This is a genomic window from uncultured Megasphaera sp. (assembly GCF_900539295.1).
Taxonomy (GTDB): Bacteria; Bacillota; Negativicutes; order Veillonellales; family Megasphaeraceae; genus Megasphaera.
Map to the genome: position 1 here is coordinate 1 of NZ_UQBH01000009.1, position 57,671 is coordinate 57,671.

The 57,671-nt window shown below is 50.6% G+C and carries 47 protein-coding genes, 1 other RNA gene, 1 pseudogene, 1 riboswitch and 1 other annotated feature (1 of these 51 running past the window's edge); of the genes and pseudogenes, 8 read left to right on the plus strand and 41 right to left on the minus strand.

Annotated features, from left to right (window positions below):
• Positions 1-309: 309 nt before the first annotated feature.
• The 10 genes from QZQ46_RS04265 to QZQ46_RS04315 all read right to left on the minus strand — a co-directional run bounded on the left by QZQ46_RS04265 (position 310) and on the right by QZQ46_RS04315 (position 13,372).
• Entirely contained in the window at positions 310-1,320 is a 1,011-nt protein-coding gene (locus tag QZQ46_RS04265) for a phosphate acetyltransferase (RefSeq protein WP_296827143.1), read from the minus strand.
• Positions 1,321-1,449: 129 nt separating this feature from the next.
• Positions 1,450-3,891, minus strand: coding sequence for a phosphate acetyltransferase (pta, locus tag QZQ46_RS10580; RefSeq protein WP_308566000.1), 2,442 nt, complete (start codon positions 3,889-3,891; stop codon positions 1,450-1,452).
• Between the two features lie 181 nt (positions 3,892-4,072).
• Positions 4,073-5,902, minus strand: coding sequence for a glutamine--fructose-6-phosphate transaminase (isomerizing) (gene glmS, locus QZQ46_RS04280; RefSeq protein ID WP_296827145.1), 1,830 nt, complete (start codon positions 5,900-5,902; stop codon positions 4,073-4,075).
• A gap of 276 nt (positions 5,903-6,178) precedes the next feature.
• Entirely contained in the window at positions 6,179-7,534 is a 1,356-nt protein-coding gene (gene glmM / locus QZQ46_RS04285) for a phosphoglucosamine mutase (RefSeq protein WP_296827147.1), read from the minus strand.
• The gene (locus tag QZQ46_RS04290) at positions 7,535-9,139 is read right to left on the minus strand and encodes an NAD(P)/FAD-dependent oxidoreductase (RefSeq protein WP_296827149.1); all 1,605 of its coding nucleotides are present in this window, start codon (positions 9,137-9,139) and stop codon (positions 7,535-7,537) included.
• A gap of 15 nt (positions 9,140-9,154) precedes the next feature.
• A complete protein-coding gene (locus tag QZQ46_RS04295) occupies positions 9,155-10,054 on the minus strand; it encodes a YbbR-like domain-containing protein (protein WP_296827151.1) in 900 nt (299 codons plus the stop codon).
• A gap of 1 nt (position 10,055) precedes the next feature.
• Positions 10,056-10,868: a diadenylate cyclase CdaA gene (gene cdaA, locus QZQ46_RS04300; protein WP_296827153.1), complete on the minus strand. Its 813-nt coding sequence runs from the start codon at positions 10,866-10,868 to the stop codon at positions 10,056-10,058.
• Between the two features lie 159 nt (positions 10,869-11,027).
• Entirely contained in the window at positions 11,028-11,513 is a 486-nt protein-coding gene (locus QZQ46_RS04305; RefSeq protein WP_296827155.1) for an Rrf2 family transcriptional regulator, read from the minus strand.
• A 247-nt stretch (positions 11,514-11,760) separates the two neighbouring features.
• Positions 11,761-12,750, minus strand: coding sequence for an inorganic phosphate transporter (locus QZQ46_RS04310; protein WP_296827157.1), 990 nt, complete (start codon positions 12,748-12,750; stop codon positions 11,761-11,763).
• Complete coding sequence (locus QZQ46_RS04315) at positions 12,743-13,372, minus strand: DUF47 domain-containing protein (RefSeq protein WP_296827158.1); 630 nt, start codon at positions 13,370-13,372, stop codon at positions 12,743-12,745. Before QZQ46_RS04315 ends, QZQ46_RS04310 begins: the two co-directional genes overlap by 8 nt.
• A gap of 297 nt (positions 13,373-13,669) precedes the next feature.
• Between QZQ46_RS04315 and QZQ46_RS04320 the strand changes: the two genes are divergently transcribed.
• Positions 13,670-15,775: a transcription antiterminator gene (locus tag QZQ46_RS04320; RefSeq protein ID WP_296827160.1), complete on the plus strand. Its 2,106-nt coding sequence runs from the start codon at positions 13,670-13,672 to the stop codon at positions 15,773-15,775.
• On the opposite strand, the gene QZQ46_RS04325 is transcribed toward QZQ46_RS04320, so the two are convergent.
• A complete protein-coding gene (locus tag QZQ46_RS04325) occupies positions 15,770-16,549 on the minus strand; it encodes a LytTR family DNA-binding domain-containing protein (RefSeq protein WP_296827162.1) in 780 nt (259 codons plus the stop codon). The genes QZQ46_RS04320 and QZQ46_RS04325 overlap by 6 nt on opposite strands.
• A gap of 255 nt (positions 16,550-16,804) precedes the next feature.
• On the opposite strand from QZQ46_RS04325, the gene QZQ46_RS04330 reads away from it, so the two are divergent.
• Genes QZQ46_RS04330 through QZQ46_RS04340 form a run of 3 tightly spaced genes read left to right on the plus strand, consistent with a single transcriptional unit; the run spans position 16,805 to position 19,977 of the window.
• Positions 16,805-18,208, plus strand: a complete 1,404-nt coding sequence (locus QZQ46_RS04330) for a PTS mannitol transporter subunit IICB (RefSeq protein ID WP_296827164.1) — start codon at positions 16,805-16,807, stop codon at positions 18,206-18,208.
• Between the two features lie 14 nt (positions 18,209-18,222).
• Positions 18,223-18,654, plus strand: coding sequence for a PTS sugar transporter subunit IIA (locus QZQ46_RS04335; RefSeq protein WP_296827166.1), 432 nt, complete (start codon positions 18,223-18,225; stop codon positions 18,652-18,654).
• A gap of 57 nt (positions 18,655-18,711) precedes the next feature.
• Positions 18,712-19,977, plus strand: coding sequence for a zinc-binding dehydrogenase (locus QZQ46_RS04340; RefSeq protein WP_296827168.1), 1,266 nt, complete (start codon positions 18,712-18,714; stop codon positions 19,975-19,977).
• Between the two features lie 171 nt (positions 19,978-20,148).
• On the opposite strand, the gene QZQ46_RS04345 is transcribed toward QZQ46_RS04340, so the two are convergent.
• The 10 genes from QZQ46_RS04345 to QZQ46_RS04390 all read right to left on the minus strand — a co-directional run bounded on the left by QZQ46_RS04345 (position 20,149) and on the right by QZQ46_RS04390 (position 30,183).
• Positions 20,149-20,928: an HpcH/HpaI aldolase/citrate lyase family protein gene (locus QZQ46_RS04345; protein WP_296827170.1), complete on the minus strand. Its 780-nt coding sequence runs from the start codon at positions 20,926-20,928 to the stop codon at positions 20,149-20,151.
• A 62-nt stretch (positions 20,929-20,990) separates the two neighbouring features.
• Complete coding sequence (locus QZQ46_RS04350) at positions 20,991-21,515, minus strand: DUF805 domain-containing protein (protein ID WP_296827172.1); 525 nt, start codon at positions 21,513-21,515, stop codon at positions 20,991-20,993.
• Positions 21,516-21,850: 335 nt separating this feature from the next.
• Complete coding sequence (locus QZQ46_RS04355; RefSeq protein ID WP_296827174.1) at positions 21,851-22,189, minus strand: DUF805 domain-containing protein; 339 nt, start codon at positions 22,187-22,189, stop codon at positions 21,851-21,853.
• A 185-nt stretch (positions 22,190-22,374) separates the two neighbouring features.
• A complete protein-coding gene (locus QZQ46_RS04360; RefSeq protein ID WP_296827176.1) occupies positions 22,375-23,325 on the minus strand; it encodes a 5-bromo-4-chloroindolyl phosphate hydrolysis family protein in 951 nt (316 codons plus the stop codon).
• Between the two features lie 123 nt (positions 23,326-23,448).
• The gene (gene tpiA / locus QZQ46_RS04365; protein ID WP_296827178.1) at positions 23,449-24,210 is read right to left on the minus strand and encodes a triose-phosphate isomerase; all 762 of its coding nucleotides are present in this window, start codon (positions 24,208-24,210) and stop codon (positions 23,449-23,451) included.
• A gap of 115 nt (positions 24,211-24,325) precedes the next feature.
• Positions 24,326-25,507, minus strand: coding sequence for a phosphoglycerate kinase (pgk, locus tag QZQ46_RS04370; RefSeq protein WP_062411261.1), 1,182 nt, complete (start codon positions 25,505-25,507; stop codon positions 24,326-24,328).
• Positions 25,508-25,526: 19 nt separating this feature from the next.
• Positions 25,527-26,549: a sugar-binding transcriptional regulator gene (locus QZQ46_RS04375; RefSeq protein ID WP_225070068.1), complete on the minus strand. Its 1,023-nt coding sequence runs from the start codon at positions 26,547-26,549 to the stop codon at positions 25,527-25,529.
• Between the two features lie 42 nt (positions 26,550-26,591).
• Positions 26,592-28,115, minus strand: coding sequence for a 2,3-bisphosphoglycerate-independent phosphoglycerate mutase (gpmI, locus tag QZQ46_RS04380; RefSeq protein WP_296827181.1), 1,524 nt, complete (start codon positions 28,113-28,115; stop codon positions 26,592-26,594).
• A 142-nt stretch (positions 28,116-28,257) separates the two neighbouring features.
• Positions 28,258-29,286 carry a type I glyceraldehyde-3-phosphate dehydrogenase gene (gap, locus tag QZQ46_RS04385; RefSeq protein ID WP_044505124.1) on the minus strand — a complete coding sequence of 343 codons (1,029 nt, stop codon included), beginning with the start codon at positions 29,284-29,286 and terminating at the stop codon, positions 28,258-28,260.
• A gap of 135 nt (positions 29,287-29,421) precedes the next feature.
• Entirely contained in the window at positions 29,422-30,183 is a 762-nt protein-coding gene (locus tag QZQ46_RS04390; RefSeq protein ID WP_296827183.1) for a YdcF family protein, read from the minus strand.
• A gap of 177 nt (positions 30,184-30,360) precedes the next feature.
• Here QZQ46_RS04390 and ssrA point away from each other — a divergent pair.
• Together ssrA and QZQ46_RS04400 are read left to right on the plus strand one after the other, a co-directional pair.
• Positions 30,361-30,711, plus strand: a transfer-messenger RNA (tmRNA) gene (ssrA, locus tag QZQ46_RS04395).
• 135 nt (positions 30,712-30,846) lie between these two features.
• Positions 30,847-31,087: a binding site (T-box leader), on the plus strand.
• Positions 31,088-31,157: 70 nt separating this feature from the next.
• Entirely contained in the window at positions 31,158-32,513 is a 1,356-nt protein-coding gene (locus QZQ46_RS04400; RefSeq protein WP_296827185.1) for an MFS transporter, read from the plus strand.
• A 93-nt stretch (positions 32,514-32,606) separates the two neighbouring features.
• On the opposite strand, the gene QZQ46_RS04405 is transcribed toward QZQ46_RS04400, so the two are convergent.
• Genes QZQ46_RS04405 through QZQ46_RS04420 form a run of 4 tightly spaced genes read right to left on the minus strand, consistent with a single transcriptional unit; the run spans position 32,607 to position 36,165 of the window.
• Positions 32,607-33,182: a GDSL-type esterase/lipase family protein gene (locus tag QZQ46_RS04405; protein WP_296827187.1), complete on the minus strand. Its 576-nt coding sequence runs from the start codon at positions 33,180-33,182 to the stop codon at positions 32,607-32,609.
• The gene (locus QZQ46_RS04410; protein ID WP_296827189.1) at positions 33,179-34,654 is read right to left on the minus strand and encodes a tryptophan transporter; all 1,476 of its coding nucleotides are present in this window, start codon (positions 34,652-34,654) and stop codon (positions 33,179-33,181) included. The genes QZQ46_RS04405 and QZQ46_RS04410 overlap by 4 nt, the downstream gene beginning before the upstream one ends.
• Before the next feature lie 12 nt (positions 34,655-34,666).
• Positions 34,667-35,350: an energy-coupling factor transporter transmembrane protein EcfT gene (locus QZQ46_RS04415; RefSeq protein ID WP_296827264.1), complete on the minus strand. Its 684-nt coding sequence runs from the start codon at positions 35,348-35,350 to the stop codon at positions 34,667-34,669.
• Positions 35,350-36,165, minus strand: coding sequence for an energy-coupling factor ABC transporter ATP-binding protein (locus QZQ46_RS04420; RefSeq protein ID WP_296827191.1), 816 nt, complete (start codon positions 36,163-36,165; stop codon positions 35,350-35,352). Before QZQ46_RS04420 ends, QZQ46_RS04415 begins: the two co-directional genes overlap by 1 nt.
• 493 nt (positions 36,166-36,658) lie before the next feature.
• Positions 36,659-36,753, plus strand: a riboswitch (SAM riboswitch).
• A gap of 99 nt (positions 36,754-36,852) precedes the next feature.
• On the opposite strand from QZQ46_RS04420, the gene QZQ46_RS04425 reads away from it, so the two are divergent.
• A complete protein-coding gene (locus tag QZQ46_RS04425; protein WP_296827194.1) occupies positions 36,853-37,683 on the plus strand; it encodes a MetQ/NlpA family ABC transporter substrate-binding protein in 831 nt (276 codons plus the stop codon).
• Between the two features lie 102 nt (positions 37,684-37,785).
• The gene (gene metF, locus QZQ46_RS04430) at positions 37,786-38,640 is read left to right on the plus strand and encodes a methylenetetrahydrofolate reductase [NAD(P)H] (protein WP_296827196.1); all 855 of its coding nucleotides are present in this window, start codon (positions 37,786-37,788) and stop codon (positions 38,638-38,640) included.
• 166 nt (positions 38,641-38,806) lie between these two features.
• Here the strand turns inward: metF and QZQ46_RS04435 are convergent.
• From QZQ46_RS04435 to mcrC, 16 genes and pseudogenes are all read right to left on the minus strand, one after another.
• Positions 38,807-39,184, minus strand: a pseudogene (locus tag QZQ46_RS04435) (transposase).
• Positions 39,185-39,365: 181 nt separating this feature from the next.
• Complete coding sequence (locus QZQ46_RS04440) at positions 39,366-40,043, minus strand: BglII/BstYI family type II restriction endonuclease (protein WP_296827197.1); 678 nt, start codon at positions 40,041-40,043, stop codon at positions 39,366-39,368.
• A 1-nt stretch (position 40,044) separates the two neighbouring features.
• The gene (locus QZQ46_RS04445; protein WP_296827198.1) at positions 40,045-41,394 is read right to left on the minus strand and encodes a Sau3AI family type II restriction endonuclease; all 1,350 of its coding nucleotides are present in this window, start codon (positions 41,392-41,394) and stop codon (positions 40,045-40,047) included.
• A 716-nt stretch (positions 41,395-42,110) separates the two neighbouring features.
• Positions 42,111-44,270: an ornithine decarboxylase gene (gene speC / locus QZQ46_RS04450; RefSeq protein ID WP_296827199.1), complete on the minus strand. Its 2,160-nt coding sequence runs from the start codon at positions 44,268-44,270 to the stop codon at positions 42,111-42,113.
• 195 nt (positions 44,271-44,465) lie between these two features.
• Positions 44,466-45,638 (minus strand): acetylornithine/succinylornithine family transaminase, encoded by a 1,173-nt coding sequence (locus tag QZQ46_RS04455; RefSeq protein WP_296827201.1) that lies wholly within the window; start codon positions 45,636-45,638, stop codon positions 44,466-44,468.
• Positions 45,639-45,694: 56 nt separating this feature from the next.
• Positions 45,695-46,603 carry an acetylglutamate kinase gene (gene argB, locus QZQ46_RS04460; RefSeq protein ID WP_296827203.1) on the minus strand — a complete coding sequence of 303 codons (909 nt, stop codon included), beginning with the start codon at positions 46,601-46,603 and terminating at the stop codon, positions 45,695-45,697.
• A gap of 18 nt (positions 46,604-46,621) precedes the next feature.
• Complete coding sequence (locus QZQ46_RS04465) at positions 46,622-47,341, minus strand: arginine biosynthesis protein ArgJ (RefSeq protein ID WP_296827206.1); 720 nt, start codon at positions 47,339-47,341, stop codon at positions 46,622-46,624.
• 15 nt (positions 47,342-47,356) lie between these two features.
• Positions 47,357-48,304 carry an N-acetyl-gamma-glutamyl-phosphate reductase gene (argC, locus tag QZQ46_RS04470; protein ID WP_296827266.1) on the minus strand — a complete coding sequence of 316 codons (948 nt, stop codon included), beginning with the start codon at positions 48,302-48,304 and terminating at the stop codon, positions 47,357-47,359.
• A gap of 117 nt (positions 48,305-48,421) precedes the next feature.
• Entirely contained in the window at positions 48,422-49,315 is an 894-nt protein-coding gene (locus QZQ46_RS04475) for an LD-carboxypeptidase (protein ID WP_296827208.1), read from the minus strand.
• Between the two features lie 56 nt (positions 49,316-49,371).
• Positions 49,372-49,845 (minus strand): hypothetical protein, encoded by a 474-nt coding sequence (locus QZQ46_RS04480; RefSeq protein WP_296827211.1) that lies wholly within the window; start codon positions 49,843-49,845, stop codon positions 49,372-49,374.
• 168 nt (positions 49,846-50,013) lie between these two features.
• Positions 50,014-53,217, minus strand: a complete 3,204-nt coding sequence (carB, locus tag QZQ46_RS04485) for a carbamoyl-phosphate synthase large subunit (protein WP_296827213.1) — start codon at positions 53,215-53,217, stop codon at positions 50,014-50,016.
• A 1-nt stretch (position 53,218) separates the two neighbouring features.
• A complete protein-coding gene (locus QZQ46_RS04490; protein ID WP_296827215.1) occupies positions 53,219-54,280 on the minus strand; it encodes a carbamoyl phosphate synthase small subunit in 1,062 nt (353 codons plus the stop codon).
• Positions 54,280-55,569, minus strand: coding sequence for a dihydroorotase (locus QZQ46_RS04495; protein WP_296827218.1), 1,290 nt, complete (start codon positions 55,567-55,569; stop codon positions 54,280-54,282). Before QZQ46_RS04495 ends, QZQ46_RS04490 begins: the two co-directional genes overlap by 1 nt.
• Positions 55,553-56,497 (minus strand): aspartate carbamoyltransferase catalytic subunit, encoded by a 945-nt coding sequence (locus QZQ46_RS04500; protein WP_296827220.1) that lies wholly within the window; start codon positions 56,495-56,497, stop codon positions 55,553-55,555. The genes QZQ46_RS04495 and QZQ46_RS04500 overlap by 17 nt, the downstream gene beginning before the upstream one ends.
• A 226-nt stretch (positions 56,498-56,723) precedes the next feature.
• Positions 56,724-57,221, minus strand: a complete 498-nt coding sequence (locus QZQ46_RS04505) for a copper amine oxidase N-terminal domain-containing protein (RefSeq protein WP_296827222.1) — start codon at positions 57,219-57,221, stop codon at positions 56,724-56,726.
• 121 nt (positions 57,222-57,342) lie between these two features.
• Positions 57,343-57,671 carry the end of a 5-methylcytosine-specific restriction endonuclease system specificity protein McrC gene (gene mcrC / locus QZQ46_RS04510; protein ID WP_296827225.1) on the minus strand. 742 nt of this gene lie beyond the right edge of the window, so the window shows 329 of its 1,071 coding nt (coding positions 743-1,071); its start codon lies off the right edge, out of view; it ends in the stop codon at positions 57,343-57,345.

A 57,671-nucleotide genomic window follows, 5' to 3' on the forward strand; every position in this document is an offset into this window, starting at 1 on the left:
TACGAAAATGACCTGCACTCCCGAGTAAAACTCGGTATAAACAAATCTAAAGATTTATTTACTGGCGTTCATTCAGTTCATTGTTCAGTTTTCAAAGGTCATCTGTCGTCGTAGTGACGACTTGTTTATCTTACCAAACTCGAAGGAGCTTGTCAAGCACGTTTTTGAAAGAACTTTCAAAAGATGCTTCGCAGCTGTTGTCTCAGCCGGTGTATAGGGTTTTGCCCCACAACTTCTTCAGTATACTATGATATATCAGGATTGTCAAGACAGCCGCGCTTTATTTTGTACACTATTTTTCAAAACAGACTATACGATTTCATCTAAAGCATCGCAGCAGCAAACCGTAATCGTATCGACGATAGTCTCCACCGTCGATGCCCGGGACAGATTCATGACCGGTTTAGCCAATCCCTGCAGGAGTGGTCCGAGAACAGTGGCCCCGGCGACGTGTTCCAACATCTTACAGCAAATATTCCCCGTATTCAGGTCGGGAAAGACGAGGATATCCGCCTTACCGGCTACGGGAGAACGCGGAGCCCACCGTTTGGCATAGGCCGGTACGAGAGCTATATCCACTTCCATCTCCCCGTCAAAGAGAAAATCGACATTGCGGTCGCTTAAGACCTGGACGGCTTTGCGTACCGTATCGGCACCGGATCCCCGTTCACTGCCCATCGTCGAATACGATAATAAGGCGACCTTAGGGGACTCGATTTTCAAGGTTCGTCTCGCCCTGTCGACGCAGCTGCAGGCAATGTCCGCCAATTGATATTCATCCGGCGTCGGAATGACATCACCGTCGCCGACGACCAGGACGCCATCGTGGCCAAACTGCATCATATCGGTGAGAAGAATAAAGGAACTGCTCACGGTATCGATTCCATCAGCCGTTCCGATGATCTGCAGGGCCCCATGAAGGACTTCCGGTGCCGGCGTTTCCAGTCCCACTACCATACCGGCCGTTTCTCCCGACGCGACCAGAGAGGCCCCAAAATAAAGGGGATTCCGCAAAAAGCGACGACTTTCTTCCAGGGTCATTCCCGATGCCCGCCGCCGATGGGCATAGGCTTTGGCGAATCGGTCAAAATCCCGATGGTCTTTCGGGTAAATCATTTCAGCCCCTTCCAGGTCGAGTTGGTATCGAAGGGCCAGTTCCCGAATGTCCTGCCGCTTCCCGATCAATACCGGGATGGCCAATTTTTCTGCCAAGACCCGATCGGCGGCCTGCAGTATCCGAAGATCATCGCTTTCAGGCAGGACGATTTTTTGAGGTTTTGAAGCCGCCCGTTGTTTTAAAGACGTAATATACCGGCTCATAACTATCCTTTCCGCATCATGTGTATTGATTTTATTATAAGGCAGATGTAAAAGAAAGCAAGCCGGAAAAGACAGACAGCCTCCGCCGGCATTGACGAAGACTGTCTGGAATGGCCGAAAAGAACGGCCTCACTTCAGGATAGGCTGAACCTTATCTTCCTTTCCCAAAAGGTAATGTTTATTGATGTACTGCGTATGAAGCAGCGATTCCGACAATTCACTGAGAGGTTCTCCCAAGAATTTGGCATACAGGGTCCGGAGCTCTCCATTTTCCCAGCTGGCGCGAGTCGGCTTTTGTGCGTCCATTGCATAGAGTGCTTCGATGCGGGCCCGCTTGGCCGGAATTTCCAGCGGCAGCTGAGTCCGCGGCTGGCCGCCTCCTCCGATACAGCCGCCGGGACAGGCCATGATTTCGATAAAGGCGTATTTTTTCCACGAATGCTTTTCTTCCATCAAATTGATGAACCGGCGAGCATTAGCCAGTCCGCTGACAGCGACGACGCGGATGATGTCGTTATCAAGGGTCAGGCCCGCTTCCTTTACCCCTTCCAGGCCGCGCACGGCTTCAAAATGAAGAAAGTCTTCATCGGCCGGTTTATGAGTCTTCAAATAAACGAGGGTCCGCAAGACACCTTCCATCAAGCCGCCGCTGTTGCCAAAGAGAGTACCGCCGCCGGACGATTCGCCAAAGACGCTGTCATAAGTCGAATTTTCAAGGCGGTCAAAATCGATGCCTTTTTCTTTAATCCACGCCGCCAGCTCCCGCGTCGTAATGCAGTAATCGGTATCGCGCATGGCCTCATGCTGCCAATAGCGCCCGGCCGTATTTTGTTCCGGTCTGGAAATTTCGGACTTCTTCGCCGTACAGGGCGTAACCGAAACGATGACCAGTTTGGAAGGATCGATATGCATTCGCTTGGCAAAATATGTTTTTATCATCGGACTGAGCATGCTGCTGGGACTTCTCCCGGTCGACAGGTGAGGAATCAGTTCGGGAAAGAAGATTTCTGTAAACTCGACCCACGACGGACAACTGCTGGTAAACTGCGGCAAGAGTTCCTTCTTATTCTCCATGCGGGATAAGAGTTCCGATGCTTCTTCCATAATGGCCAGGTCGCCGCCGAAGTTGGTATCAAAGACGTAATCCCCGCCGAGTCCGCGCAGGGCGGCAATCATTTTTCCCTGAACGTTTTCGCCAAAAGGCCTTCCGAAGGCATCGCCAAGGGCCACGCTCACCGAAGAGGACGATTGGAATACAACGACCTTATCGGGATCATCGATGGCCCGTTGAATCTCAGCACGCTGGGAAACGGTCGTCGTCGCCCCGAACATGCAGGTCAAAGAGCACTGGCCGCAGTGGACGCAAATGGGAACATCGCCCGTACTTTCCAAAGAATAATAGCCTGTCATGGACATGACTTCAGCACAGCGGCGGCGGCAAAGAGTGCAGTTCTTACATTTTTCCGGATTAAATTGAATCGAAATATTGCGGTTTTCGACGGCTACCCGACTGTCCAGTTTTTCAAAGCGACTAGTAAAGACCATATCCCGTTTCTTTTCGGCCTGCATATAGATGGCATCGCTGCAGCAGATGGCAATGACATCGGTAATATCTTCTGCCGTACAGCCGCGGGATAAGTCCATGACCGGCTTAGCCAACCCTTGGAGAAGGGGCCCCAATGCCGTCGCACCGGCCAAGTGCTCGAGGATTTTATAACAGATATTCCCGGAAACGAGATTGGGAAATACGAGGACATTGGCCTGACCGGCAACAGCAGACCCCGGTGCTTTCTGACGAGCAATGCGCGGTACCAAGGCAGCATCAGCCTGCAGATCGCCGTCAAACTCAAAGTCGACGTTGCGGTCCCGCAAAAGCCGGACAGCCTCGCGGACGCGCTCGACTTCTTCTCCGGCACCGCTGCCCATAGTCGAGTAAGACAAAAAGGCCACTTTCGGATCGAGGGTCTGAGCCGTCCTCCGAGCCCGTTCCACACAGCTGACAGCAATGTCAGCCAGCTGCTGAGGACTCGGTTCAATGACGACGCTGCAGTCGCCCATAACGAAGATACCGTCGTCGCCAAACTGGGGCTTATCGGTAATCATAATGAAGGAGCTGCTGACCGTTGACAGGCCCGGATGGGGACCGATGACCTGCAGCGCCGCCCGAATGACTTCCGATGACGTGGCGACGGCGCCGGCGACCATGCCGTCGGCAATATCAAATACGACGAGACAGGCAGCAAAGAAAATATAATTCGTTAACAGGGTTTCCCGGGCCTCGGCAGCTGTCATGCCTTTCTTCGCCCGCCGCTGTGCATAGTAGCGGCAAAAGGTATCCAGCATGGGATACGTTTCGGGATCGATGATTTCAATGCCGTCCATGTCGATCTGATACTCTGAGGCAACTTCGACGATGCTCTGCGGACGGCCGATCAAGATTGGGCGGGCAAAGCCTTCGGCCTGTACCCGTTCAGCAGCCTGGAGCACTCTTCGGCTTTCCGATTCCGGCAAGACGATTTTCTTCTGTTCTTTGGCAACGCGGCGTTTCAAATTATTAATAAAGCGCGACATAGGACAACACCTCACATCTTTCAATACACGGTCAATGGGTTAAGTATAGTATAGAACAAAAAGAAAATCCTTACCGCCGTTGTGACACGAAAGGTTATATTCAGCGACTAAAGGGCTGCCGGAAACGACAAAAAAAGAGCTGACCCGAAGGACAGCTCTCTAATCAGGCTGAGTAATGCAATTATTCTACCGTAACGCTCTTAGCCAGGTTACGCGGTTTGTCGACGTCGTTTCCGCGGCTGACAGCGATATAATAAGCCAACAGCTGCAGCGGAACGATAGCCAGAATCGAAACGACGAAATCGTCCGATGCGGGAACCTTAATCAAGGTGTCAACGGTATGGACGACTTCCGTATCATCATCCTGGGCAATGCCGACAACAAAGGCATCGCGGGCTTTGACTTCCTTGATATTGCTGATCATCTTGCCTTTGACTTCGACCTGTGTTGCCAAGGCAATGACGGGAACACCGGCTTCGATGAGTGACAGCGTGCCGTGCTTCAATTCACCACCGGCATAGGATTCAGCGTGGATGTAAGAAATTTCTTTTAATTTCAAAGCGCCTTCCATAGCCAGACCGTAGTCCATGGAGCGGCCGATAAAGAAGACGTCTTCCTTATCTTTGAAGGCACTGCACAGGCCTTTGATCGTATCGACCTGATCAAAGATCTGCTGGCACTGATCCGGAAGTTTTGCCAAATGAGCCAGGATTTTAGCTTCGCGGTCAGCCGGCAGATTGCCGTTCAAGCGGCCCATGTAAAGAGCCAAGAGGAGCAGCGTTACCAGCTGGGTCGTATAAGCCTTAGTCGAAGCAACGGCGATTTCAGGGCCTGCCAGCGTATAGGCTACCTGGTCGGCTTCACGGGAAATGGAAGAGCCGACGACGTTGGTAATAGCCAGCGACCGAGCACCGCGGCGTTTTGCTTCCTTGAGAGCTGCCATCGTATCGATCGTTTCGCCGGACTGGCTGACGACGATGCACAAGGTCTTGCTGTCAGTCAAAGGATCGCGGTAGCGATATTCCGATGCGATGTCAACTTCAACGGGAATGCGGGCCAATTTTTCAATGAAGTACTTGGCCAGAAGACCTGCATGATAAGCCGTACCGCAGGCAGTAATCAAGATCTTGTCGATGGACTTCACATCTTCCGGAGTCCAGTTCAGTTCTTCAAAGGAAACGTGCTTGCCGCCGTCAACAATGCGGCGTCCCATCGTATCCTTGATGGCCTTCGGCTGTTCATAGATTTCTTTGAGCATGAAGTGTTCAAAGCCGCCCTTTTCGGCTGCTTCGGCATCCCAATTTACTTCAAAGACTTTCTTCGAAATCGGATTGCCTTCGAGGTCCGTCACCCAAACCTTGTCTTTCATGACGACGGCAATTTCACCGTCATTCATGATGTAGGTCTTCCGCGTGTAGCTTAAGATGGCCGGAATATCCGAGGCAATATAATTTTCTCCATCACCGAGACCGACAATCAAAGGATTGTCCTTTTTCGTGCAAATGATCTTGTCCGGTTCAAATTTGCACATGAAAACCAAGGAATAGGAACCGTGGAGGAGAGCCAGGACCTTGCGGACCGTCGAGGTGAAATCACCGTCGTACAGGTCTTTGCACAGGTGGGCAATGACTTCCGTATCCGTTTCCGAGCGGAAGTGGTATCCCTTTTTGAGCAAGCCTTCCTTCAATTCCATGTAGTTTTCAATGATCCCGTTGTGGACGATGACAAAATCCCCTTTTTCATCCGTATGGGGATGAGCGTTGACGTCCGACGGACCGCCGTGGGTTGCCCAGCGGGTGTGACCGATGCCGGACGTGCCGACGACGGGATGTTTCTTGACTTCTTCCGCCAAGTTTGCCAGCCGGCCTGCTTTTTTGCGGACAGCAATAGCGCCGTCATGATAAACGGCAATGCCCGCCGAGTCATAACCGCGGTACTCCAGCTTGGACAGACCATCCATTAAAAATTCTGCCGCTTCTCTGTCTCCGATGTAACCCACAATACCACACATAGTTATATCCTCCTGATATAAAGTTTTTTTCCTTCTTATGATGAAGTTGTCGACAATGTTACCACTGTAATTTTCCATCATATGACGACTGAAGGTGCCGAGAGACATCCGCTGACAATTCGATACTTCTCTACCTCGTCTACCTGAATCATTCAGGTACTAGCGCTATCCATTATAACGTTAAGGATTTCCAAACGCCTGTATAAAAAAAACAGGAACGGAGTTCAATGAACTCCATTCCCATACTGTAATATGTTTGCGAGTTTTTGTCAATACCTACTTTGAAGGACCCATTTCATGTTCGACTACGACGGCGATATCATCGACGATCCGTTCCAACTGTTCCAGGTCCGGTCCTTCTGCCATGACACGAATAAGGGGTTCTGTCCCCGATGGGCGGACAAGAATTCGCCCTTCATCGCCAAGTTCTTCTTCGCCCGAAGAAATAGCGGCCATAATGAGGTTGTTGTCTTCCCATCCCGATTTCGTCTGAACGCGAATGTTTTTCAAAATTTGAGGATAACGGGTCATGAGAGCAGCCAGTTCCGACAGGGGTTTGTTCTGCTGTTTCATGATGCTCAGCAGTTGGACAGCCGTAAGCAGGCCGTCACCGGTCGTATTGTAGTCGAGGAAAATGATATGGCCCGACTGTTCCCCGCCGAGGGAATAACCGTCTTTTCTCATTTTTTCCAGGACATAGCGGTCGCCGACAGCCGTGATTTCCGTCTTGCAGCCCATTTCCTTCAAGGCCTTATGGAAGCCGATATTACTCATGACCGTACCGACGACGGTATCTTGTTTGAGACGGCCTTCGGCCTTCAATTTCATAGCGCAGAGGAGCATGATCTGGTCGCCGTCCATGTCCTGGCCTTTTTCGTCGACAGCCAGACAGCGGTCGGCATCACCGTCATTGGCAATACCGATATCGGCGCCGTATTTCAAGACCGTTTCCTTCAGGCTGTCGAGGCTCGTAGATCCGCAGTTTTCGTTGATGTTGATGCCGTTCGGTTTGTTATGAATAGCAATGACTTCGGCTCCTAAGCGTTCGAGGATTTCCGGCCCTAACAGCGACGCCGAACCGTTGGCCCCGTCATGGACGACTTTAAGACCGGAAAGGTCGATATCCGTCGACTTACAAATAAAATCCGCATATTCCCGCTGCAGGTCGGTCCAACCCGAAATCGTACCGATGGCAGCACCGGTCGGACGACTCTGAAGGCCGGCCCGTTCATCCTTCAGCATGTATTCTTCGATTTTGTCTTCCATTTCATCAGGCAGCTTATAGCCAAAGCCGTCGAAAAATTTTATGCCGTTGTATTCAAAGGGATTATGAGACGCAGAAATCATAACGCCGGCATCCATATGATGCGTTCTTGTCAGGTAGGCAATGGCCGGAGTCGGAATGACGCCTGCCATGTAGCAGTCACCACCGGCCGATGCGATGCCAGCTGCCAGGATATCGGCCAGCATGGTGCCGGAACGGCGTGTATCCCTTCCGATGAGGAAGGTCGGGTGTTCTTTATTCTGCCCAAAGATATAGGCAGCGGCTCTGCCCAAATGATATGCCAATTCCGGGGTCAAAGTGTCGTTAGCGACGCCTCGCACTCCATCTGTTCCAAACAATCTAGCCATTTACTTTACCTCCAAAGGTTGATATTTGCGAATAATTTCGACGGCCGTTTCCAAGCCGTCCAAAAAGGCGCTCATAATGCCGCCTGCATAACCGGCCCCTTCGCCGACCGGATAAAGGCCGGCCGCCCCCAGCGCCATGCGGTCGTCACCGCGGACGATGCGCACCGGGGCGCTGGTCCTCGTTTCGACACCGGTCATGACGACATGATCATCGTCAAAACCGTGAAGGCGCCGGCCAAAATACGGCAGGGCTTCAGAAAGGGTCGCCGTGACAAAATCAGGAAGGACGTCGTGTAGGTCAGTCCAGGTCACACCGGGACGATACGAGTGGATAGCGCCTTCCGCCGCCGCACCGGGACGCTTCAGGAAAGAGCCTACGGTCTGAGCAGGCGCATGATAGTTGCTCCCACCAGCCTTATAAGCCAGTTCTTCATAACGGCGCTGAAACTCAATGCCTGCCAAGGGCCCGTCACCGCCCATGTCGTCAGGCGTAACGTTGACGACGACGGCACTGTTGGCAATGCCGCTGTCCCGCTTATAAAGGCTCATGCCGTTGGTGACGACCCGTCCTTCTTCCGAAGCGGCTCCAACGACTACGCCGCCGGGGCACATGCAGAAGGAGTAGCACGACCGGCCATCAGGACTGTGGTAGACCAAGGCGTAATCCGCCGGTTCAAGGCCCAGTTCTTCTCCCGGGCAGCCGTATTGGTCGCGGTCGATGACGTCCTGAGAATGTTCAATGCGCACGCCGACGGCAAAGGGTTTCTTTTCCAGCACAATCCCCTTATCATGAAGCATGTAGTACGTATCGCGGGCGCTGTGACCGACGCCCATGACGACGACTCTGGTCGGATATTCATCGCTGCCATTGACGGTAACCGACCGGACCCGTCCCTTTTCATCACGGTTAATGGCCGTGACACAGCTTGAAAAATGGACTTCACCGCCCTTGGCTTCAATCATATGACGCATATTCTTGACGACTCGCCGCAGAACGTCAGTCCCGACATGAGGATTATAGGCATACATGATTTCTTCCGGCGCACCGGCATCGACGAAGGTCTGCAAAATCTGCCGCAGCATGGGATGATTGATGCGCGTCGTCAATTTACCGTCGGAAAAGGTCCCGGCACCGCCTTCGCCAAACTGAACGTTTGATTCGGGCTTAAATGGGCCGCCGCTCCAGAAGGTTTCTACATCTTTTGCCCGGGTGTCGACGTCGCAGCCTCGTTCAAAGACCAAGGGCGCGTAGCCGTGTTCGGCTAAAGCCAGGGCCGCGGCCAGTCCTGACGGCCCCGTTCCGATGACGACAGGGCGATCGGCCAAGGTTTCACTTCCGGGAATGATTTCCGGTGCCGGCGGTTCTACGATTTGGCGCACATCCTTATTGTCACGGCAGCGCTTCCAGACTTTCTTTTCATCGGTAAAGGACACGTCGACGGTAAATACAAAATAGATTCGCGGCTTCCGGCGGGCATCGATAGCCCTTCTGACAATGGTCAGGCCGGAAATATCACTGCGGCTGCATCGAAGTTTCTTGGCAATCAGGGCTTCTAAAGGCTTTTGCATGGGCACAGCCGTGCGAATATTCAATACTCTAAGCACAAAGTTTCTCCTTTTCTACTCTCGGATATGAAGGACGGCTTCGATCTCATCGGGGTACATATTGATGCCGTCTACAGGCGGGATGATGATCTTCCATGATTTTTCTTCCTTCATATTTTCGACATTAATGTCCGGCAAATCGATGGAGCTGATGTTCCGAAGGGTATCGGCAGAGCCCCGGATCTGGATGCTCGTCGGCTGAATCGTGACCGTCTTATTCTCGGTCTGACCGCTTATATTCACGTTTAAGGGGACGCTTTTAGACATAGCATCGTGGCCAATAGTTACTTTGACATTACTCTGCCACGGCGTCATTTCCAGCCCCTCAACGGGAGATCCTTCCGCATCGTATAAGTGGATCGGAGCCATCAAAGCAAAATCGCTGTTTCGCTGGTTGACCGGCACTTCGATGACGGCCTGGCTTACCTGCTGAATCAAGCGGCGGGCACCGCTGACGACGACCTTTTCTGGAACGATTTTCAGTTCACTGATAAAGTCTTTTTCATCCAAGGTCCCGACGACGTGAGGCGTCAGGGTGAATTCTTTAACCGTATAGACATCGACGGTTATCTTCGTCGACGTCATGCTTTGCTTTTTCAGCTCCGTCCCGCTCGGTATTTCGATGTGAATCGGCACGTCGACGTTCCCTTCCTGGACGTCGGACAAGTCAATGTAGGCCTTGATATCAGACGGACCTACATTGATGATCGTATTTCTCGGCCCTGACAGGCGGACGTAGACCGTCTTTGGCACATTCGACGTAATATATTGGGAATTGAGGTTTTCAACAGTAATAGGGACGGTATAGCTCCCTTCACTGAGCGGGTTTTGCTCGTTAATGATGACGAACCACAAGACGATAGCTAAAAGAAAGCAGATGATTTTGAGCTGCCAATTTTTATCAATCTTGTTCATGTTAGGGCCTCCATTTAAAGATATTCGCCAGGCCCTGAGGTGTCCGGGTCAAGAAAGTCTTTAGGACATTGCGCAAGGCATTTCCGTCAAGATGGCGATAAATGTGGCCGCCGTAGGTATAGGAAATAGATCCCGTTTCTTCACTGACGACGACGATGACAGCATCGGTCAGTTCACTGATGCCGATAGCCGCCCGGTGGCGAGTCCCCAACTCCGTAGACAGGGAACGGTCCGACGTCAGCGGGAGCAGGCAGCCGGCTGCCATAATACGATTTTCTCGAATGATGACGGCCCCGTCGTGAAGGGGCGTATTGGGAATAAAAATATTGCCCAAGAGCTCTCGAGAAACGAGGCCTTCAATGGCAATTCCGGTATCGATATAGTCGTTCAGGCCGACTTCGCGTTCAAACACGATGAGGGCCCCGGTGTGCGTCTTCGATAAAGACTCGCAGATAGCGATGATTTCATCCATGAGCCGTTCCAGTTCTTCCATGCTGATGACCTGGCCCGAACGGAACAAACGGCCCCGCCCGATCTGCTCCAAAGCCCGACGCAGCTCGGGCTGAAAGACGACGGGAAGAGCGACGAGAATAACCGTCATCCCCTGCTGCAGCATCCAGTTGATGACGTGCAGGTCGAGGACCTTACTGACGACCGTAACGACGCCCAGAACCAGGAGCCCTTTAATAAGCGCCACGGCTCGCGTATTGCGAATCAGGATGAATAACTTATAGAGCACAAAGGCAACGAGTAAAATATCCAATATGTCCAGCAATCGGAAACTGCTGATAAAACCTTGAAAGGGTAAGTACATAAGGCTTCACTCCAGGCTGTATTAAGACAATAAAAATAAAATAGGTACTTTTATTTTACAATATTTCAGGCATAAAAAAAAGGGCTGTCCTAAAACGCCCTCTTGACAGCCAAATTTGGGTCGTCCCGCTGGGGGACGGCCCTCTTTATGAACTGAGCCTTATGATGTTGTTCCTTCGCCGGAAACAGGCGCTGCCTGTTCTTTGGTCATACCTTGATGAACCAGGCGCAGTTCCTCTTCCTGCTTGGCCAGCATTTCAAAATCGATGGATTTCAACCGAGCGGCCAAATCACGCTGAATGTCAGCAAAAGCGGCATAAATAGAGCACATGTTGCTGCAGCCGCGACTGCACGAATCCATATCATTGAGACAGCGCTGCAGTTCCGTCTGCCCTTCAACGGCTTCGATGATATCGAATAAAGTGATATCCTTCGGAACCCGCTGCAAAGCGAAACCGCCTTCCACGCCGCGATAAGACTTCATGATACCGGCCTTCGTGAGGCTGCGCATAATTTTCAACAGAAAACGTTCCGGTATATTCTGTTTTTCAGCCAGCGCTGCGCCGGTAATTTTTGTGCCTTCCGGGAGCCCTGCCAAATAAAGGACCATGCGGAACGCATAATCCGTAGCTTGATTCAATCTCATAATGCTACCCCCTTACATCTTTCACTAACATTATACAATAAAAGACAAAAAAAGCATAGTTTCGATTTCCACATTAAGAAGCTCACAAGCATATTTTCTGCCCGGAAATTTGGCATCGTGCCCCTTTCCCAAAAGAGAATATAAAAAGCCCTCTTTCAGACAGTACAAGATTCTTCTTATTCCTCTTGCCTGCCAAAAGAGAGCCTCCACAGAAAAGACGGCCTTCATCGACGGACTTGCCAGTCGATCAAAGGAACTGAATAATTTCAAATATAATCGCTGACATCGCGGCGCTGATAGGAATGGTGACCACCCAGGCCACAAGCATGCTGCGGGCTACGCCCCAGTGAACGGCCCGGACTCGTTCGGCCGAGCCGATACCCATGATGGAGCCGGAAACGACATGAGTCGTACTGACCGGCAGATGGAGAAAGGTGGCCGTAAAGATGACTATCGACGAGTTGAGGTCGGCAGCAAAGCCGTTTATCGATTCCATCTTAAAAATCTTAGTTCCCATCGTCGAAATGATGCGCCAGCCGCCGGCAGAAGTACCGAGTGCCATGGACGTCGCACAGGCGATTTTTACCCAGACCGGGATTTCCATGGTGTCGATGTAGCCGCCGGATAAGAGAGCCAGGGCGATGATTCCCATGGCTTTCTGGGCATCGTTCGAGCCGTGGGAAAAAGCCATTAGACTTGCCGACAGGAGCTGCATCTTGCGGAACTGACGATTTAAAGCCAGCGGCGAATAGCGGCGAACGACCCATAACAGGCCGATCATGACAAAATACCCCGTAGCCAACGCCACGACAGGCGATAAGACCAGGGATAAAATAATTTTTCCAATGCCGCCCATATCGAGGGCTCCGGGGCCGACACTGATGCAGACAGCACCGATGACGCCGCCGATCAGGGAATGGGACGAACTGCTCGGTATGCGATAATACCAAGTAAGGACATTCCAAATGATCGAGCCGATCAAGGCGGCTACGATGACTTCCAAGCTGATTTCTGCCGGATTGAGGACTAAGTCGCCGCCAATGGTCTTGGCGACGCCGGTACTGATCATGGCACCGGCAAAATTAAGGCAGGCCGCCATCATGATGGCATGACGCGGGGAGATGGCCCGTGTCGATACGCTGGTTGCAATAGCGTTTGCCGTATCGTGAAACCCATTAATATAATCAAACAAAACGGCCAGCAGTACGATGGCCCAAATTAACCAATGCTCAGGCATATTTCAATACGACCCTTCTGAAGGTAACGACCAGATCTTCGCAATCATCGGTTACGTCTTCGACAGATTGAAGAATTTCTTTCCACTTGATAATTTCGACGGGGTCCTTGCAGTTTTGGAACAAGCTGGCCATTTCTGCATGATAGAGATCGTCGCACTCTTGTTCCAGCTTGAGGACCTTCTTGCTCCGGGCTTCGACCTTCAAGTAGTTCTTCTTGAGATCTTTCATATAGCCGATGGATTTATAGATTTCTTTCATGGCCTTGGCCGTAATCGTCGCCATTTCCTTGGCGCCGTCCGTCGCCTCTCCAATTTGGTACATGCACATCTTATCCATAATTTCACTGATATTATCGACGGTCGCATCAAGCTGGTCGATAATCTGCTGAATATCTTCCCTGTCCATGGGAGTAATGAAGGTCTTTTGCAGCCGCTTCATCGTTTCCATGACCAGGGAATCAGCCTGATCGGCCAAGGCGTCGATTTTTTCCAGCGCCATTTCTTTCGCAATTTGGCCGTTAATAGCCTGGCTCAAAAGTTCCGCCGCTTCATAGCCTAATGCAGCATGTTGATCCAACAGCGAAAAAAACTTCTCTTCCTTGGGCTTTAAGTGGAATGCCATAGTCATCGATCTCCTTATCGAATAGATAGAAATAAGCCTTCTCAAAATTAACACGATTATTTCATAGACTTTACAAGGCTTTACAATAGATTATATCATATGGCCTTTCTTTATTCTACAAAAGAGGTGCCTTTTCTGGACGAGAGAGGGTGCGATCTATGCATTATAAAGATGCTGTCACCATTTCAAAGGACAAAGTTAAATTACTTTAAATTGCCCCGCCGGCTGTCGTAAGTTATACTGTAATGAAAGATATATGGATTATTGAGAAACCATGAACCCCCAGGAGGTGAGCACATGGATTTTACACCTCGCATGCAGCAAATTCTGCGGCGCTTATTACAGGAAACAGACTTTCTCTCTGAACAGGCTCTTGCCGACGACCTTGGCATCAGCAAGCGAACGGTCCAAAGAGAACTGGAAGGAACCGAAAAAGCGCTGCTGTCGTATAATCTGAAGCTGGTCCGCCAAAAGCGGGCCGGCATCTATTTAGATGGCACGGACCTTGATAAGAAAGAGCTGTCAGCAGCCCTTGAAGATACGGTGGATATGGACTTTACCGATAAAGGCACGCGCCGCCGCCATCTGCTCTTTGAACTGCTGCGCGACAGAACGCCAAAAAAACTGCTTTATTACAGCACCCTTTTAGGCGTCAGCGAAGCGACGGCCGCTTCGGACTTAGAGTCTCTGGCACCGTGGCTGGAGAAGAATAATTTAAAAGTCCTGAAAAAACAAGGCTATGGCGTCCTGCTCACAGGCAGTGAAAAGGATTACCGCGAAGCCATGCACCGCTTCATCAGCGAAACGACGAGCGCCGACGCCTTCAAAGACCTGCAAAACGCAGACAAATCCCTCTCCAAGGCCTTGGCCAATATCGCTGATAAGGGCGTTTACCAACTACTGAACACCCATACGATTCAGCGCGTCTATGACGTACTCAAAAAAATGGACGAAAAAAAGATCAGCCAGTTTACGGATACGGCCAAAATCGGACTGATCATTCACATCGCCATCGCCGTCGAACGCATCGCCAAAGGGCAGGATGACGATACGGACGAGGAAATCGCTCCCATTCTGGAAGACAGCGAAAACGCTGCCTTGGCCCGGCGAATCGTAGCCGCCATGGAAGATGAATTTCAACTGACCATGCCGCCCATTGAAGCGTCGTATCTCCTCCTTCATATTAAAGGAGCTAAAATCAGATATCACGACAGCGACCTCTTAGATCTGCCCAGCACGGTCGATGAATCGGAACTCTTGCGCGTAATCGATGATATGATTGAGGCCTTCGACACCCGCCTGGCCTATGACCTTCGCTGTGACGACGAGTTTCTCCAGGGCCTTTTCGTTCATTTACAGCCGACGATCATCCGCCTTCAGCACCATTTAAACATCATCAATCCCATCCTCGACGATATCAAGCGCGAATATGCCGAGGTCTTTCAAAAAGCAAAAAGGGCGGCAAACGTCTTATCCCTGGCCCTGGATACACCGGTCTCGGACGACGAAGTCGGCTATCTGACCATCCACTTCGGTGCTGCCTTAGAGCGAATCAAAGGCCATGAAGCCTTTACGCGAAGTGTATCCATCGGCATCGTCTGTGCCAGCGGTTTTGGCATTGCCCGCCTGATGATGACCCGACTGAAAAACAAGCTTCCAAAAAATACGAACCTCCAGGCCTACAGCAGTGACGCCGTAACCGAAGAAGTCCGCCGGCAGACGGATTTTTTCGTCTCCAACCTGCCCTTATCGATTCCCGATGCCGACGTGCTCTACGTCTCGCCCCTCATTTCGCCGTCAGAACTGCATCGCATTGAAGGTAAAATTGAAGAATACGCTCATGTCCGTAAAAACCAGCCCGCCGTCGATACGCCGACCGAAGACGATTTCATTTCGACCTTAGACAAGACCCGTCTCCTTTCCCAAGAAATCGCCGGCATCCTGAAAAATTACCGCCAATACACCTTGCCAGAAAAGACAACCTTTGCCGAAGCCGTCCACGCCCTGTCCTCGGCCGCCGTCGAAGATGAGGAACTGTCGGCCAAGCTATTTGACGCTATCATCACCCGCGAACGGCTGAACAGCCAGATATTCCCGGAACAGGACTTTGCCCTGCTCCACTGCCGCACGACGGTGGTAACGCAGTCCTTATTCTATACTGCCGTTCCTGACGGAGAAACCTTTATTGACCCTTATTTTCATGGCATCTCGACGATTTTATTCTTAGTCATGCCTCAAGACGAACAGAGCCGACTCCATACAGACGTCCTCGGCTCCATCAGCAGCTCCTTAGTCAGTGACAGCGCCTTCGCCCAAGCCATTCACGGTCATGACGAAAAAAAAATCCGCTACCATCTGCAGCGGATTTTAAAGGTCTACTTTGCCAAGACCCTCGGGTTATAAGTAGATATACTGTCTCAACTTCTTTACATACGAACGGCCGACAGGGATAGGCGCCCTGTCTTGTCCCTTTAGGATCAAGACGTACTGATGATTGAACCAAGGCTCGATTTGCCGGACTTCATCAATATTGACGATGTAATTACGGTGGCAGCGGAAGAATACCGACGCCGGCAGGCGCTGCTCAAATTGAATCAGGCTGAAATGGGTCGGATAAACTTTTCCTTCCAGGGTAACTAAATATGTCCTGCGTTTTTCCGCATAAACGAGGCGAATGTCGTCACAGGCGATGAGCTTGATCTTATCGCCTTCATCGACGGAAAACCGCCGCATCGGCAAAGAAAACTGCCCTTCATCATCGGCGGGCGCCACGAAAGAATCTTCTCTCAGAGAAGGTTCTTTTTTTATGTGCAGGGCTTTAAATTTTCGGACAGCCTGTGCCACTTCCCCTTCGGTCACGGGCTTTACTAAATAATCCAAGGCCGTCAGCCGCAGCGTATGGGACACGAAGTCGCGTTCACCGGTCACGAAAACGATATCCGGTTTAGGCCCTTCTTTTTTCTGAATCCCTTCGGCAATGGCAAGGCCGCTCATGCGAGGCATTTCAATTGTCAGAAAGACGAGATCCGGTTTGTATTGTGTAAGACATGCTTCAGCCTGTTCCCCTTCATAACAGATAGCGGCGACGGTCATGTCCGGATCCGCTGCCGACAGGCATCTTTTTAATTGCGCCGCCATGAGCGGCTCATGATCAATAATTACGACCGAAAGGCCCATACTATCGTCACCTTTCCATGAGTTTTCCCTTATTATACCACACTCGATGAAGCCGTCTACGATGGCTGAGCCCAGGCAGGGACTGAATTCTTCACGGTTGTCACGTTGAATGTGGACAAAGTTAAATTACTTTTAATTGATTTTGGTATGTACGGAAGGTATACTGTAACCATCAAGAGAGCAGCACAGTGCAGTCCGGAGTGCCGAGTCCTGCTCCGTCAATGGATTTTATGGTTACAAAATTGGAGGCTTACTATGAAAGCAAAAATACAATCTTTCGGCCGCTTCCTCAGCAGTATGGTCATGCCGAACATCGGCGCCTTCATCGCCTGGGGTCTCATAACGGCACTCTTCATTCCCAGCGGCTGGCTGCCAAATGAACAGTTAGCCAAAATGGTCGGACCGTTCCTGACCTACGCACTTCCCTTACTCATCGCCTTCCAAGGCGGCAAGATCGTCGGCGGCCTTCGCGGTGCCGTCATGGGCGCCATCGCAACGGTCGGCGTCATCACCGGTACGACCTATACCATGTTCTTAGGGGCTATGGTCATGGGCCCTCTGGCAGGCCTTGTCATCAAAAAGTTTGACGAAGCTGTCGACGGCCACATCAAACCGGGTTTTGAAATGTTAGTCAATAACTTCTCCGTCGGTATCTTAGGCATGATCATGGCCATCATCGGTTTCGAACTCATCGGTCCGGTCATGGGCGTCATCCTCTCCTTCTTAACGGCCGGCGTCCAGTTCCTCTTACAAGCCGGCATCTTCCCCCTTATCGGGCTCTTCGTTGAACCGGCAAAAGTATTGTTCCTCAACAACGCCATCAACCACGGCATCTTCACTCCCCTCGGAGCTGAACAAGTCGCCGAATCGGGCAAATCCATCTTCTACATGATTGAAACCAACCCCGGCCCCGGCGCAGGCGTTCTCTTAGCCTACTGGTTATTCGCGAAAGACAAGATGACCCGCCAATCCGCACCGGGCGCGCTCATCATCCACTTATTCGGCGGGATCCACGAAATCTATTTTCCGTACATCCTCATGAACCCGGCTCTTCTCTTAGCCACCATCGGCGGCAGCGTCGCAGCCCTGTTCTACAACATGATCTTCGATCTCGGCCTTTCCGGCCCGCCGGCTCCCGGCAGCCTCATTTCCTACTTGGCCATGGCACCGAAAGGCTCGACCCTGGCCGTCATCTTGAGTATCGTCATCGCAACGGCGGTATCCTTCTTCATCGCTTCGCCCATCATCAAACTGTCTAATGCAAAATCGGGAGAATCCCTCGAAGAAGCACAGCAGAAGATGCAGGACATGAAAGCCGAATCGAAGAATGAAGCCGTAACGACGGCTGCAGCAGTCGACTTGAAACAGATTACCAACGTCGTCTTCGCCTGCGATGCCGGCATGGGCTCCAGTGCCATGGGTGCTGCCGTCCTGCAGAAAAAATTCAAAAAAGCAGGCCTTACAGACATCACCGTCAGTCATGCTTCCGTTTCTGAAGTTCCGGCAGATGCCCAACTCGTCGTTTGCCACAAAGACCTGGCAGACCGAGCCAAAGCCAGTGCCCCTAACGCCCGTCTGGTTACGATTACCAATTTTATGGCAGCTCCCGAATACGGCATGCTCGTCGATGAATTAGCCGCTGCCCGCAACGAAAAATAAAGGAGACGTTCTCTATGAATACGATTTTACAGAAGAAAAATATCATCCTGAACTGCCAACCCCAGCCTAAAGAAGATATCATCAAGAAAATCGGCAAGATTTTCTCTGAAGACGGCTATACCAGCGAAAAATATACCCAGGCCATGCTCGATAAAGAAGAAGTATTCAACACAGCCATCGGCAATGCCGTCGCCATCCCTCACGGTATTGAAGCCAGCAAGGGCGAAGTCAAAAAATCGGGACTGGTCATCATGACCTTCCCGGACGGCACCGACTGGGGCGGTGAAACGGTAAAACTCGTCATCGGCATCGCCGGTGTCGGCGACGAACACCTCGATATCCTGAGCAATATCGCCATCACCTGCTCCGATGAAGACGACGTCGAAGACTTGCTCCACAGCTCAGCCGACGACATCTTCAACACCTTCGCAAACATCGAAGCCTAAACAGCTTCATTACTCATAAAAAGACTACATCTACTTACCTATTAGGAGGATCTTACCATGAAAACAAAAGCAGTCAGAATGTATGGCACTCGCGATTTACGTTTAGAAGAATTCGAACTCCCGGAAATTAAAGACGATGAAATTTTAGCGAAAATCATTACCGACAGCATCTGCATGTCGACGTACAAACTCGTTGAACAAGGAAAGAACCACAAACGAGCTCCGCAGAACATCGATACCAACCCGATCATTACGGGCCATGAATTTGCCGGTGTCATCGTTAAAGTCGGCAAAAAATGGCAGGATCAGTTCAAACCGGGCATGCGCTTCGCTCAGCAGCCGGCCCTGAACTACAAAGGAAGCTTGGCTTCTCCCGGCTACTCTTATGAATTCTTCGGCGGCGATGCTACGTACTGCATCTTCCCCCACGAAGTCATGGAATTAGGTGCTCTCATGCCTTACGAAGGAGAAAGCTTCTACGAAGCCTCCTTAGGCGAACCCATGAGCTGCATCATCGGCGGCTATCATGCCAACTACCATACGAATAAACAGAACTACGACCACGCGATGGGTACTAAAGAAGGCGGCAACATCATCATCCTCGGCGGCTGCGGCCCCATGGGCCTCGGTGCTGTCAGCTACGGCATCCACTTCGAAAACAAACCGAAGCGCATCGTCGTCACCGATATCAACGATGCCCGCATCGCCAGAGCCAAAGAAGTCGTTTCCCCGGAATACGCAGCCGAACACGGTGTCGAACTCATCTACGTCAACACGTCCAACATGGACACGGCTTATGATGAACTCATGGCTCTCACCGACGGCCATGGCTATGACGACGTCTTCGTATATACACCGATCCGCGCCGTCGCCGAACTCGGAGGCCGCCTCTTAGCTTTCGACGGATGCCTCAACTTCTTCTCCGGCCCGACGGACAAAAACTTCAGCGCTGAAATCAACCTCTACGACTGCCACTACACCAGCACCCATATCATGGGCACGACAGGCGGCAACAACGATGACCTCATCGAAGCCAACACCTTGGCAGCTAAAGGCATCATCGATCCGGCCGTCATGGTCACCCACGTCGGCGGCATCGACAGCATCGCTGAAACGACGCTCAATCTCCCCAACATCCCTGGCGGCAAGAAACTGGCCTATACCCAGTTCAACATGCCCATGACGGCGATCGAAGACTTTGCCAAACTCGGCGAAAAAGATCCGTTCTTCTTAGAACTGGACAAATGCTGCAAAGCCCATAAGGGCCTGTGGAATGCCGAAGCCGAAAAAATGATCCTGAAACACTTCAACGTCGAAATCTAATCACGCTTTCCTTCTCAAAATTCTCTATACAAAAGGAAAAAGACGAGTACCTGATGACCCCGGTTATCAGGTACTCGTCTTTTTTATGCAGATCTGAAGCGGACGGCATCAAACATGTCACCTGCCGCATTAATTCTTTATTCATCTCAGATAACTCAGCCGCCATCACACTTATTTTCGGATATCGGCTACGACTTGTTTATAAGCCTCGATAAGGATATTGAAGTCGAGGTTATGAGCGATGCCGTCATAGCCTTGGGTGATATAGTCTCTGGCCTGTTCCGTCGTACCGGTAAACATATAGCAAAGTTTTCCGGCGTCGTGGCAGGCCTTCAGGATTCTATCCGTCGCTTCTTTAAAGACAGGGCTATCAAATTGACCGGGGATGCTGAGGCAGGTCGAGAGGTCATAAGGGCCGATGAAGATGCCGTCCAGTCCTTCGATTTGAACGATGTCTTCGATTTGTTCCAGGGCTTCCTTCGTTTCGCACTGGGGCATGACCACCAAGCGATCATTGCTGTTGGCGTAGTATTCTTCCAAGGTTTCTGTCGCCGCCCAGGAGGCGTTACCAAAGCCTGTCCCTCTCCCTTTAATGAAGCCTCTTTGACCGATTGGAGCGTATTTTGCCAAGGCCACGGCCTTCTTGAAGTCATCCAGTTCCCGTAGGCAGGGCAGGATGATGGCCTGGGCTCCGCAGTCAGCCGCCCGCTGGATGTCTTTATGGTCGACGTTTGCTAAGCGCACGACAGGCACGAGATGCACCAATTCGGCCGCCCGGATGAGGTTCATCATCGTTTCTGTATCAAAGGGCCCGTGTTCCGTATCGATGATGACAAAATCAAGGCCCGTATAGCCGAGGCATTCCACCTCGGCCATGTTTCCCATACTGACAAAGGTACCGACAGCGGCTTTTTTAGCCGCCGCCAGATCACGCAAGCGATTCAAAGACACGACAACATCCTCCTTCATAAGAACTAAATTTATAGTCTCCTTGGATAATCAGAAAGTTTAACTTAATGCCGCATCAGCGGTACGCTATCCAGCGGATCGGGCCCATAGTGATTGGGCCCCGTCGTCCCTTTAGCAAATAACAAGTAAAGACTGACGATCAAATCCGCAACCGGAACGAATAAAAAAAGATAAAACCAACCGCTCTTATTAAGGTCATGACAGCGTCGAATGGTCAGCATTACACCGGAAACGCAAACGGCAATAGCAGCGGGGATTACCAATAACAGCAATAGAGGAAAAGGTATAGCCAACATGACAAGTACTACAAAAACAAAGAATTCTGCGAGACTTCTGAATAAATACCGTTTGCGGTTGAGCCGGCCCCGATGGGAAAAGTACATTTCCCCAATCGTGTGCTCATGGGCAGGGTTTCCATCATAGTAATCCCCATTGGGAAAGGAGCTGTATTCAACATGGGAAGCAAAATCATCTCTCCTCGAGGTACCTCCGACGGCCTTTCCGCACTTAGCACAAAACTTCGATCCTTCAGGGATTGGCGCTCCACAGTGTGAGCAAAACTTATCCATAAGAATGCCTTCTTTCTAAAATATGATGCTTTCGGTGTATGAGCCCCCTTTATCAATCTGATAAGGCCACCGTAAAAACGAGCGTATAATATACCGGCTCTTTCCCGTCCCCCCTGCCCCACCTCTTGTATTCAAAAGGTTCCGCCACTACTGTTCTATGAACAAAAAAACCGTAGCAGCAACGAATGCGGCTACGGTCTGCACAACGTATAGGGACGGATTTTTCACAGGCCCGGTACGTGTTTATTCTCTAAGCTGACAATGACAGTAAGGCACAATGGGTTACAGATATGGGTGGTACACAGGCAAATATCGCTGATATGTGGCTTTTTCTATCAGCCTGCAAACTGGCTGTCGAGGGGATCGGCACCATACTGGTTGGGACCCGGCGTTCCGGCAGCAAACAGTAAATAGAGGGCAAAGAAGAAGTCGATGATGGGGATAAACATCAATAGGTAATACCAGCCGCTTTTATCAAGATCATGGCAGCGACGGATGCCCAACATGGCGGCACTGATGGTGGCAATGAAGGACACGGGGTAGGCCAAATAAGGCGATATTTGAGCCAATAAGGTACCTACGATAGTGGCAATGATCATAACAGCAAGAGTTCTGATGAAATAGCGCAGTCTGTTAAGTCGTCCGGTATAGGAAAAGTATTTTTCTTGTATCATGAGTTCTCCTTTTAAATAAACAATCCAAAAAACGCAAGAAATAATAGACAATCCATATCAAAAAACTCATATACTACCTGAGCTGTCGGCCCCTTCAGTTATGATGGTAACATATTTCTTCTTTTTTCTCTATATATTTTACAAACAGTTTTCATAAAAGCCGATTTTAAGCAGAAAAGTAAAAATCAGGCACTGTATTTATGAAGATAGGATGCATAATAAAATTCATCCGTCGTCATATTAATGAAGCGCATCCCCTCGACGATTCCCAAAAAGCCCGGAATAAAGGTCCAGCAAAATAAAGCATAGACGATGCCGCGGACGTTTCGTTTCATGTAAAAATGGTGAATGCCCAATGACCCTAAAAAGAAAGCCAGGGCCGCCGTAATCAGCCGTTCTTCATTGATCTTATGGCGCAGTTCCGGCGTAATGGATGAAAAGGTTCCGTCCGTATAGGCATCGAAGCGATGGGCTGCCCGCTGTTTCCACGCTGAAAAAGCGCTTTTCTTTCTCCGGCTCTGGCCGGATTCGGATTCCCGATAAACGCCTCGATTCGACAAATTGCGGGTCATGGCGACGACTTCTCCGTCAATAACCTGCAGTTCTCCCTGCAGAATCTCCGTAAATTGGTTCTCATAGGCCGCATCCATCTGAAGGAACAAGTCTCTTACCTTTTGCTTGGTCGTGACCACCTTCTGTGTCTTAAGACCCGTTGCCTCAAGCTGCTTATACTTGTGTACTAAAAACACGGCTCGGTCCTGATAGTAGTTAATAAAGGGCTCGGCCAAGGGAATCCGTTCCGGGTACTGCTGTAAATAGTAGAGGAGATTGCGGGCAATATGCTGCATATTGGAAGCCCTGTCCCATAGTTCCGAATCGGTCAGGCCCCACCGCTCGCCTTCCAGGCGATTAAAATCCGCTACGGCCTTCTCAAAGGCTGCATCATACCGGTTTGCCGACTTTCCCTTGCGCCGACCGAGCTTCAAGGACAGCCTGCGGGGCTGTCGTTCCAGCCGGTGGAGAATATAGAGGGAAAGGATGATGCCGATGGCTCCCACAGGGCGGCCATAAAAGAACCAGGCGCCGCCGCCAATAGCCATGCAGAGAAAAGAAAAGACATATAAAATATATTTCAAACGAATACCTCCTTTATCACCTGTCCTTTATTGTACCAAAGTAGCAGCAGTCATGCAAAAGTCCGTTATAGACGCAAAAAACCCGCACGAATCGGAAGAGACGTGCGGGGAAATGGAAATCACTTATTTTACAACAGCATTGTTGATGATGGCTAAGAAATCATCGGCTTTGAGGCTGGCGCCGCCAACGAGGCCGCCGTCAATGTCGGCAGAACCGGTCAGTTCAGCGACGTTGCCGCCTTTGACGCTGCCGCCGTAGAGGACGGATACGTCTTCAGCTGCAGCTGCACTGTAGAGAGCTGCCAATTTTTTACGGATAATGGCGCAGACTTCTTCAGCCTGAGCAGCGCTGGCCGTCTTGCCCGTGCCGATAGCCCAGATCGGTTCGTAAGCGATGACGACTTTTTTGATGTCGGCTTCAGAGATGTCTTTAAGAGCATTTTCGATCTGGCCTTCGATCCAAGACTGCATGATGCCTTCTTCGCGCTGTTGCAGCGTTTCGCCGCAGCAGACGATCGGCGTTAAGTTGTGAGCAAGGGCTGCTTTCGTCTTCTTGTTGACCGTTTCATCTGTTTCATTGAAATAGGTCCGGCGTTCCGAATGGCCGAGGATAACATGTGTTACGCCGATATCGACGAGCATGGCCGGCGAAACTTCGCCCGTGAAGGCGCCCTTTTCTTCCCAGTGCATGTTCTGGGCAGCGACATGAATGGCAGTTCCCTTGGTCATTTCAACGGCCGTCGAAAGGTACGGGAAAACGGGAGCAATGACGACTTCAGCTTTTACGTCTTTGGGCATTTTTTCAACGAGGCCCTGGATCGTAGCCTTGGCATCAGCGCCTAAATGATTCATTTTCCAGTTACCGGCAATAATAGTTTTACGCATAATAAATTTTCCTCCTTGGCCAGATCTGCCTGCCTCCTGTCGGTTCAAAACGCGTCGTCATGACGACGGGAGGCACAGGCATCCGGCGTATGTATATGAATAGTTATGAAACGGCTTATTTATCGCTCAAGGCAACGACGCCCGGGAGCTGTTTGCCTTCGAGGTATTCGAGGGAAGCACCGCCGCCCGTCGAAATGTGGCTGATCTTATCGGCAAGGCCGGTCTTATTGACAGCCGAAACGGAGTCACCGCCGCCTACGATGGAAACAGCGTCGGAATCAGCAACGGCTTTAGCAACGGCTTCGGTACCTTTTGCGTAATTTTCCATTTCAAATACGCCCATAGGTCCGTTCCAAACGATGAGTTTCATGGAAGCCAATTCTTTAGCGAAGAGTTCCTGGGTCTTGGTGCCGACGTCGAGGATCATCCAATCGGCCGGAACGGCATCGACGGAAACGACTTTGTGATCGGCATCATTTTTGAATTCAGCAGCGACCATGACGTCGACCGGCAGAAGCAGTTTCGTACCCTGTTCTTTTGCCTGGGCAATGAGTTCTTTCGCCAAATCGATTTTATCGGCTTCAACGAGGGATTTGCCGATGCCATAACCCTGAGCGGCCAAGAAGGTGTTGGCCATGCCGCCGCCGATGATCATGAGATCGACTTTCGGCAAGAGGTTGGAAATAACTTCGATCTTATCGGATACCTTAGCACCGCCGATGATGGCTGCGAAAGGATGTGCCGGGTTATCGACAGCGCCGCCGATAAAGCGGATTTCTTTTTCGAGGAGGAAGCCCGAAGCCATGGGCAGGAACTGAGTAATGCCGGCTACGGAAGCGTGGGCACGGTGGCAGCAGCCGAAAGCATCGTTGATGCCGACTTCAGCCAAGGAAGCGAGCTGACGAGCGAAGTCTTCGCCGTTCTTTTCTTCTTCCTTGTGGAAGCGGAGGTTTTCCAAGAGGAGCACTTCGCCCGGTTTGAGGGCGTCGGCCATGGCTTTCGTTTCAGCACCGACACAGTCGGGAGCGAATTTGACGTCGACGCCGAGGAGTTCAGACAGGCGTTTTGCGACCGGTTTCAAAGAATATTTTTCGACAACCTGTCCCTTCGGACGGCCAAGGTGGCTGGACAAGATGACAGCCGCATTGTGTTCGAGCAAGTATTTGATCGTCGGCAGCGTCTTCTGGATACGCGTATCGTCGGTGATGTTGCAGTTTTCGTCAAGAGGTACGTTAAAGTCTGCACGGACAAAAACGCGTTTGTTTTCGACATTGACGTCGGTGATTGTTTTTTTCATGAATAGGTTCCTCCTCTAATTAAAGCAGTTGTATGATTTTTTCAGCCGCCCCTTCATCAGTAACCAGCGTGCCCGTATGGCAGGCCCGCATGACGCCGACAATTGCCTCGGCTTTGCTGGCGCCGCCGGCTACGGCGATGACGTGAGGGTGATATTTAATTTCTCGTAGTGAGATACCGATATTATTCGTACCGTATAAGATTTTACCGTCGAGGCCGCAGTAGCAGCCCAGGGATTCACCGCAGGCGCCGAGGCTGTGCAGGGCATCGCGCTGAAGCGTCGTCATCCCCCGTTTGCGGGCCATGCGGTCGGCTCGGCCAATGCCGAAGATGACGACCTGGGCCCGGGCGGTCATGGCGACGTTTTCCTGAGTCTGACGGTCAGCCTTCAGCATCATCTGCAGGGCAGAATCGCTGAGGCCTTCGGGAATATGAATCATACGGTATGAACTGTGTGTCTTGGCAGCTACATTAGCAGCAATGTAGTTGGCCTGTACTTCAACGTGGTTTCCCATACTGCCCCGGGCCGGCAAAATAGTAACATTTGCCAGGCATTCCGGCAGCATCCGGGCCACTTCGGCCATGGTCGAACCGCCGCTGATAGCGACCGTATCGACACTGCCAAAGAGGTCGTTTAAGAGCAGGGCACCGCGACGCCCTAACTCTTCCTTAGCCGTCTTATCGCTGTCACTGTCACCGGGGACGATAAAGACATTTTTCAGGCCCAGCTTCTGCCGGATCTGACGCTGTATGTCATCGAGGTTATTCAGGCGCAGGAAGCATTCCAAGAGGTCCGGCATGAGCCGCTTTCCTTCAGGCTCCATGGCAATGCCCAGCGTCGTAAAGCGGACGATGCCGCTGCGGCGCAGGACGTCGACGTGGGACCGGACGACTCGTTCTGACAGGCCGGAAAGGCCGGCTAAGGTCCGGCGCCCGACTGGTTCGGCGTCGGCAATATGCCGTAACAGTAAATATCGTTCCTTAATGGTCCCCATGACATCGGGAGCTATTTTTTGAAAGATACTCAGCGTATCTTGTTCCATCTTACTCTCTCCCTTCGAAATGCGGCAGAACGACGGAGATCATCACTGATCGATCAGGCTCTTGCCTGTCATTTCACTGGGAATATCCATGCCGGCCAGGGTCAGCATCGTCGGAGCGACATCGGCTAAGATGCCGTCGTGGAGATGATCATTTTTGTGTTCTTCACTGACCAAGATGCACGGTACATGATTTGTCGTATGAGCCGTATAAGGGCTGCCCGTTTCGGGATCAGCCATTTTTTCCGCATTGCCGTGGTCCGCAATGATGAGCAGCTGTCCATCGACGGCACGGAGAGCTTCGACGATCTTGCCGACGCAGGTATCGACCGTTTCAACGGCTTTGACAGCTGCTTCAAAGACGCCCGTATGACCTACCATGTCGGCGTTGGCAAAGTTGAGCATGATCATGTCGTATTTATCAGCTTTAATCTGTTCGATAACCTTTTCCGTAACGATAGGTGCATTCATTTCCGGCTGCAGGTCATAGGTTGCGACCTTCGGAGACGGTACTAAAATGCGGTCTTCGCCCTGGTTCGGTTCTTCTTCGCCGCCATTGAAGAAATACGTAACATGAGCGTATTTTTCCGTTTCAGCGATGCGAAGCTGGGTCTTGCCGGCTTTAGCCAAGACTTCGCCCAAGGTATGGGGGATCCGTTCTTTGTCGTATACGACATGGGCCGGAAGGTCATCTTCGTAGCGGGTCATGGTTGCAAAGTAAACGTCCAATTTCTTCGGACGCGGGAATTCAGCAAAGTCAGGAACGACGAAAGCCGTCGTCAGCTGACGAGCCCGGTCGGGGCGGAAGTTAAAGAAGACAACGCTGTCCCCATCTTCAACGGGGTGTTTACGAATGACCGTCGGAACGACGAATTCATCGGAAACGTCGGCTTCATAAGAATGTTTCAAGCACGTGGCTGCATCTGGTTCCTGCGGTCCTTCTGCCAAGGCTACGGCATCGTAAGCTTTTTCAACGCGTTCCCAGCGTTTATCGCGGTCCATGGCGTAATAACGGCCGCTGATGGTGGCGATTTCGCCGACGCCGAGTTCTGCGCATTTATCTTCCAGTTCCTTCAAGAATTCACCGGCGCTGCGGGGCAGTACGTCGCGGCCGTCGAGGAAGGCATGGACATAGACTTTTTTCAAGCCGAAGCGTTTTGCCATTTCGAGGAGGCCGAAGAGGTGTTTTTCACTGCTGTGAACGCCGCCGGGAGATACGAGGCCCAATAAATGGAGGGCCGAATCATTCTTCTTGGCGTTTTCCATAGCGCCGACCAGAGCCGGTTTTTCAAAGAAGGGACCTTCTTTGATGTCTTTCGTGATTTTGGTCAAGGCCTGATAGACGATACGGCCGGCACCGATATTGAGGTGACCGACTTCAGAGTTCCCGATCTGACCGTCCGGCAAGCCGACATCTTCACCAGAAGCACCGAGGAAAGAATGGGGATATTCTTCCCAAAGTTTCGGCAGAACCTTGAGATCTGCCTGGGCTACGGCATTATCTTTTTGGATATCGCTGCAGCCAAAACCATCCATGATGATTAACATTACTGGTTTTTTGTTTGCCATTGTAGTGTTTTACTCCTTTTTGTAGTAAAGAAAAACAAAAGGGGCTGTCGCCGCAGCGACAGCCCCTTTCAGCGCTTTTCGATGTTTCAATCTCATTTGTAACGGGAGGCTGTTTACCCGTCGGGAAATGCGTCGCTACAAATTAGTGTTTGCTGTTGTAATCGTTCATTACGGCAATGAGGTTGAGGACCTTGTTGGAGTAACCGATTTCATTGTCGTACCAGGAAACAACTTTAACGAAAGTATCCGTCAGGGCGATACCGGCTTTAGCATCGAAAATGGATGTAAGCGGGCAGCCGAGGAAGTCGGAAGAAACAACGTCTTCTTCCGTATAGCCGAGGATGCCTTTCAATTCGCCTTCGGAAGCTTTTTTCATAGCTGCGCAGATTTCATCGTACGTAGCCGGTTTTGCGAGGTTAACCGTGAGGTCGACGACAGAAACGTCGAGGGTCGGAACACGCATGGACATACCGGTCAATTTGCCATTCAATTCAGGAATGACTTTGCCTACAGCTTTAGCAGCACCCGTGCTGGACGGAATGATGTTGCCGGCAGCTGCACGGCCGCCGCGCCAGTCTTTCATGGAAGGACCGTCAACGGTTTTCTGAGTAGCCGTCGTGGAGTGAACGGTCGTCATGAGGCCGTCTTTGATGCCGAAAGCATCGTTGAGGACTTTAGCGATAGGAGCCAGGCAGTTCGTCGTGCAAGATGCGTTGGAGACGATTGTCTGGCCTTTGTATGTGTCGGTGTTAACGCCGCAAACGAACATGTCTGCCTGACGGCCGTCTTCACCCTGTTTGGAAGGAGCGGAGAGAACAACATATTTAGCGCCTGCTGCCAAGTGTTTTTCAGCGAGGTCCATCGTGAGGAAACGACCGGTCGATTCAACGACGTATTCAGCGCCGACTTCGTCCCATTTGAGGTTAGCCGGATCCATTTCAGCCGTTACGCGGATTTTTTTGCCGTTGACGATGAGCTGGCTGTTTTTAGCGTCAACTTCAATCGTGCCATCGAAGCGACCATGCATGGTGTCGTATTTGAGCATGTATGCCAGGTATTCAACCGGGCCGAGGTCGTTGATGCCTACGATTTCAATATCATCGCGAGTCTGAGCTGCGCGGAAAACAAAACGACCAATACGACCGAAACCATTAATACCAACCTTAATCATTGTCGATACACTCCTTTTAAAAACGAAAATAACTTTTGTATATAATTCTAAGAACTTAAAGGCCTTGCTACTTACAATGTAAGTATGCCACATCGGGCCGAATTTTGCAATACCATGGACGCTTTACGTCCCAATTTATTGCATTCCCAAAGATGCGGCAGCGATACCGACGTATTCCTTAATGGCCAGGCAAGAATTGAGCAGATAGGCCGATTGCGGTACGACGGTATAAGGCGACCAAATAGGATTCATATTGCTGCGGTAGTCAGACGGATAGGGAATGAAGTCCAATCCCTCTCGACTAAAGAAACGGGATGCCCGCGGCATATGAAAGGCGCTGGTAACGACGATAGCCTTCTTCCAGCCCTGCTGACGGCAAATTTCTTTAGAAAAAGCAGCATTCTCTGCCGTATTTCGACTTTTATCGTCCATAAAGATCCGATTGTCAGGGACGCCAAGGGACAGGAGCATCCGCTTTTCAATATGCGATTCGTTGGCCTCGCCTTCAAGGACGGTGCCTCCGGACAAGAGAATGGGCAGATTCTTGGCTTTTTCCAAGCGAAGGGCCGTCAAGAATCGGTTGGCCGCCGCGCTTCCGACTTGCCCTACCCCGTCAACGTCGGGCACACCGGCCCGAGAGCCGCCGCCGAGGACGATGATGACATCGCCGTCGAGGGCTTCCAGTGACGGTTGTTCATAGGCCATTTCCAAAGGGCGGATGAGGCTGTCTGAAACAGGCTCCGTCGATAACAGGTAGAAGACGGCCGTAATGACCAGCATGGCCCAGCGTCCGGCCTGCTTCTTTCGAAAGAGCCAGGCCGTCAAGATCATAAAGGCCAAAACAATGCCGCCTAAGGGCAAAATCCAAGCGTAAATCCATTTGACAAGATACAACATAAAAGGACACCTTCTTACGACTCCGGTTCGAGTCTTTCCGATGAGAGGCACTATCATAAAAAGTGTTTCTCCCCATCATCGCTACTATTATATCATAAGACTTGCCGGAGACCAGTTGGCAATTTGTAAAATGTATGTTATACTTATTTTGAATCTCTGTCGGGGTTCTACATCCATGGGGATGTAAAGGTTTCGACGTGGATGGTTGTATCATGAATAGCGAGCCGGGGTTTCATCTGCCCGTAAATCGGTGAACCTTTTAAATTAAACGCAAAAGAAAACAATTTTGCTTTAGCTGCCTAAGGGCGGCTAACGTCTCTTGCTGCTAATCCTGCGGGCAGTTTGCAGACGTCACTTAGCGGGATACCACATGGTTTTGCCTGGCAGCCGTGTCGGGAAACTCACAGGCTGGAATCGTCTAGTTTGTCCTTGTACGAAAACGGTTTAAGATACTAACAAGGTCTGCGCTCGGAGAAGTTCATGGGGCTGCATTTACGGACAGGAGTTCGACTCTCCTCATCTCCACCAAAGTCAAAGGACTATCGTCACTCGATAGTCCTTTTTTATTGAAAAAATCCCTATATCCTTATTTTTTCATTCTTTCTCCTTGACAAACCTTTTACACAGGTCTATGATAGGGTGCATAACTTAAACACGATATATTGACATTCGATGACGAGAAAGAGTACAGCTTTGCAAAAGCACACAGCGAGCCGGGTATGGTGAAAGCCGGCAGCCGGAGGAAGCTTGGAAAATCATCTCTGAGAATTGCAGTTGAAATGAGTAAACTGCACCGTCTGATCCACGTTACAGGAAATGCGTATGATAGTACGTTACAAAGTGCCTTGCATGTTTGGCAAGGAATATCGGGTGGTACCGCGGATATAAAACTTCCGTCCCTTTAGTGGGGCGGAAGTTTTTTTATTTCATGTTTATCTTATGACAATCTAACTTATCATTAGGAGGAATGCATCATGGAAAACATCAATTTCGACAGTCTTAAACGGCGGAGAGATCTGCGCATTATTTTACCGGTCTTTCTCGTTTCGATTATTGCCTGCATCGACCGCGTCAATATTTCCTATGCCAAACTGACCATGACCCAGACCCTGGGCTGGCTGTCCCCTGAAGTATACGGTTTTGGCGCCGGTATCTTCTTTGCCGGTTACCTGCTGCTGGAAATCCCCGGTTCCCTCTTTGCCGCGAAATTCTCGGCATCGAAATGGATTGCCCGCATCATGTTTACTTGGGGCGCCGTCAGCCTCTGTATGGCCTTCGTTACGACGGAGTGGCAATTCTACCTCTGCCGCTTCCTCTTAGGCGCGTCAGAAGCCAGCCTCTATCCGGTCATCTATTCTCTCCTATTCCCCCGCTGGTTCACGGCAGCTGAACGGTCCCGGGCGACGTCACTCATGCTTACCTCCCTGCTCCTTTCAACCATCGTCGGTGCCCCCATCGCCGGCGTCCTCTTAGAACATTCCTTCTTCGGCCTCTTAGGCTGGCAGGAACTGTTCATCCTCGAATCGATTCCGGCCCTCATCTTTGCCTTCTATTTCTTACTGGCCGTCAAGGACCGTCCGGACCAAGTCCATTGGCTGACAGACGCTGAAAAAGAATACCTGACGACCATGTATGAACAAGAACAACGAGCCATGCAGCACGTGAAAAAGTATACCGTTCTTCAGGCCTTTACCGATGCCAAGGTATTAAAGCTCTGTTTCATCTACTTTCTCTGGGTCGTCGGTTTCTGGGGCTTTTACTTCTGGATGCCGACAGTCCTGAAAAATCTCTCCGGCTGGTCGACGTCCCTCATCGGCGGCGCTATCGCCATCCCCATGGCAGCGGCCCTCGTCGTCCAATTAATCATCGGCCATACGGCAACGGTCACCGGCGACAAAGTATGGCACGTCTTCGCGGCCCTCACCGTCGGCGCCGTCGGCCTCGGCCTCTCGCCCTTTGCCCATAACATGGGCGTCGCCCTGTTTCTCATCTGCCTGTCCGCTATCGGCATCCACGCTTCCATGGGCGTCTGGTGGACCATTCCGACGACCTTCCTCTCCGGTCCGGCCGCTGCCGGCTCCATCGCCCTCATCAACTCCTGCGGCAACCTGGGCGGCATGTTCGGTCCTAATATGATGGCCTGGGTCCAGGCCCAAACGGGAAGCTTCGCTATGGGCTACTATCTGATGGCCCTGTTCATGTTCAGCGCCGGACTCTTAGTCCTGACTTTGAAATACAAGGTGAACGGCACCGTAAAAGAAGACGTACACCTCGACACGCGAAAGAATCCGACACTGTACGCCGGCACCCAGCCTACCGTAAACCATTAAGATACGCAAAAATCCCACGACCTCTCATGACACCTGAAAGGCTGTGGGATTTTTTTATGACGGAAGGATGAAATTGTAAAGGAGACCGAGATTTTACGCCTTTGGCAGAAATACCTTCAACGCTTCTTGGGCAAATACGGCGTACCCTTCGGCATTGGGATGAACGCCGTCCGCATAGAGATTTTTCCCGGATTTTCCTTCGCCATCCTGCAAAGCCTGATAAAAGTCGATGATAGTGCAGCCCGTATTTGAACTATAATCCAAAAGCCACTGACGGTAGCGGAGGAGAGTCTCATTATGCCGATTCACATCGCCTGCATCCTGCCAGCCATAGTATGCACTTTCCGGTTTAGTCAAGGGCGGGATGCCGATATACACCGGTTCCTCCTGGGATTTTAACAGCGAAACCAAGGTTTCTATATTGCGGCAGACGGCGGAAAAATCCTTATCGAGGAGGATATCGTTGGACCCTCCCATGATGAAGAAGGCATCGTAGCCGACGAGATCAAGCTGGTGCAGGCGAAAAACCATGCCGGCCGTCGTGTCACCGCATTGTCCCCGGTTATCGATTTGAATCTTGCCGCCTGTCGCCACCAAGGTCGTCCACCGCTCTCCCGGAAGCACATCGTAACCGTAAGTCAAACTATCGCCTATACAGAGGATTTTCATGACAGGATCCCCTTTTGAACAGCGGCTACGGCCGTTTCCGCCGAAAGCCACGGCGCATCGAAGCGGCAGCCGGCTTTTTCAAGATCCATTTGGCAGGCAAACATCTTGGGAATCGCACTGGCATAAATATCATGATCGTACATATAACGCAGAGTCGTTTCGACGTCAGCGTCGCTGAGGATATGACCGTGGTCGATGAGAACCAATCGGTTGGCATAAGGCAGGGCTGCTTCCAGCGTATGTTCGACGACGACGATCGTGTGTCCATAGGTTACATTCAAATCGTGAATCAATTCATAGAACTCGTGGGTCCCTTCCGGATCCAGGGCCGACGTCGGTTCATCAAAGACCAGGATGTCGGGGTTAGTCGCCAAGACGTCAGCAATGACCAGACGCTGACGCTGGCCGCCGGACAGCTTGGTCAGGGGCCGCTGGCGATAAGGCAGCATGTGGACTTTTTCCAGTGCTTCCGTGACGGCCTGATCGATTTTATCCGGAGCAACGCCCTGGTTTTCCAGGCTGAAGGCGATTTCTTCTTCAACGGTCATGGCGACCAACTGGCTGTCGTAATCATCGAGCATGGCTCCGACGCGGGCTGCGAGTTTCGAAATCGTCGTCTGCGTCGTCGCTTGGCCGTTGACATAGACCATGCCCTTCATGACGCCGCCGAAATAATGCGGAATGGCACCGGTCATGGCCATGCACAGCGAGCTCTTGCCGCTGCCGCTTTCACCGGTAATGACCAAAAAGTCGCCTTCACGGACCGTCAGATTGACATCATCGAGGACCGGCGTCTTCTGTTTATTATAGATATAAGAAAGGTGTTCCATGGAAATGAGGCCTTCTTGAGCGGGCTTCAAGTCGTACATGCTGTGATCGGAGGCCACTTCTTGTTCTTCGAGAGAATCGAGGATGCCTCGCGATACGAAGAGGCGCAGAGCCGGAAAATACATAATCGGTGTGACGATAGCATTCAAGGCGCCGATGACGACGACCAATGGCAGCATGGCCGTAAAATAGACGACGTTCGGAAGGTCCATGACGAATTTCAAAATAGTGACAAAGGCACCGCCGCTCATGCAGGTAGCGGCAAACCCGGTCAGGACGGGCAGGCAGGAATGGCCCTTCACTTTGATGAAGGCCAAGTTCTTGACGATAAAGGCGCAGGTAAGGGCCCCGACGGGTTCACTGATAAGGTTGCCGTAGGGAAAGCCCGATTTCGACGTCAGAACGTTGACCAAAGCTGCGACGAGACCGATGCCGAGAGCCTGTTTATAGCTGGGCTTGGTGAGGCAAATGGCGACGCAGTACGTGGCAATCGTCCAGTTCGGCGTGACGCCGCCGACACTTGGCGAGACGAGGTGCAAGATCGTGCCGATGGCCAGCATCAGCGTCGTAATGGTAATCCAGCGGAACTGACCGCCCTGACGGTGATGAAATTCTAATTTAGAAATATCTGCTACTTGTTTCATCGAGTTCCCCTCCTATACCAGTCCCTGCATCCGCAAATAAACGATACCGCAGCTCAAGGCCAACATGACAAAAATAACGATGTAATCGCGCCCTTTTGGCTGAACGTTGCTCATAAAACTGTGTTCATGACTGCCAAATCCGCGCAGTTCCAAACTGAGGGCCATCGTTTCCGACCGGCCCAGTGATTTCAGCATGAGCGGCTGGACGACACTCATGTAGTTGATGACTTTCTTAAAGATATTGCCCTTTGTCGAAAGGCCCCGGCAGGCCTGGGCTTCCTGAACGGCCTGACTTTCCGCGATGAAGTCCGGCACGAAGCGCAGGGCCGCCGTAAACATGAAGGCGTATTCATAAGGGATCTTAATCTGCTTGACCAGGGCTGCCGTCAAATCCTGCAGGCGCGTCGTCGTCAGCAAGATGATGAAAACGATGGTCATAGCCAGCATGCGAAGGCCCGTAACGTAAGCCGATTCCATAGATCCCCCGCCGAGGAGTTGGACGACCGCCAAGAAGACGGCGAAAATGATCAGGCTGAATACGGCCTTGATATTGCGCGATAAGTTGCCGCACAGGCCTAAGAGAATGAGTTCAATAACGACCAAACCGACTAAAGGAAGGGGCGTATGCATGACCAGAGCCCAGAAAGAAAAGGCAAAGGTACCGATTAATTTAGTAACAGGAACAAAATTTTTCATCATTGCTTCGTACCTCCTATTCTTTCCAGCATGGCTGCCGTAAATTCTTTCATCGATTTACAATAAGGGAAATCCGGTGCCGCCATGGACAAGGCAACGGCGTCGGGCCGGCTCAGGCCTAAGTCATATAGATCAGGGCGTTTCGTAAACAGTTCTTCCGGCGTCCCGTCAAAGGCCTTGGTATGATTGCCGATGACGATGACCCGCTGACAGTATTCTGCAAAAATATCCATGTCATGACTGATGATGAGGATGGTCATGCCCTTTTGATGAAGTTCGCTCAAAAGTTCCATGAGCTGCTCCTTATCTTCGCTGTCCTGACCACTCGTCGGTTCATCGAGGATGAGATACTGAGTATGCATGGCGATGGCCGAGGCGATGGCAACCCGCTGTTTTTCACCGCGATTAAGGTTGGGCGGATACGATTCGGCAAGGTCCGTTAACTGCGTCGCCTTCAAGGCTTCCTCGACAGCTTCTTGTATCTCGGACTCACTCATGCCCAGCTGCTTCGGTCCATAAGCCACTTCTTCCCGGACCGTCGGCCGAAACATCTGCCTTTCCGGCCGCTGGAAGACGTAGCCGATAAAATGGCTGCGAACGGAGGCATCCTCGCCGTTTATGACCTTACCGTTATATACGATTTCTCCCGATACAGGCTTTTCCAGCCCCATGAGCAGGCGGGTCACCGTCGTCTTCCCGCAGCCGTTGCGGCCGCCGAGGCCGATGAACTCGCCTTCACCGATTTTCACATTCACACGCTCCAATACGGGAACACCGCTACCGTAATTGAAACTGACATCCTTCATTTCCAGCATCTCTATCTCTCCTTCTATTTGATGACAACAAAAAAACCTTCCATCCCTACAAAGGGACGAAAGGTTCAGCTTCTTCCGCGGTACCACCCAAATTGACTCAGTGAGTCCAGCTCTACATGTACGGCCTCACGGCGATACACGTTTCTTTGATAGCGGTGGAAATACACCGTCGCACCCTACTGGTCACCGTTCAGGCCGCATCTCCCGAATCCATTCTATCCGCCGGTCTGCGCCGAACTTCCACTGCCATCGGCTCGCTGTAGCTGCCACAATCGGATATACTCGTTTCGTTCATCGACAACATTTATAATTTGCTTTAGATTATATACTGGCAACGGCTCCTTGTCAAGACGGAAGAACCTCGAAACAGGTCTTCGGTTTAAAAGATAATTTTTTCGCACCGTATCATTTTAAATTGACACCGATTATCGAGTATTTTCTTATTGACAAATTGCCCATTCATGGTAAACTATTACACAAGACAATTGAACGACATTTATCCAGAGCGGTGGAGGGACTGGCCCTATGAAGCCCGGCAACCGATAACACGGTGCTAATTCCTGCGGAAACTATTCCGAGAGATAAAGAATCAAGACCAAGCCTCTTTCTCTTTCGGGAAGAGGCTTTTTTTCATGGATAATGGCGAAGCAAAAAGGTCTGACTATCATATTAACAGGAGGCATACTCATGAAAAACTTCAAAAAACTTTCCATCTTTGCCGCTGCGGCTCTCATGGCCGTCGCATTCTTAGCTGCCGGCTGCGGCAGCGATTCCCAAACGACGGCATCTTCTGACAAAAATGTCACCGTCACCGTCGGCGCAACTCCCGTTCCGCACGCTGAAATCCTCAACGAAATCAAACCGCTCTTGGCCAAAGAAGGGGTCGACCTCAAAGTCGTCGAATTCACGGACTACGTCAAACCGAACCTGGCTTTAAATGATAAAGAACTGGATGCCAACTTCTTCCAGCACACGCCGTACCTCGATAAATTCAACAGCGAACACGGCACCAAATTAAAAGCCATCGCCAAAATCCATGTCGAACCCATGGGCATTTACTCCCGCAAAATTAAAGATTTGAAAGATCTTGCAAACGGCGCGAAAGTCGCCATCCCCAACGACCCGACCAACGGCGGCCGTGCTCTCCTCATTCTCCAAAGTGCCGGTCTCATCACCCTTAAAGACGGCGGCAACATCACCTCCACCGTCCAGGATGTCGTAAAGAACGATAAAAATCTCCAGTTCGTCGAACTCGAAGCAGCCCAGATTCCCCGCTCCATCGACGACGTCGACATCGCCCTCATCAACACCAACTTCGCTATGGAAGCCGGCCTGAATCCTTTGAAAGACGCCCTCTTCCTGGAACCGAAGGATTCCCCGTATGCTAACGTCCTCGTCGTTCGTGACGGCGACGAAAACCGTCCGGAAATCCAGAAACTCGTCAAAGCTCTCCAGTCTCCGGAAGTCAAGAAATTCATCGAAGACAAGTACCAGGGTGCGATCTTGCCGAGCTTCTAATAGACAGACGACACAATCTTCAATATAATAAAGATACAGAAAAGAGGCTGCCTCTATGTAGGCAGCCTTTATCTTCTTATCATCTGAGGGGGAAATTGATGTATGCATACTAACGAGCTTTTTACAAAGAAGACGGTCTTTTCGTTCGAAGTTTTCCCGCCAAAGCGAGATACTCCCATCGAAACCGTCTATCCGACGCTCGATGAACTGAGCAAGATCCGGCCGGACTTCATCAGCGTGACCTGCGGTGCCGGCGGCAGCGGCGGCAACCGTACGACAGAAATCGCGTCCTACATAAAAAAATTGGGCTGTGAAACGACGGCCCATATGCCCTGCATTTACCTTACCGAAGCCGAAGCCCTCAAAACCCTGCAGGATTTGAAAGCCCGGGGAATCGAAAATATCCTGGCTCTCCGCGGCGACGAAACGCCGGGACGGGAACGAGCTCACCGCTTCGAGCACGCCAGCGACCTCATCGCCTTTATCAAAGAAAGGGCTCCGGAATTCAATATCACCGGTGCCTGCTACCCCGAAGGCCATGCCGAAGCCAAGACCGTCGCCGCCGATATCCGCAACTTAAAGACGAAGGTCGACGCCGGCGCCAGTGAACTCATCAGCCAGATGTTTTTCGACAATACCGTATTTTACCGTTTCCTAGAACGCTGTGAAATCGCCGGCATCAAGGTTCCCATCGAAGCCGGCATCATGCCCGTCACCAATAAGCGGCAAATCGAAAACATGATTGCCATGTGCGGCGCTACCCTGCCCATCAAATTCCAGCGTGCCATTGCCAAATACGGCGACAAGCCTGAAGCCATGTACGACATCGGCATCGCCTATGCCGTCGATCAAATCGCCGACCTTCTGGCCAACGGCGTCGACGGCATCCACGTTTACACCATGAACAATCCGGACATCGCTAAGCGAATTGCTGAAGCCGTCAAAAACCTGTTATAAGGCTATCAGTCGCCTCTATCCGTAAAATGGATAACTCAATCAACAGCAATAAAGGTTTTAGCTGAAAGCCAACGTCTCAAGACGTTGGCTTTCACTTCGTTCAAGACACTATCCGCTTCATACATCACGTAGCCCTAAAAGGATTTCCCCATCGCCGCTCCGTTGACTAAAACGAATCTTCATATTCTTTTACACTTAATTTATCCTCCATAATATTTACCTTTTCTTGGTCTTGGATATAATTTCGAATTTTTTCATCCATCCCACAGTAGTTACACAATATCCTTCTGACCAGAAATAGAGATTCCCCTATTTATACTTAAGATTAGCCAACCGGTCGAACATCAGGTATTTTTCCTTTAAGTAATCCCATGAATGTAGAAACACTCAATTTCAATTTCGGTAGGATACTTGCCGACATATGCACCTGGGCGGGCACAAAATGCCCACCCAATGTCTCACTCTTTTGAACAATCACCAGAGTATATCTAGATTGATTGAAAATAATTTTTCATCCATACTAAAATCTTGAAGTAATCAAGATATTTCCATAACCAGTTCATATATGCTAAATTATCAACTTTCTTCTCTATATGAATCACAGTTTCTAGAATAGCAGTAGCTTTGACATCTCTATTATCCCGAGAAAGTGTTCTTTTTATAAAAAACATTGAAACTCATTCACAGAAAAAAACGATTTTTTCAGGTATTGCCGCTACAACAGGTTATCTCATATTCATCGAGATATATGACAAAACCAAGCTCTCATGTTCGGACCCCACTGACCTACATTTATTTTGAGCAACATCTAAAGAAATCCCTAAATCACGAATATTCCAATTCTCAACTTCGCGACCATCATCATTTACATCGAACAATCCAATTACATAAATCGGTACAGTAATAGACAGTTTTGCTTGTGGAATCTCACGAATAGACTTTTCGAAATTCGACACCCCACTATCGATTCTATTAGCTAAGTGGTAAGATGGGACGATAAGAACACATATATCAGTTAACCCATATGAAAAAGAAAGCTGAAATTTAAAATAATTTCTATATGAGCTTGCGATATTACCAAATTCAACTTCTATTTGGACAGTAATGCGTTCTCTATCATGCCTTGAAAATGTCTTTCGAAAATCTGCCCGAAGGACGTCTTCATAACTAGCTGGCGTAGCCAAAGGTTCTACAGCCCACCCCTGACGAGCAAAGCAAAGTCGAAAATACGTATTCATTATTTGCTGCACAACATCCTTTTGACGTTGCTTCGAAGATTTCCCCAGGAAAACAGGGAGAGGACATTTAGCACATATATGAAGAATTTCATTTTTAATATCACAATAATTGTCTGAAGATAGTATTTCATCAGCAAATCTGTACGAGTATGTTTTAATGAACACATTACCCCTCCTTAATCTGCTCTGCGATATATGTATTATTCAGCCAAAAACATTGCTTGACCATCATGCGACCATCTGGAAGCGGCAATTTATCAAATGAATCGATTCCATGGGGGCGCACATGCGCAACACCACTTTCTCCTTGTTTCGGTAAATTATTACTAATCCCCCGGGGCGTCTGCACTAATTTTACGCCATCGCGAATTGTTTGAACAGTCTTTTTCCAAACACGATGGACCTCCTCAAGGCCAGAATTAGGTATATTCCAAAACATAACACGATCGAATATATACTCACCATTATCCTGTTCTCGGAAAATGACAAACATAAATTTTTTAGGAGACAGGTAATCATAGAGTTCAGATTCTTCCCAAACCTCTTCTTTGCTCAGTTTAATAAAATCAAATGCTGGGAAAGACATACTTTCTTTGACCTTACCATCGCACTGGACTCGAATAGTTTTCGGAATAATATCTGCTTTTTTAAACTCTTCAGCATCGGCAATACGACCAGTAACATTCAAAATCCGTGCCAATAAAATTTCATTAAGGTTCTTCGCATTACTATCAACATTAAATTTAATTTTGATCTCATCTCGAGTCATTCCATAGTAAGGCCTGACTTTATCGATGATATATTCCTCAAAAGTTTTATTGTGTAAATTATCTACTGATTTGATAATATGTGGGCTCTCTGAATTACCAAAAATATACTTTTTTAGAATTTGCGTCATATATGATGCCTTCAAAGAATAGGCACGCTGTTTTGCAGGTATCTCTGAATACGGTTGCTGACGAACACTAGAAGCATCAGAACCCTTAGTACAAGCAGCTAGGTAAAGCGTATCACCTTCTGAGATTTCATGAGCGCGACCCGCTCGAATTTTTCCCATGATAATCTCCCAATCATGCTCAATAATAACAAGGTCTTCTTCTGGAAAACAAAATAAAACAGCCTGATCAATTCGAAAATCGCCCTTAGACATACCGACAAGATGTTCATAAGACATCAGGAGAATAGTATTGCACTTGCACCAAAACGAACTATTCTTGAAAGTCTTGCTATGTTCTTCCATATAGTTAATAACATTACACACCAGCCGTTCCTTGGCACGAATTCCATTTTTTCCATGCAGATAAGGCGTGACCTTTAGTTCTATACCAGCTTCCGGAAAGTCAGGTTCAGGATTAGAGTTCGGCTTATAACCAAACCAGCTCTCCTCAACAACAGATCCGATAGCACCCTTACCAGTGGATAAGCGTCCCGTCTTATCAATATCCCGCAGAGGAATATCTATAATTTCCTGTGCGCGTCTCAGGATAGCCTCTCTAGTCGTATATAGTGTTCCCATAGCATCATCCTCTTTTCTATATATAGTTTTATTATGACCTCCTACGCGTCCTGAAGAAAAATACACACATCATGAATATCGTCTTGATTTTGATACGCTTGTATAAGAACTCGTAGAGAATCCCCAGTGTAACTTTTAGGAGCATAGTTGCATTAGCACCACATCCTCCAGTATTAGAAATCCTATATTGATGATGTCGCTATCAGCGTCTGGAAATTTTTATAACTCCCTAACGAAAACATTTATCATTATTTATTATAATATCATAAAATTATATCGTTGTTAACACAATATCAATACAGATTTCATTTATCTCCTATTTTTTATGTGATGAGATTTATTATTTTTACAGAAAACGAGTTTTCCACTCATACTTCTGCTTATTATAGTATTCAATGAATCCCATATTGCTTGATTCAGCCCCCCACATCTTTATTTTTCCAATATAATTTGCCTGCTGGTAATAACACTCGAAAGGCATCTTCTCCGTTGATAGGATAGGCGGTCACCCATTTTACGACATTCCCAGTAATGCAGATTAGGGTATTTATTTGCTAAAATTTTATATGTTATCACATCTCGTAGATATCCGGCAACAATTTAATCTCAAACCTCATAGCGGTATTTTTCTATATAATGCCCCTAAAGTTAGATTTTTAATCCACTTTTAGTCGTCGGTTCAAAAGAGAAGACAACGTGTTTTTTTGTTTACAAGCCTATTCTTTTAAGACGTAGCCATAGGCGTGGATGCGGCCGTCGTCCTCTTTTTCCAAATAGACGCCTTGGATTTCCGATGCAAATCCGGGAAGCTCATTAAGGCCTTCTTCAAGAGCCTTGAAGTACTGAACAGCCGTCTTCGACCAGCGTTCGCCCGGCACGACGCAGAGGACGCCCGGCGGATACGGCAAGGCTCCTTCAAGGGCGATGCGCCCTTCTATGGCGTCGAGGGACACCAATTCGCCTTGGCCGCGAATAAAGGCATGATGCGCTTCTTGCGGACTCATGGCGTATTCAGGGAAGTATTCCCGGCGGAACAGTTTTTTCTGTAAATCCTTGACCTGATGAGATTTATAGAAGTCATGCATTTCCTGACAAAGCTGGCGAATCGTATAGCCGGCATAGCGGTCCGGATGGGCATTGTAGACGCCGAGGAGCACTTCCTGCATGGGGACGTCGTGATCGACAAAGCGTTCAAAGCGGACCAACTGGGAGACGAGGAGGCGCAGTTTATTCTTATTTTCGGCCGGTGTCAAAAGGAATAAAATCGAATTTAAGTCGCATTTTTCCGGAATGACACCATTCCCCCGCAGGTACGTCGCCAGGATATTGGCATGAATCCCAAAATCTTCGTAGGCGCCCGATTCGGCATCGATACCGGGCGTCGTAAGTAAGAGTTTGCACGGGTCGACGAGGTATTGGCCCGGTCCATAGCCTTCAAAGGCATGCCACTTGGCACCGGGTTCGAAGGTAAAGTAATCTAAATCGCGGGCCATCTCATCAGTATCCCCTTCCTGCCAAGGCTTTCCGTGAACCGCAGGTGCGACGAAAGGCCGGATATAATGGCAGCGGCGCAGAATATCTTTCCGGGCATCGATACCGAGTTTCACGCAGTCCTGCCACATTTTGCGGCCAGCGGCACCGGCGTGGATTTTGGCGTTGACGGCAATGGTGGCAAACATGGGATAAAAAGGACTCGTCGAGGCATTGGCCATAAAGGAATTGTTGAATACCTTGTGGTTGCAGTACCGAGTCTGGTTGTGGATGTGATTATCCTTTTTGTGGATTTGCGAAGCCTGAGAAAAGCCGGCCTGCTGTTTATGAACCGACTGGACGACGAGGATACCCGGATCATCGTCATGCAAGTCGAGGAGAAGGGGCGAGCAGTCCTTGAGCATAGGGATAAACTGTTCGTACCCAGCCCAAGCCGAATCGAAGAGGATGTAGTCGCAGAGATGGCCGATGCGGTCGACGACATGACGGGCGTTGTACAAAGTTCCGTCATAGGTATCGAGTTGGATAACGGCCAGGCGGAACGGCCGTTTGGCTTTGGCCTTTTCAGGATTTCGCTCAGCTGCCAGCTTGCGCAGATATCCTTCATCGAAGCAGTGGTCGTCGACGCCGCCAATGAAGCCGTAGGGATTGCGGGCCGTTTCCAAATAGACCGGAAGGGCCCCGGCCTGAATGAGGGCCCCGATGGCGACGGACTTGTGGTTATTGCGGTCATAGAGGACTAAGTCCCCAGGTGCCAACAAGGCGTTGGCCACGACCTTATTGGCCGACGATGAACCGTTTAGGACGAAGTAAGTCTTGTCAGCATGGAATACTTCGGCCGCAAAATCCTGGGCTTCAAGGGCCGGCCCTTCGTGGATGAGCAAGTCGCCTAAGGTAACGTCAGCATTACAAATATCGGACTGAAAAATATGGGGTCCGTAAAAATCATAGAGGTAGCGGCCGGCAGGATGCTTTTTGAAAAATAAGCCGTCTTGGTGGCCCGGGCAGTCAAAGGGCGTATTCTTTTCACTGACATAGTCGACGAGATCGGCAAAAAACGGTGGCAGCACCGTCTGTTCATAGCGGCCGGCAAGGCGTTCGGCAGCAGCGATGCAGCGGCTCTTGTTGACCATTTCCTCCGTAAATACGACGTCGACCTTATCGATATACGATTCGGGCAGCTTCTCGCCACCGGGCATGATAACCATGATGGGAATGCCGAAACCGGTCTCCTCGATGGCATCGATATAATCAAAATCTTGGTCCGACAGGACGGCTACGGCAACATCGGTAAAGTCCGTGTCTTCAATGGGCACGATGTCCCGATCGCTGTCGACAAAGTAATATTGTACGTCAAAACTGTAAGCTATCTTTAAATGTTTCATAGTTGGCCTTCCTTATTGGCTTCAAAAACTACCAAATTACCGGTATAGCCATATTGTACGAAATTCACCGGCCAATAGCAAGAAACACGATGCCATACGACAAAGAAGCCCGGCGCATAAATGCCGAGCTTCTTTGAGGTCACAGAGAATTTATAAAAATATTTCATGTAAGGATTTACGCTGACTGTCTTCCCCTTATTGATCGATGACTTGTTTGACGATGGCAATGGCTTCTTTCAAGTCATCCCAAGGAATATTTAAAGGCGGCAGGAGACGGACCAAGCCATTGGCCGTGAGGACCAGGACACCTTTTTCGACGCAGCCTTCGACAACGTCGCTCAAGTCTTTATCCTTAAGGGCAATGCCGATCATGAGGCCCATGCCGGAAACGTGGTCAACGTGTTGGCACTGTTCCAATTCGTCTTTGACGTACTGTCCCTTCTTCTGTACTTCTTCCATCAATTCCGGCGTCAGGCGGTCGATGATGGAAATGGCACCGGCCGTGCAAATCGGGTTGCCGCCAAAGGTCGAGCCGTGGGTATGGTCGGTCAGGGTCTTCTCCGTCGAAGCAGCAAACATGGTGACGCCCAAGGGCAGGCCGCCGCCGATAGCCTTGGCTGTCGATACGATATCCGGTTCAATGCCGTAGCCCATATAGGCATAGAGGTAGCCCGTACGGCCGTTACCGGTCTGGACTTCATCGACGACAATCAGGATGTCATGGGCTTTGGCATAAGCTGCCACCTCTTTGACAAAATCTTTATCGAGAGGATGGACGCCGCCTTCGCCTTGAACCATTTCCATCATGATGGCGCAGACATTATTCGTTTCGCACAGTTTTTTGACATCGTCGAAGTTATCCGCTTCGGCGTAGACGAAACCGTCGACGAAGGGTCCGAAATCCTGATGAAGCGAATCCTGGCCGCAGGCCGTCAGAGTCGCTAAGGTACGGCCGTGGAAGCTGTTTTTCAAGGTGATGATCGTATAGCGGCCGTCGCCGTATTTATCATGAGAATATTTCCGCGCCGTCTTAATAGCACATTCGTTGGCTTCGGCACCGGAATTGGAGAAGAATACCTTCTTCATCCCCGTCTTTTGGCACAGTTTTTCAGCCAAGATGGTCTGCGGTTCCGTATAGAAAACGTTTGAAATGTGACTCAGTTTATGGAGCTGCGTTTCCACAGCCTGCGTCCATTCATCGTCACAGACGCCAAAAATATTGACGGCAATGCCGGCACTGAGATCGATATATTTTTTCCCGTCGACGTCGTATAAAGTCGCTCCCTTACCGTGATCAAGGACGGCACCGATCCGATTGTAGACGTTGACGATATATTCTTTATCAAGAGCTTTATAATCTTCTGCCATTGTTTTTATCTCCTTTTTACCCGAATCAGGGCTAACAACCTCTTTCCCCAACAGCCTTACTTTCCTAAGGAATAGTGGCCGACGAACATCGTCCCCAAGCCTTCTTCAGTCAGCATTTCGATGAGGATAGCATGAGGCACCGTGCCGTTGATGATGAACACCCGCTTGACGCCGGCTTTGATGGCATCGGTGCAGCACTGCACTTTGGGAATCATGCCGCCGGCAATGATTCCGTCCTGCTCTAACTGCCGCGACTGTTCGAGGGTGATTTCGGTCAACAGCGAATCGGGATCGGACGGATCTTTAAGGACGCCGTCAATATTGGTCATAGACAGCATACATTCGGCGTTAAGGGCCCCGGCAATCTGAGCGGCGGCCGTATCGGCATTGATGTTGTAGGCCTGGCCTTCCGTATCGGTACCGATTGTCGAGATGACGGGAATGTAGCCTTTATCGAGGTTATCTTGAATGATGGACACGTCGACGTCGGTAATGCGGCCCACATAGCCCAGTTCGTCGCTCTGTTTGCGAACTTTAATCATCTGGTCATCGATGCCGCAGAGGCCGATAGCCTTGCCGCCGATAGAGCCGATGAGGTTAACCAGGTCTTTATTGACCTGACCGGCCAGAACCATTTGGACGACTTTCATCGTGTCTTCGTCGGTAACCCGCAGGCCGTTGATAAATTTCGAGGCGATGCCGAGCTGATCTAAGGCCGATTTAATATGCGGGCCGCCGCCATGGACGAGGATTACTTTTACCCCGATGAGGTTCAAGAGGACGATATCCCCCATGACCGACCGCTTCAGGTCTTCATTGATCATGGCATTGCCGCCGTATTTGACGACGACGATTTTCCCGCTGTATTTTTTAATATATGGCAGAGCATTCATTAAAATTTGTGCCTTTTGGGCATTGGTCACTGCTTTTACATCTTCCGATACGAGATCACTTCTTTTGAACATCTATTGTCTTCCCCCTATTTAACTGCACGCTTTCAAGACATGTTGAAAGCCTAATTTCACCAGTAACGCTTCGATTCCCCCTGCCAACGCATCGTGGCCGACCAGCTGTGCACCGGCTCCCCCATTGGCCATGACGATGAAGGTGAAATGCTCCGTATCCATATCGGCCTTGACCTGAGTCAAGGCCTTTTCAATCATAGACCCGTCGACTGACGCGTCGGTCATGATGACGCATAAGCCGTCACAGTCCGCCGTCCCGTCAGCCGCGATGCCGCTTAAGGCCCCTGAATTTTCTGCCAGGAAGACCGTTTCAGAAGATACGTCACCGCCGTTGTCGATTACCGCTTCTATGGGCTCGCTATCCGTATCGAGACCGGCCGTCAGATTTTTCAGGCTGTGAATCAAGAGCGACGGGCGAAAGTACCGGCCCTTAGCCCCGCTGGCGATGAGGGCTACCGAAGCCGGGGCTTCATCGACGCAGGTGCCGACAGCCTGACAGACTTCCTCTGAAATTTCAAGGCCGCGCGGTCCGTCAGGAAGGGCCGTCCCATTGTGCAGGACCAGGATTTTTCCGGAACGAGCCGTCATGCCCTGGGGCGTATCGGTCACGATGGAGCAGTCTCGTCGGCTTACGATCATAGCGACATCCAATTTAACCCGGCTGCTGCATAATCCGCTGTACGTACCGGCAGCCTGAAATCCTTGCGGTACGCCAAAGCTATCATAAACCTGACTCATACTGATTCCACCTTTCTAATGTTTTAACTGTAATCCTGTCACGGCATCGATGCCCATCATGAGGTTCATGTTCTGGATGGCCGCACCGGAAGCACCCTTGCCCAGGTTATCGAATAAAGACGTGACCATAATGCGCTGGTCATTGCCGGTTACGACGATTTCCATATCATCGTAGCCGCTCATTTCATTGGCACTGATGAAGCCGCCCTTGTCGGTCCCGAAATCAAGGACGTGGATGAAGGGGCAGCCGTCATAATGATTGGCTAAGATTTCCCAAATGTCCTTGGCCGTGACCTTCTTAGTCAACAGATGGCTGAAGAAAGGAATCATTACTTCCATACCGCTGTAATAGTCGTCGACGATGGGTGTAAAGACCGGTTCCTGTTCCAAATGGCAGATGGAAACGACTTCCTTCAAATGCTTATGCTGCTGACTCAGGCCGTATTGGCGCGGTGCCAAGAGATCGGCGCTTTTATCCCCTTCATACTGACCGATCATCTTCTTGCCGCCGCCGCTGTAGCCGGTCAAGGAAAAGGCCGTCACCGGATAATCGGCCGGTACCAATCCCGCTGCCGTCAAGGGCTGCAAAATAGAAATGGCGCCGCTGGCATGGCAGCCCGGATTGCCGACGAAATCGCTCTTAGAAATAGCGGCAGCCTGTTCCTTCGACAATTCAGGGAAGCCGTAGGTCCAACCCGGCGCCACCCGCCGCCCCGTCGACGTATCGATGATGCGCACCTGGCAGCCTTCTGCCAATTTGACAGCTTCGGCAGCCGCATCGTCAGGAAGGCAAAGGAAAACGATATCGGCAGCTTTCATGCAGGCGCGGATGGCATCGGGGGCCTTGCGGTTTTCGTCAGCGATGGGAATCAATTCGATATCCTGACGATGGCTGAGGCGTTCATGAATCCGAAGACCCGTCGTTCCTTCATGTCCATCTATAAATACTTTCGTTTTCACAATGCATCACTCCTAAAAAAAACTAGCTTATACCTTGGTGTTCTATTGAATTTTAATTCATTATAGTTGAATTAAAATGTTTTGTCAATAATTTATGCATTGTATTTAAATAATTATTAATCATTCTTTACTTGCAGATTCGGTCTCTCCTTGAAATACCAGTCGTGCTCCCTGTCCGTCGGCCTGCAGTAGCATCGTCATTCCATAAGGCAGGAAGGCCTTATTCACAGTATGCCCTACAGGCAGTCCTTTCAGGGTCGGTTTTCCGGCTAAACGAGCATAATAATCCAGGACTTCTTCCGTCGTAAAGTCTCCGGAATCATGAGGGCTATCGGTGAAATCCCCATAGGCAATGGCTGAAACCCGTGATAAGAGACCGCTTTGCCAGAGCTGATTCATCATGCGGTCGATGCGGTAGGAACTTTCACCCGTATCTTCGAGCACTAAAATACACCCTGTGCCGTCGAGGGCATAGGGTGTACCGACGAGAGAGGCAATGATTGACAAGTTACCGCCTACGACAGGTCCTTCAGCCGTGCCGGCAATGACCGTCGTGAGCTTCCGCCCCGGCGGCAGGGCAAGGGCCCCTTGCCAATGATCGTCTGCCAGGCCGTTAAACAGTTGACTCTTTGTATAATCATTCGCGCCGCCCAAGGTGACCATCAAGGGTCCGTTGGCCGTAACTAAACGGCATTTTTCCCACAAGGCCACTTGGAGGGCCGTAATGTCACTGAAACCGACGACCCATTTCGGATGAGCCGCGATGTATTCGTAATCGAGCTTATCGAGGACGCGGGCCGAGCCGTAACCGCCGTTAAGGCAGATAATAGCCTTTACGTCATCGTCATGGAATAAGGCATTGATATCTCGGGCTCGAGCTTCATCAGTTCCGGAAAAGTAGCCGTAGGCACCGGACGCCGTCGGCATCATCTTTACCCGATAGCCGGCCTGTTCAAGGCGGGCGACGGCCCTTGAAATATCCAGTCCCTCTGAATGAGTAGCCGGTGCCGCCACGCCGACAGCATCACCGGGTTTCAGCGCCGCCGGGATGTGAACGGCTCTTTCCGAACTTACTCCCCCTTGTAATAGCGCTCCATTCCCTGGGCATAGCCGTAGTCATCGTTTAAATACTGGCCCGTTTTCTGGCGATAACAGAGGTTTACCGTCACGAAGTCGGCAATATCCTTATGCTTCAGCTGTTTCTTCCTCATGGGAATTTCCAGCCAGGTATTCGTCGAATCATTGTAGATCCAAGCCTGGCCGCGGAAAATCTTGTACGTCAAGGTATAGGTTCCTTCGATGCGTCCGGAATCTTCCGGCGAGCGGAATTGATTGACCTTAAAGATCCAGCCCTGTCCATTGTCCTTAATGGTCTCTAAGGAGCTGAGGTCGACGTACATTTCATAGCCCATACCAAAGTTGATGGGCCGGTAGCTGCTGTTAGCGGCCAAGGGACTGTTAAAGAAGGCCTGAGCCCCAAAGATACTGCCAAAAGTCAGGGCCGCGCCAAAAGTCACGGTCATTAAGCTTTGCTTCAAATTCATGTTCATCATCCTTTCTGTAATTACGTTCATTATAGCATAATTTACACGGCAAAAGCCGCCTCATGAAGGGTCGATCATATCAAAACTGCCGTCATAAACCAAAAGAAGTCCCCCATGATTCATGAGAGACTTCTTTCATAATCAGACAAACTCCGTGTCTGTGAAAACTTATTCCATATCGTAATCCTGAAGGGCTGCAACGTGATGATAACCGTCGTTTTTGCCTTTATTGGCAAAGACGCGCAGGACTTCACGAGCCGTATCCAGAGAGGTCAGGCAGGGAACGGCTAATTCAACAGCCATGCGGCGGAGGTTGAAGCCGTCGCGTTCAGGATGTTTGCCGTAGGTCAAGGTATTGAGGACCAAGTCGATTTTGCCGTTGCGAATCATGGTAGCGATATTCTGGCCGCCTTCATGAATCTTGCGGACGATGTCGACGGGCATACCGTGGTCGTTGAAGTAGGCCCCGGTGCCTTCGGTGGCGATGATGTGATAGCCGAGTTCTTTAAAGCCTTCGGCCAACTGCAGAGCTTCAGCCTTATCGCGGTCGGCTACGGTAACCAAAATCGTGCCGCCGGCAGGAATCTTCATCTTGGCGCCGTTGACAGCCTTGTATAAGGCTTCCGAGTAAGAATGGCCGATACCCATGACTTCCCCTGTCGATTTCATTTCAGGGCCGAGGGCGATTTCAGCCAAGCCAATCTTGCTGAAGGAGAATACCGGAGCCTTGGCGGCAACGTGTTTCTTAGCCGGCAGGAGACCGCTGTGGAGGCCCATATCCTTCAAGGTTTCACCGAGGGCGATGCGGGTTGCAATTTCGACGATCGGGAAGTGCGTTACCTTGCTGAGGAAGGGAACCGTACGGCTCGAACGGGGGTTGACTTCAATGATGTACAATTTACCCCGCGATACGACGAACTGGATGTTGACCGAGCCTTTGACCTGAAGTTCCAGGGAAATACGCGTCGTATAGTCGACAATCTGGGCGATCATATCGTCGTCGAGGTGCTGCGGCGGGTAGACGGCAATGGAGTCGCCGGAATGGACGCCGGCACGTTCGACCTGTTCCATAATGCCCGGAATGTAGACGTCGGTGCCGTCAGCGACAGCGTCGACTTCGACTTCACGGCCTACCATGTATTCGTCGATAAGGATCGGATGGTCCGGCGAGGCAATGACGGCTTCGCGGAGATAGCGTTCCAATTCTTTTTCATTGTAGACGATTTCCATAGCCCGGCCGCCGAGGACGTATGACGGGCGGACGATGAGGGGGAATTCCAATTCCGAAGCGACCTTCATGGCTTCTTTATCGCTGGTAGCGATGCGGCCGTCCGGACGAGGAATGTTCAATTTAGCCAGGACTTCGTCGAAGCGTTCCCTGTCTTCTGCCCGGTCCATGCCGTCTACAGAGGTACCGAGGACGGTGACACCACGCTTAGCGAGCGGTGCTGCCAAGTTGATGGCCGTCTGGCCGCCGAACTGGCAGATGACGCCGACGGGCTTTTCTTTTTCGACGACAGCCATGACATCTTCGACCATGAGGGGTTCAAAGTACAGGCTGTCCGATGTATCGAAGTCGGTGCTGACCGTTTCCGGGTTATTGTTGATGATGATGCTGTTCATACCGGCTTTGCGCAGAGCCCAGGCAGAATGGACGGAGCAGTAGTCGAATTCAATGCCCTGGCCGATGCGGATCGGGCCGGAGCCGAGGACGATGACGCTCTTCTTGCCGAGAGGCTTGACTTCATCTTCCGTAGCATAGCAGGAATAGTAGTACGGCGTAGCCGCTTCAAATTCAGCAGCGCAGGTATCGACCATCTTAAAGGTCGGCGTAATGCCGTGGTCGACGCGGAACTGGCGGACTTCTTCTTCCGTCTTTTTCGTAAATCCGGCAATGACGGCATCGGGCATGCTGTAGCGTTTAGCCAAACGAACGTTGTCGATGGTCAAGTTATTGCGCTGGAGGTCGAATTCCACATCGATGATGTTCTTGATTTTATGGAGGAACCACAGGTCGTAACCGGTGATGTAGTGAATCTTTTCTTCGCTGATGCCGAGGCGCAGGGCCTGAGCGACGACGAACAGCCGTTCATCATCCTGCTTCTGCAGGAGTTCGACGATGTCGATGAGAGACTTACTTTCCAGCTTCTTCATGGAAATGTAATTGACGCCGATTTCCAAAGAGCGGACAGCTTTAAGCAGAGCCCCTTCAAAGCAGCGGTCGAGGGACATGACTTCCCCGGTCGCCTTCATCTGGGTACCCAGGGATTTATCTGCCAAGGCAAATTTTTCAAAAGGCCAGCGCGGGAACTTGACGACGCAGTAGTCGAGGGTCGGTTCGAAGCAGGCCGTCGTCTTGCCCGTAACGGCGTTGGTAATCTGGTCCAAGGTAAGGCCCGTTGCAACTTTAGCGGCAACTTTGGCGATGGGATAGCCCGTCGCTTTCGAAGCCAGGGCCGACGAACGGCTGACACGGGGATTGACTTCGATGACGTAGTACTGGTTGCTGTTCGGGTCGAGAGCATACTGGACGTTGCAGCCGCCTTCGATTTTCAAGCGGCGGATGATATCAAGGGATGCCGTGCGCAGCATCTGATACTGCAAGTCGTTCAGGGTCTGGCTCGGTGCGACGACGATGGAGTCGCCCGTATGGACGCCGACCGGGTCGATGTTTTCCATGTTGCAGACGATGATGCAGTTATCAGCCTTATCGCGCATGACTTCATATTCGATTTCTTTCCAGCCGGCAACGGAGCGTTCGACGAGGATCTGGTTGATCGGGCTGAGCTTGATGCCGCGAGTAGCAATCATGAACAGTTCGTCTTCGTCGTGGGCGATGCCGCCGCCGGTACCGCCGAGGGTAAAGGCCGGGCGGACGATGATCGGGTAACCGATCTTATCGGCAAATTCGATAGCCGACGGAACGTCTTCAAAGATATCACTTTCCGGAACCGGCTGGTTGATATCATTCATGGCCTTTTTAAATAATTCACGGTCTTCCGCTTCTTCGATGGCCGACAGATGCGTGCCGAGAAGCTGGACGTTATATTTTTCGAGGACGCCGGCATTGGCCAGCTGGACAGCCATGTTGAGGCCGACCTGACCGCCGAGGGTTGCCAAGAGGCCGTCAGGCCGTTCTTTTTCAATGACTTCCGTAACGTAGTCGAGGGAAATCGGTTCGACATAGACGCGGTCGGCAATATCTTCGTCGGTCATGATCGTCGCCGGGTTGCTGTTGATGAGGACGACTTCCAGCCCTTCTTCTTTCAAGGCCCGGCAGGCCTGGGTACCGGCATAGTCAAATTCGGCAGCCTGGCCGATGATAATAGGGCCGGAACCGATAACGAGTACTTTCTTCAATCCTTCTACCATGTTATTTTTCCTCCATCATCTTGACGAATTGTGTAAACAAATACAGATTGTCCGTCGGTCCCGGCGAGGCTTCCGGATGGTACTGGACGCACATGATGTTCTGGGACGGAACTTCAAAACCTTCAAGGGTATTGTCATGGAGGTTGCGGTGGGTAATGACGACTTCATCCTTCGGAAGAGAGTCTTCGTCGATGATGTAGCCGTGATTCTGAGATGTAATGTAGACCCGGCCCGTGCGGATATCTTTGACCGGATGGTTAGAACCGCGATGGCCGAAGGTCAGTTTGCGGCTCTTGCCGCCGAGGGCCAGGCCGATGAGCTGCAGGCCCAGGCAGATGCCGAAAATCGGTTTCTTGCCCATGAGCTGTTTGACCGTATCGATGATGTCGGGAATATCTTTCGGGTCGCCGGGGCCGTTGCTGAGGAAGATGCCGTCTGGATTGACAGCCAACACGTCTTCAGCTTTGGTGGTAGCCGGGAAAATCGTCAAGCGGCAGTCGTTATTGACCAGTTCGCGCAGGATATTTCCCTTTGCACCGTAATCCATAACGGCTACATGATAGCGGCCGTCGCCCATGTGCTTGATTTCCCGCGTCGAAACCCGTTTTACGAGCTGCGTTTCAAGAGGCGTATCAAAGAGTTCTTTGACAGCGCTTTCTTCCATCGTTTCCGGTACGATGACGCCTTTCATGACCCCCTGGCTGCGGATAGCCCGGGTAATGGCACGCGTATCGACGCCGTAGAGGCAGGGGATGTGGTGTGTCATAATAAAGGTAGACAGCTGGCCTTCATTTTGCCAGTTGCTCGGTTCTTCACAGAGTTCACTGACAATGAAGCCGGCAGCGTAAGGGCGGTCAGCCTGTTCGATTTCATGGAACAAGCCGTAATTGCCGATAATCGGATAGGTCAGGGTAATGATCTGTCCGGCATAAGACGGATCCGTAAAGGTTTCCTGATAGCCTGTCATGCCTGTATTGAAGACGACTTCACCGACAGCCGGTTCGTCCATCAGCATATTGCCGTAAAATTTCTGTCCGTTCTCTAATATGAGGACACCTTTCATTATAAAACCTCCCCGTTTTTCATCACAAATTTACCATTTACGATGGCAGCTGCCGCCTTCCCCTTGAAGATCATTTCATCAAAAGGAGTCGACTTTCCCTTGGAATAGAATTTCGAGGAATCTACTGTCCATTCTTTATCGAGATCAAGAATCGTTAAATCGGCATCTTTACCCGGTGCAATGACGCCGGCATCGAGGCCGAGGATTTTGGCCTGGGCCGTCGACATGACATTGACCATAGTCATGAGGTCGATGATGCCCGTATGGTATAAATGAGTCAGCATGGCGCCGACACTCGTTTCAAGACCTACGAAACCGCTGGGGGCCAAATTGAATTCCTGGTCCTTTTCTTCCCATTCATGGGGCGCATGGTCGGTAACGACAGCATCGATGGTACCGTCTACCAGGCCTTCGACGCAGGCATCGCGGTGGATGTCCGAGCGGATCGGCGGATTCATTTTATAGCGCGTTTCAAAGGTCCGCAGAGCTTCATCGGTAAAGATGAGGTGCTGCGGCGTGACTTCTGCCGTGACCTTAACGCCCCGCTTTTTAGCTTGGCGAACGAGGTCGACGGCGTTCTTGGTGCTGATGTGGGCGATGTGGACCGGCGTCCCCGTCGCTTCGGCAAGGAAGATATCGCGGGCAACGGCGATATCTTCAGCAACAGCCGGGCGGCCTTTCATGCCCAGTTCGTTCGATACGACGCCTTCGTGCATATTGCCGCCTTCGATAAGATTGTCATCTTCGCAGTGGTCGATGATAATCTTATGGAACATGCTGGCATATTCCATAGCTTTACGCATAAAGTCGGAATTTTCAACGTAGTGGCCGTCATCGGAAAAGGCGACGACCCCTTCTTTGGCCATGGCCCCCATAGCCGACAGTTCTTTCCCCTGTTGGCCCTTAGAAATGGCACCGATGATTTCGACTTTAACTTTTGCTTCCCGTTCAATCTTATACTTCAAGCCGTCGACAATGATGGCCGAATCGATGACCGGTTTCGTATTCGGCATGGTGGCGACGCGGGTAATGCCGCCGGCAGCCGCTGCCTTGGTCCCCGTTTCAATCGTTTCCTTGCCCGACTGGCCGGGCTGACGGAGATGGACATGCATATCGATAAAGCCCGGTGCTACGACGAGGCCCGAAGCGTCGAAAACTTCTTCGGCGCTGTCCGCTGCCAGGTTGGCACCGACTTCTTTAATTTTTCCATTTTCAATGAGAATATCGCAAATTTCATCCTGCTGCATGGCCGGATTGATAACTCTGCCGCCTTTAACGAGTAATGTCAACGTCATCGCCTCCCATAATAGTCAGATATAATACGGCCATGCGGACGGATACGCCATTCATGACCTGTTCCTGAATCGAAGAGTAATCACTGTAGCAGACGTCGGAATCGATTTCAACGCCGCGGTTCATCGGGCCCGGGTGAAGGACCAGGACGTCGTCTTTCGCCCATTTGAGGCGATCCTTCTTGATGCCAAACAGCGAATTATATTCGCCGGCGCTGGGGAAGAATCCGATGCCCTGGCGTTCCTTCTGGATGCGCAGGACGTTGATGACGTCGGCATCCTGAAGGGCTTCCTTCAAGTCGTAATGGACGGTGACGCCCATGGCTTCCAATTCCGGCTGGAGCAGCGTCCGCGGACCGACGAGGTGAACGTCTGCCCCCATCGTCTTGAGACCGTAAATATTGGATCGTGCTACGCGGCCGTGGTCGATATCACCGACGATGACCACTTTAAGGCCTTCGATGCAGCCTTTTACTTCCTGAATGGTGAACATGTCGAGGAGACCCTGCGTCGGGTGTTCGTGCGCTCCGTCACCGGCATTGATGATGATCGGATCGACGCAGCGCTTGGCAAAGCTCGGCGAACCTTCCTGTTTCTGACGCATGACGATGGCGTCGACACCCATAGCCGTTACCGTAAGCAGGGTATCACGGAAGCTTTCCCCTTTTTGAATGGAACTTCCGCGGGGCGTGAAATTGATGACATCGGCACCGAGATACTTGGCAGCCATTTCAAAAGAACCGCGGGTACGAGTACTCGGTTCCCAAAACATGTTGACCACCGATTTGCCTTTGAGCAAGGACAATTTCTTATTGTCGCTCTTGACGACGGCCTTCATCTTTTTCGCTACCCGCAAGATCAACTCAATTTCTTCCCTTGGCACTCCCTGGAGTCCCAACAGGCTCTTGCCCTGTATATTAACCATCGAATCCTCCTTGAAAAAAAAGACCTCTGCCGCAGGGCAAAGGTCATATTCTAAGCATGGCAAAATATGTCCCTTTGTAGCCTCTCCGGACTATATTAAAGGTACAAGCTAGAAGTATAAGAATCACACAGTCTCACGGGACTGTCGTATATTCTCTATCTATTTTATCGACCATAGCCTATAAAGTCAAGAAATTTTTCACTTTCTTCTATAAAGCCGGCTTTTTTTAAGCCTGATCTGCCGGCGTAATCGTCACCTCTTGCGGGGAAATAGATACATTATTATAAAAGGCTTCAAAGAGCTGTGCCGGTACATACATCGTACCGTTGACATTGACCGGTCCCGTGCCGTATTGGAAGATGCGGTTCAAATTGATTTTCTTAATCGTCCCGATCCGTTCATACCAATCTTCGCCGGGCTTAATGATGACATAGGCAATGTTCATTTCAACGCGGACGCTCTGGTCAGTCGGATCCCAATTTACCGTATAACCGAGCTGTTCAGCTACCTTGCGCAGCGGAATCATGACGACGTCGCCCTTCTTCAGTATCGCTCCGTCGGCCGGATCCATGACCTTTCCGGCAACGGTAAGCTTACTCTGTTGGATCGCCGTCAATCCCGGAACCGACACATAGGGCCCCATAACAGGACCTTCATTAAAAGCAAAGGCCGGGCTGACAGCCAAAGCCGCCATAAAGAGCGCCGCAACCATACACTTTTTCATAAGGGACTCCCCCTCCCATCTAAAAATAAGCGATAGATAATAACATATGCTTATATATTTCGACAAAGAAATCCTATTTCCTGCTTTCCGCCGGGTGAAGTCAGGGAAATTACAGACGACGTTACAAGATTCCGAAATGGTCCTTTACAATGCCGTCAAGCTGTTCAGCAATCTTCGGAAAAGCCTGGTTTAGATCCAGTGTTTTGACAGAAATCTGATTGCCGCTCATGTGGTAGACATTGTCCGGCACCAAGTCTTCATCAGTCTTTGCATAGAGCAGCATGCCTGAAACTTGATGACCCGTTCCGGCTGCTTCCGCCGCTTTATTCTTCACATACGTAAAAATCTGATAGAGATTACCGGAATGAAGTGTCTGCACGCCAAAATTCGATTGCAGTACCCGCCCATAATATTTTGCATCTATGATGAGCGTCTTATTTCCGTAAGTCA

What these genes read in the sequence shown, in the direction of transcription:
- argB (WP_296827203.1), bottom strand. Translation starts at nt 46,603, where the DNA reads ATGTTCAAAAGAAGTGATCTCGTATCGGAAGATGTAAAAGCAGTGACC.
- QZQ46_RS04500 (WP_296827220.1), bottom strand. Translation starts at nt 56,497, where the DNA reads ATGGTTAATATACAGGGCAAGAGCCTGTTGGGACTCCAGGGAGTGCCA.
- cdaA (WP_296827153.1), bottom strand. Translation starts at nt 10,868, where the DNA reads ATGTACTTACCCTTTCAAGGTTTTATCAGCAGTTTCCGATTGCTGGAC.
- QZQ46_RS04445 (WP_296827198.1), bottom strand. Translation starts at nt 41,394, where the DNA reads ATGGGAACACTATATACGACTAGAGAGGCTATCCTGAGACGCGCACAG.
- tpiA (WP_296827178.1), bottom strand. Translation starts at nt 24,210, where the DNA reads ATGCGTAAAACTATTATTGCCGGTAACTGGAAAATGAATCATTTAGGC.
- QZQ46_RS04310 (WP_296827157.1), bottom strand. Translation starts at nt 12,750, where the DNA reads ATGCCTGAGCATTGGTTAATTTGGGCCATCGTACTGCTGGCCGTTTTG.
- pta (WP_308566000.1), bottom strand. Translation starts at nt 3,891, where the DNA reads ATGTCGCGCTTTATTAATAATTTGAAACGCCGCGTTGCCAAAGAACAG.
- QZQ46_RS04295 (WP_296827151.1), bottom strand. Translation starts at nt 10,054, where the DNA reads ATGAACAAGATTGATAAAAATTGGCAGCTCAAAATCATCTGCTTTCTT.
- QZQ46_RS04480 (WP_296827211.1), bottom strand. Translation starts at nt 49,845, where the DNA reads ATGAATTTGAAGCAAAGCTTAATGACCGTGACTTTTGGCGCGGCCCTG.
- QZQ46_RS04325 (WP_296827162.1), bottom strand. Translation starts at nt 16,549, where the DNA reads ATGGGCCTTTCGGTCGTAATTATTGATCATGAGCCGCTCATGGCGGCG.
- QZQ46_RS04335 (WP_296827166.1), top strand. Translation starts at nt 18,223, where the DNA reads ATGAATACGATTTTACAGAAGAAAAATATCATCCTGAACTGCCAACCC.
- QZQ46_RS04315 (WP_296827158.1), bottom strand. Translation starts at nt 13,372, where the DNA reads ATGGCATTCCACTTAAAGCCCAAGGAAGAGAAGTTTTTTTCGCTGTTG.
- QZQ46_RS04320 (WP_296827160.1), top strand. Translation starts at nt 13,670, where the DNA reads ATGGATTTTACACCTCGCATGCAGCAAATTCTGCGGCGCTTATTACAG.
- carB (WP_296827213.1), bottom strand. Translation starts at nt 53,217, where the DNA reads ATGGTAGAAGGATTGAAGAAAGTACTCGTTATCGGTTCCGGCCCTATT.
- QZQ46_RS04490 (WP_296827215.1), bottom strand. Translation starts at nt 54,280, where the DNA reads ATGAAAGGTGTCCTCATATTAGAGAACGGACAGAAATTTTACGGCAAT.
- QZQ46_RS04505 (WP_296827222.1), bottom strand. Translation starts at nt 57,221, where the DNA reads ATGAAAAAGTGTATGGTTGCGGCGCTCTTTATGGCGGCTTTGGCTGTC.
- gap (WP_044505124.1), bottom strand. Translation starts at nt 29,286, where the DNA reads ATGATTAAGGTTGGTATTAATGGTTTCGGTCGTATTGGTCGTTTTGTT.
- QZQ46_RS04350 (WP_296827172.1), bottom strand. Translation starts at nt 21,515, where the DNA reads ATGGATAAGTTTTGCTCACACTGTGGAGCGCCAATCCCTGAAGGATCG.
- QZQ46_RS04420 (WP_296827191.1), bottom strand. Translation starts at nt 36,165, where the DNA reads ATGCTGGAAATGAAGGATGTCAGTTTCAATTACGGTAGCGGTGTTCCC.
- pgk (WP_062411261.1), bottom strand. Translation starts at nt 25,507, where the DNA reads ATGAAAAAAACAATCACCGACGTCAATGTCGAAAACAAACGCGTTTTT.
- QZQ46_RS04330 (WP_296827164.1), top strand. Translation starts at nt 16,805, where the DNA reads ATGAAAGCAAAAATACAATCTTTCGGCCGCTTCCTCAGCAGTATGGTC.
- QZQ46_RS04305 (WP_296827155.1), bottom strand. Translation starts at nt 11,513, where the DNA reads ATGAGATTGAATCAAGCTACGGATTATGCGTTCCGCATGGTCCTTTAT.
- QZQ46_RS04400 (WP_296827185.1), top strand. Translation starts at nt 31,158, where the DNA reads ATGGAAAACATCAATTTCGACAGTCTTAAACGGCGGAGAGATCTGCGC.
- QZQ46_RS04425 (WP_296827194.1), top strand. Translation starts at nt 36,853, where the DNA reads ATGAAAAACTTCAAAAAACTTTCCATCTTTGCCGCTGCGGCTCTCATG.
- QZQ46_RS04265 (WP_296827143.1), bottom strand. Translation starts at nt 1,320, where the DNA reads ATGAGCCGGTATATTACGTCTTTAAAACAACGGGCGGCTTCAAAACCT.
- speC (WP_296827199.1), bottom strand. Translation starts at nt 44,270, where the DNA reads ATGAAACATTTAAAGATAGCTTACAGTTTTGACGTACAATATTACTTT.
- QZQ46_RS04355 (WP_296827174.1), bottom strand. Translation starts at nt 22,189, where the DNA reads ATGATACAAGAAAAATACTTTTCCTATACCGGACGACTTAACAGACTG.
- glmM (WP_296827147.1), bottom strand. Translation starts at nt 7,534, where the DNA reads ATGGCTAGATTGTTTGGAACAGATGGAGTGCGAGGCGTCGCTAACGAC.
- QZQ46_RS04410 (WP_296827189.1), bottom strand. Translation starts at nt 34,654, where the DNA reads ATGAAACAAGTAGCAGATATTTCTAAATTAGAATTTCATCACCGTCAG.
- QZQ46_RS04375 (WP_225070068.1), bottom strand. Translation starts at nt 26,549, where the DNA reads ATGGAACAAGATACGCTGAGTATCTTTCAAAAAATAGCTCCCGATGTC.
- QZQ46_RS04390 (WP_296827183.1), bottom strand. Translation starts at nt 30,183, where the DNA reads ATGTTGTATCTTGTCAAATGGATTTACGCTTGGATTTTGCCCTTAGGC.
- QZQ46_RS04455 (WP_296827201.1), bottom strand. Translation starts at nt 45,638, where the DNA reads ATGGCAGAAGATTATAAAGCTCTTGATAAAGAATATATCGTCAACGTC.
- metF (WP_296827196.1), top strand. Translation starts at nt 37,786, where the DNA reads ATGCATACTAACGAGCTTTTTACAAAGAAGACGGTCTTTTCGTTCGAA.
- QZQ46_RS04405 (WP_296827187.1), bottom strand. Translation starts at nt 33,182, where the DNA reads ATGAAAATCCTCTGTATAGGCGATAGTTTGACTTACGGTTACGATGTG.
- QZQ46_RS04415 (WP_296827264.1), bottom strand. Translation starts at nt 35,350, where the DNA reads ATGAAAAATTTTGTTCCTGTTACTAAATTAATCGGTACCTTTGCCTTT.
- QZQ46_RS04465 (WP_296827206.1), bottom strand. Translation starts at nt 47,341, where the DNA reads ATGAGTCAGGTTTATGATAGCTTTGGCGTACCGCAAGGATTTCAGGCT.
- gpmI (WP_296827181.1), bottom strand. Translation starts at nt 28,115, where the DNA reads ATGGCAAACAAAAAACCAGTAATGTTAATCATCATGGATGGTTTTGGC.
- glmS (WP_296827145.1), bottom strand. Translation starts at nt 5,902, where the DNA reads ATGTGTGGTATTGTGGGTTACATCGGAGACAGAGAAGCGGCAGAATTT.
- QZQ46_RS04340 (WP_296827168.1), top strand. Translation starts at nt 18,712, where the DNA reads ATGAAAACAAAAGCAGTCAGAATGTATGGCACTCGCGATTTACGTTTA.